General features: G+C 68.9%; 55 protein-coding genes (1 of these 55 only partly in view). 15 read left to right on the top strand and 40 right to left on the bottom strand.

Going from position 1 to position 56355, the window contains the following annotated elements; translation table 11 throughout:
- Nucleotides 1-188, top strand: the final stretch of a protein-coding gene (locus tag E3O32_RS16560) for a DHA2 family efflux MFS transporter permease subunit (protein WP_134510940.1). It extends 1282 nt beyond the left edge of the window; only the last 188 of its 1470 coding nucleotides appear in the window; its start codon lies off the left edge, out of view; it ends in the stop codon at nt 186-188.
- Nucleotides 189-231: 43 nt separating this feature from the next.
- On the opposite strand, the gene E3O32_RS16555 is transcribed toward E3O32_RS16560, so the two are convergent.
- Entirely contained in the window at nt 232-1266 is a 1035-nt protein-coding gene (locus E3O32_RS16555; RefSeq protein ID WP_134510939.1) for an LLM class flavin-dependent oxidoreductase, read from the bottom strand.
- A gap of 221 nt (nt 1267-1487) precedes the next feature.
- On the opposite strand from E3O32_RS16555, the gene E3O32_RS16550 reads away from it, so the two are divergent.
- Nucleotides 1488-2117: a VanZ family protein gene (locus tag E3O32_RS16550; protein WP_134510938.1), complete on the top strand. Its 630-nt coding sequence runs from the start codon at nt 1488-1490 to the stop codon at nt 2115-2117.
- A 31-nt stretch (nt 2118-2148) separates the two neighbouring features.
- Here E3O32_RS16550 and E3O32_RS16545 read toward each other — a convergent pair whose 3' ends face one another.
- From E3O32_RS16545 to E3O32_RS16525, 4 genes are all read right to left on the bottom strand, one after another.
- A complete protein-coding gene (locus E3O32_RS16545; protein WP_134510937.1) occupies nt 2149-3234 on the bottom strand; it encodes an LCP family protein in 1086 nt (361 codons plus the stop codon).
- Between the two features lie 287 nt (nt 3235-3521).
- Nucleotides 3522-4295 (bottom strand): HAD-IIB family hydrolase, encoded by a 774-nt coding sequence (locus tag E3O32_RS16540; RefSeq protein WP_134510936.1) that lies wholly within the window; start codon nt 4293-4295, stop codon nt 3522-3524.
- A gap of 379 nt (nt 4296-4674) precedes the next feature.
- A complete protein-coding gene (locus E3O32_RS16535; RefSeq protein WP_134510935.1) occupies nt 4675-6918 on the bottom strand; it encodes a HelD family protein in 2244 nt (747 codons plus the stop codon).
- Between the two features lie 219 nt (nt 6919-7137).
- Nucleotides 7138-8442 (bottom strand): HNH endonuclease signature motif containing protein, encoded by a 1305-nt coding sequence (locus E3O32_RS16525; RefSeq protein ID WP_166790889.1) that lies wholly within the window; start codon nt 8440-8442, stop codon nt 7138-7140.
- 205 nt (nt 8443-8647) lie between these two features.
- Here E3O32_RS16525 and E3O32_RS16520 point away from each other — a divergent pair, with 205 nt between their 5' ends.
- Together E3O32_RS16520 and E3O32_RS16515 are read left to right on the top strand one after the other, a co-directional pair.
- A complete protein-coding gene (locus E3O32_RS16520) occupies nt 8648-9298 on the top strand; it encodes an RNA polymerase sigma factor (RefSeq protein WP_166790888.1) in 651 nt (216 codons plus the stop codon).
- Nucleotides 9299-9305: 7 nt separating this feature from the next.
- Complete coding sequence (locus E3O32_RS16515; RefSeq protein WP_134510931.1) at nt 9306-10925, top strand: hypothetical protein; 1620 nt, start codon at nt 9306-9308, stop codon at nt 10923-10925.
- Between the two features lie 194 nt (nt 10926-11119).
- On the opposite strand, the gene E3O32_RS16510 is transcribed toward E3O32_RS16515, so the two are convergent.
- The 4 genes from E3O32_RS16510 to E3O32_RS16505 all read right to left on the bottom strand — a co-directional run bounded on the left by E3O32_RS16510 (nt 11120) and on the right by E3O32_RS16505 (nt 12999).
- Nucleotides 11120-11671 carry a hypothetical protein gene (locus E3O32_RS16510; protein WP_134510930.1) on the bottom strand — a complete coding sequence of 184 codons (552 nt, stop codon included), beginning with the start codon at nt 11669-11671 and terminating at the stop codon, nt 11120-11122.
- A gap of 241 nt (nt 11672-11912) precedes the next feature.
- Nucleotides 11913-12059, bottom strand: a complete 147-nt coding sequence (locus E3O32_RS17365; RefSeq protein ID WP_166788628.1) for a hypothetical protein — start codon at nt 12057-12059, stop codon at nt 11913-11915.
- Between the two features lie 109 nt (nt 12060-12168).
- Nucleotides 12169-12318 carry a hypothetical protein gene (locus E3O32_RS17360; protein ID WP_166790887.1) on the bottom strand — a complete coding sequence of 50 codons (150 nt, stop codon included), beginning with the start codon at nt 12316-12318 and terminating at the stop codon, nt 12169-12171.
- 60 nt (nt 12319-12378) lie between these two features.
- Nucleotides 12379-12999 (bottom strand): hypothetical protein, encoded by a 621-nt coding sequence (locus E3O32_RS16505; RefSeq protein ID WP_241975068.1) that lies wholly within the window; start codon nt 12997-12999, stop codon nt 12379-12381.
- Between E3O32_RS16505 and E3O32_RS16500 the strand changes: the two genes are divergently transcribed.
- Complete coding sequence (locus tag E3O32_RS16500; protein WP_166790884.1) at nt 12992-13615, top strand: hypothetical protein; 624 nt, start codon at nt 12992-12994, stop codon at nt 13613-13615. The two genes, E3O32_RS16505 and E3O32_RS16500, sit on opposite strands and share 8 nt — an antisense overlap.
- On the opposite strand, the gene ppk2 is transcribed toward E3O32_RS16500, so the two are convergent.
- The 12 genes from ppk2 to E3O32_RS16440 all read right to left on the bottom strand — a co-directional run bounded on the left by ppk2 (nt 13612) and on the right by E3O32_RS16440 (nt 28243).
- Nucleotides 13612-14436 (bottom strand): polyphosphate kinase 2, encoded by an 825-nt coding sequence (gene ppk2 / locus E3O32_RS16495; RefSeq protein ID WP_134510928.1) that lies wholly within the window; start codon nt 14434-14436, stop codon nt 13612-13614. The genes E3O32_RS16500 and ppk2 overlap by 4 nt on opposite strands.
- 85 nt (nt 14437-14521) lie before the next feature.
- On the bottom strand, nt 14522-14974 hold the full coding sequence (locus tag E3O32_RS16490) for a hypothetical protein (protein ID WP_134510927.1): 453 nt from the start codon (nt 14972-14974) through the stop codon (nt 14522-14524).
- A 134-nt stretch (nt 14975-15108) separates the two neighbouring features.
- Nucleotides 15109-15435 (bottom strand): biopolymer transporter Tol, encoded by a 327-nt coding sequence (locus E3O32_RS16485; RefSeq protein WP_134510926.1) that lies wholly within the window; start codon nt 15433-15435, stop codon nt 15109-15111.
- A 298-nt stretch (nt 15436-15733) separates the two neighbouring features.
- The gene (locus E3O32_RS16480) at nt 15734-15985 is read right to left on the bottom strand and encodes a type II toxin-antitoxin system RelE family toxin (RefSeq protein ID WP_338145207.1); all 252 of its coding nucleotides are present in this window, start codon (nt 15983-15985) and stop codon (nt 15734-15736) included.
- A gap of 8 nt (nt 15986-15993) precedes the next feature.
- A complete protein-coding gene (locus tag E3O32_RS16475; protein WP_134510924.1) occupies nt 15994-16269 on the bottom strand; it encodes a type II toxin-antitoxin system Phd/YefM family antitoxin in 276 nt (91 codons plus the stop codon).
- A gap of 148 nt (nt 16270-16417) precedes the next feature.
- Entirely contained in the window at nt 16418-16810 is a 393-nt protein-coding gene (locus tag E3O32_RS16470) for a DUF4143 domain-containing protein (RefSeq protein ID WP_255455531.1), read from the bottom strand.
- A gap of 170 nt (nt 16811-16980) precedes the next feature.
- Entirely contained in the window at nt 16981-18294 is a 1314-nt protein-coding gene (locus tag E3O32_RS16465) for a UDP-glucose dehydrogenase family protein (protein ID WP_134510922.1), read from the bottom strand.
- A 149-nt stretch (nt 18295-18443) separates the two neighbouring features.
- Nucleotides 18444-19076: a hypothetical protein gene (locus tag E3O32_RS16460; RefSeq protein WP_134510921.1), complete on the bottom strand. Its 633-nt coding sequence runs from the start codon at nt 19074-19076 to the stop codon at nt 18444-18446.
- A 133-nt stretch (nt 19077-19209) separates the two neighbouring features.
- Nucleotides 19210-24000: an ExeM/NucH family extracellular endonuclease gene (locus E3O32_RS16455; protein ID WP_134510920.1), complete on the bottom strand. Its 4791-nt coding sequence runs from the start codon at nt 23998-24000 to the stop codon at nt 19210-19212.
- Nucleotides 24001-24185: 185 nt separating this feature from the next.
- Complete coding sequence (locus tag E3O32_RS16450) at nt 24186-24692, bottom strand: amino-acid N-acetyltransferase (protein WP_134510919.1); 507 nt, start codon at nt 24690-24692, stop codon at nt 24186-24188.
- 233 nt (nt 24693-24925) lie between these two features.
- Nucleotides 24926-27451, bottom strand: a complete 2526-nt coding sequence (locus tag E3O32_RS16445; protein WP_134510918.1) for an ATP-dependent Clp protease ATP-binding subunit — start codon at nt 27449-27451, stop codon at nt 24926-24928.
- Nucleotides 27452-27616: 165 nt separating this feature from the next.
- Nucleotides 27617-28243: a TetR/AcrR family transcriptional regulator gene (locus E3O32_RS16440; protein WP_134510984.1), complete on the bottom strand. Its 627-nt coding sequence runs from the start codon at nt 28241-28243 to the stop codon at nt 27617-27619.
- A gap of 172 nt (nt 28244-28415) precedes the next feature.
- On the opposite strand from E3O32_RS16440, the gene E3O32_RS16435 reads away from it, so the two are divergent.
- From E3O32_RS16435 to E3O32_RS16400, 8 genes are all read left to right on the top strand, one after another.
- Nucleotides 28416-30071, top strand: coding sequence for an ABC transporter substrate-binding protein (locus E3O32_RS16435; protein WP_134510917.1), 1656 nt, complete (start codon nt 28416-28418; stop codon nt 30069-30071).
- Nucleotides 30072-30142: 71 nt separating this feature from the next.
- A complete protein-coding gene (locus tag E3O32_RS16430; protein ID WP_134510916.1) occupies nt 30143-30967 on the top strand; it encodes an ABC transporter ATP-binding protein in 825 nt (274 codons plus the stop codon).
- Entirely contained in the window at nt 30964-31776 is an 813-nt protein-coding gene (locus E3O32_RS16425; protein ID WP_134510915.1) for an ABC transporter ATP-binding protein, read from the top strand. The genes E3O32_RS16430 and E3O32_RS16425 overlap by 4 nt, the downstream gene beginning before the upstream one ends.
- Entirely contained in the window at nt 31773-32768 is a 996-nt protein-coding gene (locus E3O32_RS16420; protein ID WP_134510914.1) for an ABC transporter permease, read from the top strand. Before E3O32_RS16425 ends, E3O32_RS16420 begins: the two co-directional genes overlap by 4 nt.
- 1 nt (nt 32769) lies before the next feature.
- Nucleotides 32770-33828 (top strand): ABC transporter permease, encoded by a 1059-nt coding sequence (locus tag E3O32_RS16415; protein ID WP_134510913.1) that lies wholly within the window; start codon nt 32770-32772, stop codon nt 33826-33828.
- The gene (locus E3O32_RS16410; RefSeq protein WP_134510912.1) at nt 33825-36086 is read left to right on the top strand and encodes an exo-beta-d-1,3/1,6-glucosidase; all 2262 of its coding nucleotides are present in this window, start codon (nt 33825-33827) and stop codon (nt 36084-36086) included. The genes E3O32_RS16415 and E3O32_RS16410 overlap by 4 nt, the downstream gene beginning before the upstream one ends.
- A gap of 91 nt (nt 36087-36177) precedes the next feature.
- Complete coding sequence (locus E3O32_RS16405; RefSeq protein ID WP_134510911.1) at nt 36178-37005, top strand: sugar phosphate isomerase/epimerase family protein; 828 nt, start codon at nt 36178-36180, stop codon at nt 37003-37005.
- Nucleotides 37002-38108 carry a Gfo/Idh/MocA family protein gene (locus tag E3O32_RS16400; protein WP_134510910.1) on the top strand — a complete coding sequence of 369 codons (1107 nt, stop codon included), beginning with the start codon at nt 37002-37004 and terminating at the stop codon, nt 38106-38108. The genes E3O32_RS16405 and E3O32_RS16400 overlap by 4 nt, the downstream gene beginning before the upstream one ends.
- A 60-nt stretch (nt 38109-38168) precedes the next feature.
- Here the strand turns inward: E3O32_RS16400 and cls are convergent, their stop codons facing one another.
- The 3 genes from cls to E3O32_RS16390 form a co-directional block, all read right to left on the bottom strand.
- Nucleotides 38169-39632: a cardiolipin synthase gene (gene cls, locus E3O32_RS16395; RefSeq protein ID WP_134510909.1), complete on the bottom strand. Its 1464-nt coding sequence runs from the start codon at nt 39630-39632 to the stop codon at nt 38169-38171.
- Between the two features lie 6 nt (nt 39633-39638).
- Complete coding sequence (locus tag E3O32_RS17355) at nt 39639-39815, bottom strand: hypothetical protein (protein WP_166790886.1); 177 nt, start codon at nt 39813-39815, stop codon at nt 39639-39641.
- A gap of 103 nt (nt 39816-39918) precedes the next feature.
- Nucleotides 39919-40830, bottom strand: a complete 912-nt coding sequence (locus tag E3O32_RS16390; RefSeq protein ID WP_241975066.1) for a LacI family DNA-binding transcriptional regulator — start codon at nt 40828-40830, stop codon at nt 39919-39921.
- Between the two features lie 54 nt (nt 40831-40884).
- Here E3O32_RS16390 and E3O32_RS16385 point away from each other — a divergent pair, with 54 nt between their 5' ends.
- The gene (locus E3O32_RS16385; RefSeq protein WP_134510907.1) at nt 40885-42120 is read left to right on the top strand and encodes an ROK family transcriptional regulator; all 1236 of its coding nucleotides are present in this window, start codon (nt 40885-40887) and stop codon (nt 42118-42120) included.
- 149 nt (nt 42121-42269) lie between these two features.
- Here E3O32_RS16385 and E3O32_RS16380 read toward each other — a convergent pair whose 3' ends face one another.
- From E3O32_RS16380 to tilS, 15 genes are all read right to left on the bottom strand, one after another.
- Nucleotides 42270-42875, bottom strand: coding sequence for an SGNH/GDSL hydrolase family protein (locus E3O32_RS16380; RefSeq protein ID WP_134510906.1), 606 nt, complete (start codon nt 42873-42875; stop codon nt 42270-42272).
- A complete protein-coding gene (locus tag E3O32_RS16375; RefSeq protein WP_134510905.1) occupies nt 42872-43090 on the bottom strand; it encodes a hypothetical protein in 219 nt (72 codons plus the stop codon). The genes E3O32_RS16380 and E3O32_RS16375 overlap by 4 nt, the downstream gene beginning before the upstream one ends.
- Before the next feature lie 4 nt (nt 43091-43094).
- The gene (gene lysS, locus E3O32_RS16370) at nt 43095-44663 is read right to left on the bottom strand and encodes a lysine--tRNA ligase (RefSeq protein WP_134510904.1); all 1569 of its coding nucleotides are present in this window, start codon (nt 44661-44663) and stop codon (nt 43095-43097) included.
- Nucleotides 44664-44739: 76 nt separating this feature from the next.
- Nucleotides 44740-45606 carry a pantoate--beta-alanine ligase gene (gene panC, locus E3O32_RS16365; protein ID WP_241975065.1) on the bottom strand — a complete coding sequence of 289 codons (867 nt, stop codon included), beginning with the start codon at nt 45604-45606 and terminating at the stop codon, nt 44740-44742.
- 31 nt (nt 45607-45637) lie between these two features.
- Nucleotides 45638-46444 carry a Rossmann-like and DUF2520 domain-containing protein gene (locus E3O32_RS16360; protein ID WP_134510902.1) on the bottom strand — a complete coding sequence of 269 codons (807 nt, stop codon included), beginning with the start codon at nt 46442-46444 and terminating at the stop codon, nt 45638-45640.
- Nucleotides 46441-48168 carry a PH domain-containing protein gene (locus E3O32_RS16355; protein ID WP_134510901.1) on the bottom strand — a complete coding sequence of 576 codons (1728 nt, stop codon included), beginning with the start codon at nt 48166-48168 and terminating at the stop codon, nt 46441-46443. Before E3O32_RS16355 ends, E3O32_RS16360 begins: the two co-directional genes overlap by 4 nt.
- Nucleotides 48165-48668, bottom strand: a complete 504-nt coding sequence (locus E3O32_RS16350) for a PH domain-containing protein (RefSeq protein ID WP_241975064.1) — start codon at nt 48666-48668, stop codon at nt 48165-48167. Before E3O32_RS16350 ends, E3O32_RS16355 begins: the two co-directional genes overlap by 4 nt.
- Nucleotides 48661-49134 (bottom strand): DUF3180 domain-containing protein, encoded by a 474-nt coding sequence (locus E3O32_RS16345; protein WP_134510900.1) that lies wholly within the window; start codon nt 49132-49134, stop codon nt 48661-48663. Before E3O32_RS16345 ends, E3O32_RS16350 begins: the two co-directional genes overlap by 8 nt.
- The gene (folK, locus tag E3O32_RS16340) at nt 49131-49712 is read right to left on the bottom strand and encodes a 2-amino-4-hydroxy-6-hydroxymethyldihydropteridine diphosphokinase (RefSeq protein ID WP_134510899.1); all 582 of its coding nucleotides are present in this window, start codon (nt 49710-49712) and stop codon (nt 49131-49133) included. Before folK ends, E3O32_RS16345 begins: the two co-directional genes overlap by 4 nt.
- Entirely contained in the window at nt 49709-50074 is a 366-nt protein-coding gene (gene folB, locus E3O32_RS16335) for a dihydroneopterin aldolase (protein WP_134510898.1), read from the bottom strand. Before folB ends, folK begins: the two co-directional genes overlap by 4 nt.
- Nucleotides 50071-50865, bottom strand: coding sequence for a dihydropteroate synthase (gene folP / locus E3O32_RS16330; RefSeq protein WP_134510982.1), 795 nt, complete (start codon nt 50863-50865; stop codon nt 50071-50073). Before folP ends, folB begins: the two co-directional genes overlap by 4 nt.
- Nucleotides 50866-50882: 17 nt before the next feature.
- Nucleotides 50883-51482, bottom strand: coding sequence for a GTP cyclohydrolase I (gene folE, locus E3O32_RS16325; protein ID WP_134510897.1), 600 nt, complete (start codon nt 51480-51482; stop codon nt 50883-50885).
- A gap of 7 nt (nt 51483-51489) precedes the next feature.
- The gene (gene ftsH / locus E3O32_RS16320; protein WP_134510896.1) at nt 51490-53502 is read right to left on the bottom strand and encodes an ATP-dependent zinc metalloprotease FtsH; all 2013 of its coding nucleotides are present in this window, start codon (nt 53500-53502) and stop codon (nt 51490-51492) included.
- Nucleotides 53503-53565: 63 nt separating this feature from the next.
- On the bottom strand, nt 53566-54117 hold the full coding sequence (hpt, locus tag E3O32_RS16315) for a hypoxanthine phosphoribosyltransferase (RefSeq protein ID WP_134510895.1): 552 nt from the start codon (nt 54115-54117) through the stop codon (nt 53566-53568).
- Nucleotides 54098-55141: a tRNA lysidine(34) synthetase TilS gene (gene tilS / locus E3O32_RS16310; RefSeq protein ID WP_134510894.1), complete on the bottom strand. Its 1044-nt coding sequence runs from the start codon at nt 55139-55141 to the stop codon at nt 54098-54100. Before tilS ends, hpt begins: the two co-directional genes overlap by 20 nt.
- Before the next feature lie 45 nt (nt 55142-55186).
- Here tilS and ppa point away from each other — a divergent pair, with 45 nt between their 5' ends.
- On the top strand, nt 55187-55678 hold the full coding sequence (gene ppa, locus E3O32_RS16305; RefSeq protein ID WP_134510893.1) for an inorganic diphosphatase: 492 nt from the start codon (nt 55187-55189) through the stop codon (nt 55676-55678).
- A gap of 117 nt (nt 55679-55795) precedes the next feature.
- Here the strand turns inward: ppa and E3O32_RS16300 are convergent.
- The coding region (locus E3O32_RS16300) for a C40 family peptidase (protein WP_134510892.1) at nt 55796-56355 on the bottom strand (560 nt) is incomplete at its 5' end.

The raw sequence follows: 56355 nt of genomic DNA, 5'->3' as shown, positions 1-56355 counted from the left end.
CAATCGGCATCGCCGTGATCGGCAGCGTGTTCTTCGGCACCCTCGTCGTCGCCGGCCCAGGACCGGCGGCCCTCGCCGCGGGCTTCACCACCAGCGCGACGGCCGCGATGGGCGTCAGCGCCGCGTTCAGCGTGCTCGCGCTCCTGCTCGTCTTCGTGCTGCCCAAGCGGGTCGACGCCCGCTTCTGACGCGGCTGAGTTTCGGACAAAGCACCTTCGACGGCGGGCTCGGTCAGGCGGTGGGGACGGCCGCGGCCGGGCTCGACGCACGCAGGCCGGCCACGATCTCCAGCGAGCGGATGCGGCCGGCCAGGCTGGACGACTGCGCGCTCACCATCAGCTCGTCCGCACCGGTCGACCCCAACAGGCGGGTCAGCGCGGCATCGACCTGATCGGGGGTGCCGACCGCCTGGCGCCGGTTGCGGGCCGCCGCGAGGTCCTGCTCGTAGGGCGAGAACCGGTAGGCGAGCGCCTCCTCCATCGAGACGGGCGCGGGCTTCTTGCCCTGGCGCATCCGGATGAAGGTGATCAGGCCCGGCAGCGATTCGCGGCGCACGACCTCGGCGTCGTCGTCGCTGATCACCCCGACCGCGATCATGGCGTGCGGCTCGGCGAGAAAACTGCTCGGCTCGAACCGGTCACGGTAGAGCGCGAGCGCAGCCTCGGTGCCGTCGCCGACGAAGTGGTGAGCGAAGGTGAACGGCAGGCCGAGCACGCCGGCGAGCTGGGCGCTGAAGCCGCTCGAGCCGAGCAGCCACAGCTCGGGGGCGTCGCCGAGGCCGGGGTAGGCGGTGATCCCGCGAAGCGGGTTGTCCTCGGCCAGCCCGCCGTGGAAGAAACCGATCAGGTCCACGAGCTGCTGCGGGAAGTCGTCGACGCCGAGGCCCTCGACGCTGCGGCGCAGGGCCAGGGCGGTGGCGCCATCCGTTCCCGGCGCGCTCCCGACGCCGAGGTCGATCCGGTCGCCGTAGAGGGCACGCAGGGTGCCGAACTGCTCGGCCACGACGAGCGGGGCGTGGTTGGGCAGCATGACCCCGCCCGATCCCACCCGGATGCGCTCGGTGCGGGCCGCGATTCCCGCGATCAGCACGGGCGGAGCGCTCGAGGCGATCGCCGGCATGTTGTGGTGCTCGGCCACCCAGAAGCGGTCGTAGCCGAGGTTCTCGGCGACCTGCGCCAGACGGATGCTGCCGGCCACCGCATCCGCGTTGGTGCCGCCCGCGGGGCGGCTGGCCAGGTCGAGCACGTTGATCGGTAGCGTTTGCATCTCCCGATTCAACCGCAGACCGGGCCGTTGGATTCCCCGGGGAGGGAATCGGGCGCTTCGCGCCCGACCCGCCTAAGCTGTCAAGACCTACGGTGTCCCGATCTGCTTTCCGGCAGCACCTCTTTCCGGCAACACTGCTTTCCGGCAGCACCGCTTGCCGGCTGCACCGCTTGCCGGCAGCACCGGACTGATCCGGCCGCCCGAACGAGGAGGACTGCGCGATCGGAACACGACACTCCCCCGCCAACGGCTCGCTGGCCACCGCAGCACGGAGGCACGGAACGCTGCACCGGTGGACGTTCTGGCTCACCGCCGCGTATCTCGTCGCTCTCATCCTGATCGCGTTCTGGCCGACGCCCGTCGACCGGAGCGCACACCACGACATCCTCGGCGTTCTCCGCTGGCTGCAACTGCACGGGGCCCCGCCCTGGCTGCGCTACGACGTCGTCGAGTTCTCCGCCAATATCGCCTTGTTCGCCCCCGTCGGCGTCTTCGTGGTGATCCTGGCCGGCGCCCGGCGCTGGTGGCTGGCCCTCCTGACCGGCTTGGCCGCGAGCTGCGCCATCGAACTCGGCCAGCTCCTGTTCCTGCCCGACCGTTTCGCGACCGTGGCGGATGTCGTTGCGAACACCGCGGGCGCGGCGGTGGGAACGTCTCTCGGGCCGCTGCTGCTTGCGCTGGCGCCGTCGCTGTCCGGTCGCACCGGCCGGACTCCGTCGCCCCGCCCCGCCACTGTGCAGCAGGGACCGAGCACCCCTCCGTATCCCGAGGAGGATTTTGACCGGGAGGCACCCAACCCGATGAGCGCCTCCCGGCTGTCCCGCAGGCGCCAGGCGCCCCGGGAACACTAGGGCGCAGCGGCCCGTTGGTCGCCGCGCACGGTCAACCCATCGTCTGCACCTCCGGCTGGTAGGCGCCCAGGGTGTCGGTCTTGAACCCGTTCTGCACGGCCGCGAGTGCCGACCAGTCGATGTTCACGATCGACTGCCCGTCGCTCGAGGTGCCGGTTCCGTTGGTCGGCATGGTGAAGAACTCGACCTCCGGCTCGCGTACCGCGCGCAACTCCCACGCCAGCCCGGTCAGATAGGCGGAGGTGAGGCCTTCGTCCACCGCGAGGTAGGGCGTCACGGAGCTGACCAGGCTGGTCGTCTTCCCGACGTCGGCCAGCACCGACTTGTGCATGATCGCCACCAGCACCGCCTGGATGATGAGCTGCTGGTTGCGCACCCGCTGGAAGTCGCCGTCGGCGAAGGCGTACCGCTCCCGGGCGAACGCCATGGCTTCCGTGCCGTTCAGGTGCAGCGCGCCCTCCTGGAAGTAGTGCCCCTTCAGGTGGTAGGACTCGAATCCAATCGGGTTGCTGATGTCGACGCCGCCGAGCAGGTCGGTCACTCCCTTGAAACCGGCGAAGTCGACCACCGCGACATGGTCGATGCGCACGCCGAGCAGCGTCTCAACCGTCTGCACGGCCAGGGGCACTCCGCCCCAGGACAGCGCGGCGTTGATCTTCGCCGTGCCGTGCCCGGGAATCTCCAACCAGCTGTCCCGCAGGATCGACATGACGTACAGGTTCTTTCGGTCGGCCGGAACGTGCACGACCATGATGGTGTCGGAGCGTTCGCCACGGATGCCCGCCAGGTCGCGATCGGTGGCGCCACGGGTGTCCGAGCCGAGCAACAGGATGTTCTGGGCCGGTGTCGTCGGCGCGGCGACCGGCGCCGGGGTCGCCGCACCGGGTTCAGGGGTCGGTTGCACGGCCGTGGAGCCGGCGGCGGGCGCCGCCGGTGGGCGCACGGAATCCGCCGGGAAGGCGTTCGAGATCTTCTCGGTCTGGGTGTCGAAGGTGCGAATCAACGTGAACGCGTAGACGCCGCCGATCGACACGAGCAGCAGCACGACCGCCCCGAAGACACCCCAGGCGATTCGCCAGGGATGGCGTTTGCGGGCAACCGCGGCGGTCTCAGTCATGAGCCACCTCGGTGCGCCGGGCAGCGCAGTGGGCAGCAGGCCAGGAGCCGGCCGGCGGAGCGCAGGCGCGCCGGTCGGCTGGTGAGGATGGTTCGTCGCCCCACAAAATGGGTGTTTTCCGGCGCGACAATATGCAGGGCACGTTCGGCATTCGGGTTGCCTCCAGCTACCGCTCGGGTAAACGGTTAAGCGATCGTAGCGCCGTACCCCCTGAATGGGAATGGGCTATCGGACCGCAGGCACCGTTATCGGGCGAACAGGATCTCGCGCAAGCCCTACGGCGCGGATCAGACCGCGCCGGCCTCGAGCCTCGGGATCAGGGTCTCCAGGAACGCTGCGGTGTCTTCCCAACCGCCCACGGCGACGCATTCAACCCCGAGCACCTTCACCGGGTAGTCGTTGCCGTTCTCGTCGAGGCGGTCGCCGACGAAGAGCATCTCGTCGAGGGAGACTCCGGTGAGCGCGGCGAGCTTGTTCATGCCGTAGGCCTTGTCGATGCCGCGCCGGGTGATGTCCACCGAGGTGGAGCCGCCGGAGCGCACCTCGAGGTCGGGCAGCAGCGCCTGCACCGCTTCGCGAAGGGTGTTCTTCTTCTCCCCGCTCGGGTCCCAGGCGGTCTTCGCGGCGACCGGGGCAGCCTGGCCGAGCGCGGAGAAGGTGATCTGCGAGCCGCGGTCCTCGAGGATCGGGCCCCAGGTGTCGCTCTCCCAGTAGCCGAGCTCGCGGGCGGTGGCTTCGACCGCGATCAGCGCGCTGGCCTTCTCCGGGTCGGTGAGGAGCTCGGCGTAGATCTGGGTCCATGAACCCTCGATGTGGCGGTAGTACTGGGTGCCGCAGGTGGGCATCAGATGCAGCCCGGCGAGGGCCTCGTCGCTGACGTTGTCGAGGTTGTCGATCAGCTGCATGTGGAACTGGGCGATCTGGCCGCCGGAGATCACGCACACTTCGACTGCGCCGAGCAGGCGCACCATCAACGCCGCCATCCGGGGGTCGAGCGGAGACTTGGAGGCGGCGAGGGTGTCGTCGAGGTCGAAGGCCACGAGCCGGGGAAGGGAAGTCATGTCTGGTGGTTCCTTTATCAGGATCAGTGCGCCGGGAATCAGGCCGGCGCGGAGCGTCACCCATTCGCAACGTCACAAAAAACTCTACAGGCGACCGCTGGAAGCTTTCTCATCGAGACCGGGAGCACGCATCCGTCGGCCACTCGCGGCGGTTGAGCCGCTGACGCCGCACGCCGCACGCCGCACGCCGCACGCCGGGATGGAGTTTTTCGGGACACACCGTGTTCCCCGGCACGAGAAGCGGCGTGTCGCGAGTTCCTCCATCCTGACGCGCGAGCGAACGCGCGCGAGGCGAGTCTGGCGCGCAGGCGAACACGCGCGAGCGAAGCGAGCTACGCGCGAGCGAAGCGAGCCAGGCGCGCGAGACGAGCTACGCCGGCTACGCGAGTCCCGCCGGCAGAGGGCCGTCGGTCACGAGGTAGAGGCGCTGGGTGGCGCGGGTGAGCGCCACGTAGAGGGCGCCTACACCGCGAGAAGAGGATGCCACGATCGCGTTCGGATCGACCACGACCACCGCATCGAACTCGAGCCCCTTCGCGTCCTGCGGTGTGAGCAGCGCGACCTGCCGGGTGAGGCCGAGCGCGCCGAGGCCGACGGCGTCGCCGAACTCCGCGGTGAGGGCCGCGTTGACGGCGGCGAGGGATGCCTCGACCACGATCACCGCGAGGGTGCCGCCGGCATCCAGGGCGAGGTCGCGGCGCACGGCGGTGGCCGCATCCGTCACCGTTTCGATCGGCCAGTCGCTGGCCCGCACCGACCGGGCCGGGGTGATCGGCAGGTTGTACGCCAGCGCCATCGCCTCGGCCGCCTCCGCGATCTGGCTGGGCGTGCGGTAGTTCACGGTGAGCTCTTCGAGCCGCCAGCGGTCGGCCTCGAGGGAGGAGCCGAGCACGGGCCGGAGTGCGTCCTTCCAGCTCGTGGCCGCCGCCGCCGACGCCGCCTGGGCGATGTCGCCCACGATGGTGAACGAGCGCTGCGGGCCGCGGCGCAGCAGCAGGCGCCACTGCATCGGCGAGAGTTCCTGCGCTTCGTCGACGACGACGTGCCCGTAGGTCCAGGTGCGGTCGACGGCCGCGCGCTCGGCGGTGGTGGCGCGGTCGCCCAGCTCGGCGAAGTTGTCGGCGAGCGATTTGGCGTTCACGAGGCCTTTGACGGCCATGTTGGCGATGGCGGCCTCGGCGTTCTCGATGTCGCGCTTGCGCTGCTCCTTCTGCTCGCGCTTCTGCGCCGCGTCGACCACGTTGTACTCGCCGAGGTGCATGGCCGCCTCGTCGAGCAGCGGCACGTCGGCGATGGTGAACGGGGCGTTCCGCGGGCGGTGCAGCAGGGCGCGCTGCTCGGGCGAAAACCTGGGGGTGAGGGATGCCAACCACTCCGGGCGCGCGTAGAGGTCCTGCAGCAGCTTCTGGGGCGTGAGCGGCAGCCAGGCCGTGTTCAGGGCGACCCGCACGGCCTCCGCCGAGCGCAGGTCTTCCCGCAGCATGGGCAGGTCGCTCTCGTCCATCGAGGCGCCGCCGGCCTTGAGCGTGGCCAGCCACTCCCGCGACAGCGCGTTGAGCGCGTTCTTCACGAAGGTGGCCCTGGCCTCGTTGTGCGGCTTGCCGCTGGTCTGGGCGCGGTGAATGGCCTTCGCCATCAGCTCGGAGGTGAGGGTGACCCGGTCACCGTTCACCTCGAGCAACTGGTCCCGCTCGGGGATGCGCTGCCGGGAGCGCACGGCGCGCTCGATCACGCCGGCCATCGCGGTCTGGCCCTTGAGCGCGGCGACGGCCGGGGCACCCTCGTGGGTCGCGTCGACGCCCGGGAACAGCTGGCCGACGCTGGCGAGCACCACCCCGGTCTCGCCGAGCGAGGGCAGCACGGCCTCGATGTACTGCAGGAACGACGGCGACGGGCCCACGATGAGCACGCCGGAGTGCTTGAGCCGGTCGCGGTGCGTGTAGAGCAGGTAGGCGGCGCGGTGCAGCGCCACGGCGGTCTTGCCGGTGCCGGGGCCGCCCTGCACCACGAGCACCCCCTTGAGGTCGGAGCGGATGATGCGGTCCTGCTCGGCCTGGATGGTCGCCACGATGTCGGACATGTGCCCGGTGCGCTGCGCGGTGAGCGCGGCGAGCAGGGCGCCCTCGCCCTGGTGGTGGGTGGCCGCCTCCCCCTCGAGCAGCTCGGCGTCGAGGATCTCGTCCTCGATCCGGATGATGCTGCGCCCCTTGGAGAGCAGGTGGCGGCGGGCGCGGGCGCCGAGCGGTGTCGCGGCCGTGGCCTGGTAGAAGGCGCTGGCCTGCGGCACGCGCCAGTCGAGCAGGATCGGCTGCAGGTCTTCGTCGCGCAGCCCGACCCGGCCGATGTAACGGTAGATCGAGCTGTCGTCGTCATCGTCGTCTGTGCTCGGGGCCGTCTCCAGCCGGCCGAACGCCAGCCGGTCGTCGACCTCCCGAAGCTGCACGATGCGGTCCTCGTAGAGGCGCGCGAAGGTGTCGCGCTCGGAGCGCGCCTGGTGGTTGCCGCCCACGTTCAGCCGCCGCACCGCGGTCAGCTGCTGCTCGGCCTCACGCTGCAGCGCGTCCAGCCGCGCGTACAGCGTGGCCACATAGTTCTGTTCCCGCTGAAGCTCCAGGTCGACCACTCACACACCCCTTGAAATCCGACCTTTGAGTTTAGTCGATGCAGATGTACGCTCCCTCCGCGCCAACCGGTGGTTGAGCCTGTCGAAAGCACGGCGCGGGGGGAGGTGGGGGGGGTCTCGACAAGCTCGACCACCGGTGGAGCTCGACCGGCGGGGGTTGAGCTTGTCGAAACCACGGCGCGGGGGGTCTCGACAGGCTCGACCACCGGTGGCCTCGGGTCAGAACGGCGGCGGTTCGGCGGGCTCCGCCGGATCGACCGGCGGGGGCGGCGCTGGCACCCGGCGCGGCGGCGAGGGGCGGATGTCGACGGCCGGCTCGGTGCGGAAGTGCCGGCCGGTCGGCGACGTCCACTCGATGATGCCGCCCGGGAGCTGTTTCGCTGTCCACCCCGTCTCGCTTTTCAACCCATGATCGCCCGCACACACGGAAGCCAGATTCTCGTGCTCGGTGCAACCCTGAAACTGCCAGTCGAGGGTGTGATCGAGGTCGCACTCGTGCGCCGGACGATTACACCCCGGAAACCGACACGTTTCGTCACGAAGCTGCACATAACGCTTCAGATCCTTCGGGACCTTGTAACGGTCGCGGCCGACCGAGAGCACGACCCCGGTCTCGGGATGCGTCAGCAACCTGGTGAAGCTCGGCGCCCCCGCCGCAAGCCGCCTTGCCGTCTCCGGGTCGATCGGGCCGTACCCCGCGAGGTGGGCCGGCTCGTCGGAGAGGCCCATCAAGGTCAACACCGGCACCGTCACGTTCACCGTGGCCCGGATGCCTTTCGCGAGCCCGGCGGGGGTTACACCGTCGATCAGCAGGTCCTTGAGAACGTCCGCGCGCAATTGGGTGAGAGTGCGAGGCTCCTCGGGGCCCTGCAGGCTCAGCGCAGTCGTGGTGATCCGCCGATAGGCGGCATCGACCTGCTCCGCGGTGTCGTACCAGTAAAGCGACGCCATCCCGTCGGCCTCAGGCTCGACAGACACCTTCCGATCGGTGATCGACGTGTCGTGCCGGGCGGCGATCGTCTCGGGGTGCAGCCGCTCCCGCAGCATCCGCGCCTTCGTCTTCAGCTTCGACGCCGTCAGGTTCGCCGCCGACGGCAGCAAAGCCGCTTCGAACGCCGCCTTCGCATCGGCCGGCACAGACCACGCCTGGCCCATCAGGGTCTGCGCGTTCCGGTAGGAGATCTCCCCGCGGTGCAGAGCGGCCCGGGTGCCGGGAAGGTCGTCGGCGAGGGCCCGGCTCTCGGCGATCACGGTTTCGGCGGTGCGTTGCGGCACCAGGAGGGTGCAGGCCAACTCGCTGACGAATTCCCGCTCGGCGATCATCGATTCGTTCCAGCGCGACAGCGACGACGCACACGCGGCGGATGCGACAGTCATCGCCGCCGTCTCCTCACGAAAACGGCGGGCCTCGTCGATGAGCTCCGCACGCCGGGCGAAGGCCCGGGCGATGTCACGCTCGGCCTCCTTGATCGCGTCGAAACGCTCACCAAGGGCCTCCTGCCGGGCGTTCACGAGGATCGTCATACCGGTCACTTTACGACGACCCACCGACATCCGGCCGGCACCCAGGATATCGGTGGATAAGCTGATCAAATCGCATATGTGGAGGAAAACTACACCCCTCAATCCCGACCCGGACAGCCCCGAAACAGTGGATCGTTCACGCGGTCACAGACCCCAGAGAGAGCGTTCGGTTGTCCCGCGCGCGCCGCTCGGCCAGACTGACGGTATGCCCCCTGTTGACGACGCGTTCGCCGCCGTCTATTCGAAGTACCTGCCGGCGATCGGCGGTTTCCTTGCGCGCCGGGTCGAGCACCGCTTCGTGGAGGATCTCGCCGCAGACGTCTTCGCGATCGCTTGGCGCCGGCGCGCCACCGTGACCGCGGGCGAGGAGTTGCCGTGGCTCTACCGCATCGCGGCCAACCTCGTCGCGAATCACCGGCGCCAGCAGGCCACCGCGGCCTCGCTGCTGTTCGCGCTCCGGGCGACCGACACCGCGCCCTCCGCCGAGGACATCGCGATCACCGACCTCGCCCTGGCCGACGCATGGCGCCGGCTGCGCCCGCGCGACCGTGAGGTTCTCGCTCTGGCGGTGCTCGAGGACCTGCCCATCCCCGCCATCTCGACGTCGCTGGGTGTCAGCGCGAATGCGGTGAGCATCCGTTTGCACCGGGCGAAGAAGACGCTCGCGCGGCTGATGGACGGGCCAGACGACACCGCCCCGAAAGCCGGCCCAGCTTCGAAGGCTGACGCGGGTCCGAAAGCCGGCCCAGCCTCGAAGGCTGACCCGACCCCGAAAGTCGACACCGCCCCGGATGCCGACCCGACCGACAAAGACGAATCGGTCCCTTCTGAAAGATCGACCCCTCAGCCGACATAACCATTGCATGAGCACACATTCTGACGACCGCGACCCCGACGGTGTCACCGACGACAACGCAGACAGCAACGTCGACGCGCGACTGCGGCGAAGCCTCGGCGCCCAGGGCGCGGCCCCCGACCTGTCATCGGACCTCATCGCGAACGCCGCGACCCGGGAGGCACCCCGCCTCGTCAACCGCCAACGCCGCATCCAGGCCGCCGGCGGCATGACCCTCGCCGTGGCCGCGGTCACCGTGGGAGCGCTCGTGGTCTCGCTGCCGACCCAGCGCGCGCCACTCTTCCTCGCCGCGAGCAGCAGCAGCAACACCAGCGCACAGGGCGGCGGCGCAGCGAGCTCCAGCCTCAAAATGGGCGCGGATGCCGCCCCCAGCGACATGCGCATCGCCCAGTGGATCGACTACCGCTACGAAGCGGGCGCCGACCTCGGCACCGAAGCCAGCACCGGCTCGGTCTACCAACTGAAGCGCACGGGCACGGCGGAGTCGCGGCTCCGCGACGTCGCCGGGGCGCTCGGCGTCTCCGGCGAGGCGAAGAAGACCACCTACTCCGACCCGGCCTACCCCACCTGGATGGTCGGCCCGGAGGACGGCTCCGCGGCATCCGTCACCATCACCTGGGCGGGCACCGGCGACTGGTGGTACAACGACCCGACGGCCATGCCGCAGGTGGTCTGCGCCGCGGTGCCGCCTGCGGATGCCGCCGGTGGCCCTGCAATCGACGTGCTGCCCGTCTGCGAGGTGCCACCGGCCCCCGCCGGCGCAAGCAAGGCCCCAAGCGAGTCCGACGCACGAGCAGCGGCCCGCACCCTGTTCGGCAAGACCGGTCTCGACGTGGCGGCCGACCGCATCCGGGTGACGGCTGACCCCGGCCAGACGACGGCGACCACCAACCTCACGGTGGACGGCACCCAGACCGCCCTCGAATGGACCGTGGCGTGGGCGCCCTCCGGCAAGATCGCCTGGGCCTCCGGCCACTCCATCGACGTCGTCGACCGGGGCAGCTTCGGCACCATCTCGGCGACCGACGCGGTCAAGCGGCTCAGCGACTACCGCTGGTTCGGGGCCGCCGGCCCGGAGTTTCAGGGCGGAGTGCGACTGCTCGCCGCCGACATGCTCCGCTCAGCGGATGCGACGGGCTCGCCGGTCAGCCCCGACGCCCTCGTCGGCCCGGACACCCCCGTCACCACAGATGCGAACGGCGGCACCGCGACCGACCCGCAGGCTGGAGGGACGAAGCCCACGCCTCAGGGCGTCGACCCGCGGGACAACCCCATCATCGAGCCGGGCCCAGGCAAGACCGAGGAGCCGGTCGCCACACCGACCGCGGAGCCGGTGCCCGCACCGGCCCCGTCGGTGCCGCCGACGGCCGAACCTCTGCCCGAACCGACGGCCGAGCCCCAGCCGCTGCCCGAGAAGCCGAAGGTCGTCGTGGTGACGGTCGACGAGGCCACATCGACCCTGCTGATGATGTGGGACGCGGACGGCAACGCCTGGCTCGTTCCGGGCTTCGCGATGAAGCATCCCGACGGTTGGTGGAACACGATCGTCTCCCTCGAGGACGGTGTGATCCAGCTGCCGAAGCCGATCGAGATCGCCCCGCTCGACGGGACCGTCATCCGCAAGTAGGGCTGACGCGCCGGGTCGACGGGCTCGGCCACCGGGTCGAGCTCGACCACCGGCGGCAATGGGGAGGATGCCGTCCCACACCGACGCGTTCACAGTGGCGGCTTCGCGTCCCATGAACCCGATCAGTGTACTTGCCTTCGATCGCCACACCAGGCTCAATCATCGCTCCGGTGGTCGAGCCCGGCGAGACCCGGTCAGCGGGAGTGTGATGCGAAGCGCGCGAGCAACCCGACGACCGGGCGCTGCTGCTCGCCCTGCTGGGCGGCCAGAACGATCAAGACGGCCGTCACGGCGGGAGTAACCCACTGCATCACGCGCTGCCGGCGCTGAAGCGCGTCAAGCTCCGCCGACGTGCCTGCCGCGGCCTCGGTGGTTCCGTCGGTGGGCTCTCCGGCGTGCTCGGCCATCTTCTTGCCGAGGATGCCGGAGTACAGGGTTGTGCCTGCTGCCACGCCGGTGAGGGCAAGCTTCACAATCGTGTTCGCACGCCCTTCGGGTTGACCTGCCAGACGTGCCTTGTTGCCAAGGATCAGACCCGCACCACCCACGCCGTGGGCGACGAGCGCGGCCACCTGCACCGGCGCCCACCTCTTCCATCCTTCACTGGCCAGGGCCACCCGCTCCCGCGGGTTCTTCGCCGTCGCTGCGCTCCCGTTGAGGCCGACGGCCCCCATCAACGCGCCGCCGGACCACACGGCCAATCCCAGGTCGTGCAGGCTTCGAACAAAAGTATTGCGTCCAGTCATAGTGAACTCCTCATCGTTGCGATATCGTCCCGCACGGGAATGCGCGGCAGATACTCCTTATGACGGGGGCCGACGCCGATTTCTCATGCCCGGCATAGGTTGCACGGTGCCGTCACAGGACCTTCTCAGGGAGCCCCTCGCGAAATCCACTCGCCGCCGCGTGTCGCGACAGGTCGACCTGTTCCTGCTCGCCGGGCGGAATCGGCTCACGAACCGGGCGCGCCGGCAGCCATCACCGGGCTCAGTACCCGCGACGGGCCGTGCGGGCGTTCTTCGGCTGCCGACGCGCAGACCGCAGCTTCTGGAGCGCGGCCTTTCCCTGCGGACTGCGCAGGTACTTGGTGACCAGAGTCACGACGACAGGAAGGAATTTGAGCAAGCGGGCCATGGTGATCTCTTTTCGACTGCAATCAAGGGGTGCTGGGCACAGAAGGTGGCTGGGCCGGTTACCCTGCCCAGCCACGTTCTGTGTTGGTGATTCGTGCTGGTGTCCGGTGTTACTCCGCTGCCCGCGATTCGCGGAGCGTGCGGCCATCCGTGTCAGCGCCGGGGTCGACGAAGAGCTGGCCGACGGTGCCGATCTTGTCGCCATCGGCATCCGTGACCGTTGCGCCGAAGAGAGAGCCGAGGTTGCTCTTGTCAATCATGCGAGTTTCCTTTTCCCTTACCAGGCGTCCGAACGCGGGTGGGGTTGGTGAGCCGGCAGGCTAGCGCCCGAGCCCTTCACGGTCGACGCGACGGTGAAAGCGCATTCCCGCGAGGCCGCCGAGGATCGCGCCGGCGAGGCTGACTACCACGACGACGAGCGCCGTGATGATGCTGCCTGCGGTCAGGTTTCCCCCATTGAGCGGGATGCTGGGCAGGCTGTTCATGTTCTCCAGCACGTTGAGCTGGCTGCCGGCGATGGCGCCGATGATCGCGGTGACGAACGCGATGATGATGGCCCAGACCCAGACCGCGACGCCCTGCTTGGCACCGTCGAAGCGCGCCATCCGCCCGGCGACGTAGCCGCCGCAGAGGTAGGAAAGGAACACCACGACCGCGAGCGCGATCGCGCCGATCAGCGCAAGGGTGTCTGCGTTGTCGGCGGCGGCTCCGGCAGCTTGATCGGCCGAATCCGTTGAATTGAAACCGACGACCGTGCCGATGCCGGCGAACAGGGCGGTGAGGATGACGGCGGTGCCCGTGGCGGTGAGCCAGCCGAAGAATGCGGCTCCCCACTTGATCCCGCCGAAGCGGGCCTTCTCGCGGTTGACGACATCGTCGCGAACCGCGCGCCCGTTTTCAGTGCTCCCGGTTTCGGTGGGTACGGCGTTGCTGGTGGGCACGGCGGTGTTTACCGGCGCTGCGGTACTGGTGGGCGCTGCGGTACTGGTGGGCGCTGCGGTGTTCACCGGCGGGACGGTGTTCACCGGCACCGCGGTGTTCACCGGCACTGCGGCGATGGTTTCATCGCGATCGCGAGTATCGCGACTGCGATCGGAACGGGGTGAGTCGGATGTGACCATGGCAAGATCTCCTCAAATTGTGCAGGGTGTGGCGGTGGACAGCAAAGCGGTGGACAGCGAATCGTCGGCGACAGTGCCCGACAACTCGTCGAAAAAAGGCACGCCGGAAGCGAAGCTCACGGGGTCGGTTTCCGCAGAGATTCTCTTATGGTGTAGTCGTATCTCGGGGCGAGTCCGTCACACATCGGGGGCAATCAATCTCGCGGGCTGGACTTGCCGATGGACACCGACGTGGCCCCGCTCGAGCCGACTGTCACCGTGGTTGAAGCCCTGGCCAGCGGCACGGCCGTCGCTGCGCTTCTCTTTCGAGGCGATGATCGACCGCTACGAGGAGATTCTCGCCCACGTCGCGGTCACCCCGGCGGATCACGCTCACGATGATGTGCCCCGCTTGAAAGACCAGGATTGCGACGTTCGCGAGCGGCAGCAGATCTAGTTCTTCTTCAGCGTCCTGGCATGGTCGGCGACGAACTTCGTCTGTTCACGCGGCGGCCGGTCGGAATCGTTCGCGTCGGGACGCTCAGGGATACTCACCTTGTCCGGCAGCCGGTGCTCATAGGGAATCTGCGTGAGCAGGTGCTTGATTGCATTGATTCGGGATGCTCTCTTGTCGTCACTTTCGATCGACCACCATGGGGCGAAATCGAGGTCTGTGGCGTCGAACATGTCGTCTTTGGCTCGGGAGTAGTCCTCCCAGCGGGTGATCGAGAAGAGGTCAGTTTCGGAGAGCTTCCACCGACGCATCGGATCTTCCAGGCGAGAGCGAAACCTCTCCTCCTGCACAGTGTCTGAAACGGAGAACCAGAACTTGATCAGGATGATTCCCTCGTCGACCAGCATGCGCTCGACGAGGGGAACCTGCTCAAGGAACCTGTGGTACTGCTCGTCGGTGCAATATCCCATGACCCGCTCGACTCCGCCCCGGTTGTACCAGGAGCGGTCCATCAGAACGATTTCTCCGGCGGTGGGCAGCCGCTCGATGTAGCGCTGGAAGTACCACTGCCCCTTCTCCCGCTCGCTCGGCGTGGGGAGTGCGACCACTCGGGCGGCGCGCGGGTTCAGGTACTGCACGATTCGCTTGATGGCGCCGCCCTTCCCCGCCGCATCCCGACCCTCGAAAATGACAAGAACTCGCGCCCCGGTTTCGATGACCCACTGTTGCATTCCCACCAGCTCTGCCTGCAGCCGCTCCAGTTCCTTCTCGTACAGGGGCTTGGGAACGCGTTTCACGCTGCCCGACTTCTTCGATTTCGACACGAGAACCTTTCAGGGATCTATGGCGTTACCCGACACCCGGCGCGAACAGCTTCAGAGTGCAGGTGGGAGCCGTTTTGGTGCCGGCTCAGGTGTCCCGCGGGTGCGGGGGCCGTGCTTCGTGGTGCGGCAGTCCGTGACTGCGTCGATCTTCTTTCATTTCTGCTTCGTAAAGGTGCTTCTTGCCCTCGACCAGGGTCTGCCGCGCCTCTCGTTCCGCGTCGACGAATACGGCGTAGTAGTTGGTGTCGTAGTCCTCCACGATTTGGAAGGTCCAGCGGCCGTCGATCACATTTCTGCCGATCAGCGTCTGTTCCAGGCCGTCGGCAATGGCACCGTGGCCCGCGGCTCGCATCAGCTCCGCAGCCTCCCCAAGAGCGAGATCTGCCTTCCCGGTGAGGCGGTGAAACCCATAGAGAAGCCCGCGGGCGTGCTCGACGACTTCCAACGCTTCAGAAAGTCTGCCGAGCGCCTCGACCGTCTCATCGGAGACGTTCGCCGGCCTGCGGTGTGCCTGGTCGGGCGCATCCGGTGTGGTTATGTGCGTTCCTCCGTGGGTGTGCGGACCGGCCAGATCGGATTAGTGTAAACCTTCCTGTCGGAGATCCACCGCATCACCTACTGGTTGACGTCGACTGAACCCAGGGACGCCGCTCCTCCCGCATAGGCACGAGATCAACTGTCGAGGGCGGCTAGCTCCTCGAGCACCTGGCGTGCCCGCATCACCCGCGCCGTTTCGGGTTCCTCCCACCAATACGGGCCGCGCTCCCCCAGACCGTGTTTGGCCATTCCCACGCGTCGGCGCGCCAGCGCCACGGCTTGGTCATCTCCAGCCGCCTTGGCCGCGCGAACGCCCGATCTTCCCCGACCCAGCTGCGATTTCAGCTCGGTGACGACATCCTCGGGCAGGCACGGATCGGTGCGGCGCCACCGGCGACCGTTGATGACGAGCCACCGCTCCTCCTCCGAGCTTGCCGGCTTGTCGTGGGGCGCAGGTGTCATGACACCCTGGTCTAGCCGTAATTCCCGACAAAAGCCTGACTTTGGGCGACGTTGATGGGAACCGTTCAGGTCGGGCCTGCGTCACGCTACATTTTCTTCGAGATCGCCGACAGCATCCGACGGGTTCTGGGCATCTGAGGGCCGAGGCCGCCCCAACGTCATCGAGGACTGGGATCGTGTATTTGCCTTGCCGAGCTCGAGCATTTGGCGCTCGTTTGCGGAGAAAGCACCTTCGCCAGCGGCAGCCAAGGTGTTTTGTCCGCGTCTCAACCGCAGGTCCGCGTGTCGCCAGGACTTGCTACCGGGATTGGTTGATCTCACGACGATGGCCGACCTGGAGGACGAGCACGATCAGTTGCTCGTCGCGAATCTCGTAGACGATGCGATAGTCCCCAGTTCGAACTCGCCACTCTCCGGAGCCGCCGACGAGTTGAATCGCTCTGGGAGGTCGCGGCTCGCCCGCCAGTAGATCAATCGCGGCTTGCACGCGACGCCGCACCTGAGGGTCGAACTTGCGCAGTTGCCTTTCAGCGGCTGGCGCGATGCTCACCGTGCAGGTCATACGAGGCCGAGGTCTGCCTTCACTTCGTTCCACGGCGTCGGTTCGATCCTTGTGCGGCGCATCTCCTCGCGCGATTCCTCGGCACCACGGATGTCCGCCATGTCTTCCGCCAACTCGATCAGACGCTCCAAGTCGTCAGAGTCGATCACGGCCGCGACTCGTCGTCCCCGCCGCGACAGGAAGACCGGCTCGTGCTCGGTGCGGGCGCGGTCGATGATCGATGCAAGCTGGTCACGCGCATCCGAGACAGCGACAGATTTTGTGGACGACATGTACTAACTGTACGTATAGAGCACTCGATGTACAAGACGGACGACGAAGGAGGGAACCGATCCTTGGCGGCTCAGCGACTGCCGCTGGTTCGGGGTCGCCGGTTTGCTCGGAGGCCAGCACATCGACGCGATTGCCTCGTGCCCTCGTTCACGGACCAAGCAAGGCAAACGTGACCACCGCGACTCCGTCGCTTCGGCGATAGGCCGTGGTCCCGGTATCTACGACCACCATGTCGACCAGATCATCGCCCAAGTGCCTCCTGAGCCGCAGCAAGTGACGCACGTCATGGTCGTCGACTTGTCGAGCCAGTTTCACCCCAAACGCAACATTGGTGCGATCCCCACGATGAACGATGAAGTCCACCTCGCGGTCCACGTTGCCCGATCGGAACTGACTGACGCGCGACTCGTTGGCTTGCGCGTAGGTCTGAAGGCTGAGCGCGACCAGCGATTCAAAAAGCCGCCCGAGGACCGTGCCGTCTTGTGGGTCCAGCACCTCCATGGGCGCGGCGGACAGGAGCTTCTGTTCATCCACGCCCAAGAGCCGGGCCAAGACCGGATCGGCTCTACTTCACCGTTAGCCGAGTTTTCACTGCGCCTTTAGCCGCATTACTGCTGTATCTCTAGCCAGTCCGCCGGGTCTCGTCAGGCTCGACCCCCGGTGATTGAGCCTGCCGAAATCACGGGTCTGGACAAGCTCGACCACCGGGGCTACGGGCGGCCGAGGCCCTGGTAGGTCCAGCCGGCTGCTCGCCAGGCGGCGGCGTCGAGGGTGTTGCGGCCGTCGATGATGATGGGAACTCGCACCAGGCCGGCGGCCCAGACCGGGTCGATCTGCTTGAACTCGGCCCACTCGGTGACGAGCACCACCGCGTCGGCGCCGCGCAGGGTCTCCTCGACCGAGGTCGAGTAGGTGAGCTGCGGGTGCCGCAGCCGCGAGTTCTCGATGCCCTGCGGGTCGGTCGCCACGACATCGGCGCCCAGGCCGCGCAGCTGCACGGCCACGTCGAGCGCCGGCGAGTCGCGCACGTCGTCGGAGTGCGGCTTGAAACTGAGCCCGAGCACCGCGACCTTCGCGGTGTAGACCGGCTTGTCGAGCGCCTGCAGGGTCATCGCGACGACGCGCTGGCGCTGGCGCATGTTGATCGTGTCGACCTCTTTGAGGAAGGCGACCGAATCGCCCCGGCCGAGCTCCTCCGCGCGGGCGGTGAAGGCGCGGATGTCCTTGGGCAGGCAACCGCCGCCGAAACCCACTCCGGCGTTGAGGAACCGGCGGCCGATGCGGTTGTCGAAGCCGATCGCATCCGCCAACTCGGTGATGTTGGCGCCGGAGACATCGGCGATCTCGCTCATGGCGTTGATGAAGCTGATCTTGGTGGCCAGGAACGCGTTGGCGGCGACCTTGACGAGCTCTGCCGTGGCGTAGTCGGTGACGATCAGCGGCGTGTTCGCGGCCATGGCCGAGGCGTAGACCTCGTTGAGCAGAGCCGTGGCCTGCTCCCCCGCGTGACCGGACGGCACTCCGTAGACCAGTCGGTCGGGGCTGATCGTGTCTTTCACGGCGAAGCCCTCGCGGAGGAACTCGGGGTTCCAGGCCAGGGTCGCGCCCGTTCCGGAGCGCTCGATGACCTCGGCGAGGCGGGCGGCTGTTCCGACGGGAACCGTGCTCTTGCCCACGACCAGGTCGCCGACGGCGAGATGCGGCAACAGGGACTGCACGGCGGCGTCCACGTAGCTGAGGTCGGCGGCGTGGCTGCCGGCCTTCTGCGGGGTGCCGACGCCGATGAAGTGCACCTGGGCGCCCGCGGCATCCGCAATGTCGGTGCTGAACCGGAGCCGGCCGGAGGCGATGGCCGAGGTGAGGATCTCGGGCAGCCCCGGCTCGTAGAACGGCGGTTTGCCCGCGGCGAGCTGCTCGATCTTGCGAATGTCGATGTCGATGCCGATGACGTCGTGGCCGAGTTCGGCCATCGCCGACGCGTGCACGGCACCCAGGTAGCCGCAGCCGATCACGGAAATTCTCATGCGATGTTCTCCATCCATTCAGCCTACGGGCAGTCCGTGAACGGGACCTGTCCGCAGGCGGAAGGCCCCGAACGTGAGTTCAGGGCCTTCGATGGGGTGACGATTTGCTGCAGTCCGGCCGGTGTCGGGCAGCCTGGGCGACGGGCCGGTCAGTCGAGGATGAACTGCTTCGGGGTCGTCGCCTCGATGCCGTCCACGGTCACGGCCAGGTGGTACGAGGCGCCGCCGGCCGGGGCTGCCGGCCGGGAGTCGGAGTCGCAGGTGTCGGGGCTGGAGCGGATCCGGTCCCAAGTGACGGGGGTGGTCGAGCTCACCGGAACAGTGGGTTCCAGGGTGACGTCGGCGTCGCTGGGGTCGGTCTGGCAGTCCGTGGACTTCCAGTAGACATCCTTGCCACTGGAGATCGTGAACACCTGCTTCGCGGTGCCCGCGTTGATGACGCAGGGCGCCGAGCCGGTGTTGGTGATGCTGAGCGAGAGTTGCGGCATCGTGCCGGGCTCATAGGTGTCGGCGTCGGTGGTGGCCTCCACCTGCACCTGCGCCGGGTCGCACTTCGTCGGAGTCGCTGCCGGATCGGTGGCCGCGGCGGCGGGGGCATCCGTCGACGCGGTGGATGCCGGCGCCTTCGGCGTGCCGTCGGGCTGGCCGTTGCTGGAGCCGGGGCGCACGATGATGAGGATGATGATGACAAGCACGAAGAGCAGGCCGAGGCCTACTACGAGACGACGGCGCCAGTACACCTTGCTGGACTGGGGGCCGACCGGATGTTTGATCGTCGACATGGATCAAGGCTAACGACGTTCCCGCCCGCGGCCGGGAATGCCGAGCGTGTCGGTCGTCTTTGCCGGGTTCCCATCACGCAAAGGTCGGAACCGGGCCTGGATGGCACCGGTTCCGACCTCTGCACGGTTGGGCCTACTGGTCGTGACCGTCGTCGTCGTGGCCGTGCGGCGGCTTCGGGGTCTTCACCTTGTCAACCTTGATCTCGGACCAGCCGATCACGGCACCCGACGCATCCTGCACGACGATGTCGTGGTTGCCAGGACGGAGGTCGGCCGGGAGGGTCACCGTGACCGTGCCCTGCGCGTCCACGGTGAGCCAGCCGCCGAGGTTGACCGGCGTGGACCGCACCCAGGCCGAGACGAACTCGGCCGCGTGGGAGGCTCCGACCGAGATGGTCACGGTGTCCCCGGCGTGGTAGACCCGCTGGTCGGTGGCGATCGTGTTCTTCAGGGCCTTGGTCAGGGCGCGGGACGACGCCGGGGTCGGCGCGGCGGCGGGCGGCACCGGCACGTTGACCGTGACCGGGACTCGCACGATCGTGCCGGACTCCTTCGCCGTCAGCTCGAGCACGCCGGCTGCCGGGGCGTCGGCGGGCACGGTCACCGTGACCGCCGCGGTGCCTGCGGCATCCACCGCGACCGTGCCGAGGGTGGCGTTGCTGCCCGGCCAGAGCAGGGTCAGCTCGGTGTTCTTCGGCGCGCCGAGCGAGGTCAGGTTGAGGTCGCCGACCCTGAAGGTGACGGAGTCGCCGCGGCTGACCGGTGCGGTCGGCGCACCCGTGACACTCGCCTGGCGGGCGGCGAACGACGGGGTGACCGGGCTGCGGGCGGTGAGGTAACTGATCCACGCGTCCCGGTCGACGAGACCGGAGTCGCGCGTTCCCGTGCCGGCGAGGAAACCGCGGAAGTTGTCCCCGCCGGTGAGCAGGAAGTTGAACGACCCGACCCGGTAGGACTTCGCGGGGTCAATGGCGGCGCCGTTGATCCAGATGCCGGTGATCCGGTCGCCCTCGGCGCGGGTGGCGTCGAAGGTGTAGTTCACGTTGTCGGACAACCCGAGCTGCAGGTAGGGCCGGCTCGGCACGTTGCCGGCCGCGTCGCGCTGCCACTGCTGCTCGAGCACCGTCTTGAACTGGGCCCCGGTGAGGCTGGTCGTCCACAGGTTGTTCAGGAACGGCAGCACCGCGTTGGCCTCGGCGTAGGTGACGACGCCGTCCGGCGCCTGGCTGAGGTCGGCGCGCATGCCGCCGGGGTTGACGACGCCGATCTCGGCGCCGCCCTTGAGCGGGTCGGCGAGCGACTCGCGCAGCGAGTTGGCGACGAGGGTTCCCATCGCCGACGGGGCCGCACGGTTCTCGGCGCAGGGCGCGGTGCCGCCGGTGCAGGCGCGGGTCACGTCGGCGGTCACCGAGCCGATCGGCTGGTTGCCGATGACGGCGGCCTGGGCGAGCGCGGCATCCGTGATCGTCTTCACGGTGGCGACCCGCGGGTAGGCGGCGACCAGGGTGGCGTCGGCGGTCGTCGACCGCTTCACGTCCTGGTTCTTGACGGTGGTGGTGACGCCGGATGCCTTGTTGAAGTTGAGCACGACCTGGCCGATGTTCTCGCCGTAGCTGCCGGTCTGCAGCACCGGGCGGGTGACGCCCGCCGCGGCTCCGGGTACCTGGGCGTTCCACGCGTACTGCTTGTGGGTGTGGCCCGTGAAGATCGCGTCGACGTCGGCGGCGGTCTGGGTGACGATCTTCGCGAACGCGCTGTCGGTGACGGCGAGCTCCCGTTCGAGCGTGGCACCCTCGGGTGCGCCGGCCCCGGCACCCTCGTGGTATTCGGCGACGAGCACGTCGGCCTCACCGTTGGCCGGGTTGCCGTCGCTCAACTGCGCCGCGACCCGGTTCACCGCGGCGACCGGGTCGCCGAAGCTGAGGGTGGAGATGCCGTTGGGCGAGACGAGCGAGGGGGTCTCCTCGGTGACGGCGCCGATCACGCCCACCGTGACGCCGGAGACGTCGACGATCGTGTACTCCGGCAGGGCCGGGGTCTGGGTGCCCGCGAGGTAGACGTTGGCGCCGAGGTAGTCGAAGTCGGCGGCGTCGGTGACCCGGCCGGTGAGGTCGGCGAAGCCCTGGTCGAACTCGTGGTTGCCGACCGCGGAGGCCTTCAGCCCGAGGGCGTTCAGCACGTCGATGGTGGGCTTGTCCTTCTGCGACGCAGACGCGAAGAGCGAGGCGCCGATGTTGTCGCCGCTGGAGAGGAACAGGGTGGCCGCGTCACCGTACTCGGCGCGGAGCTGCTCGACGGTTCCGGCGAACTTGACCGTGTTCGCGTCGATCCGGCCGTGGAAGTCGTTGATGTTCAGCAGGTTGATGTTCACATCGGTGGGGCTGGCCAGCTTCACGCCGACGACCGCGGGGTCGTGATCGGAGGAACGGTACGGGTCGGCGCGGTAGAAGTCGGTGACGTTGTTGTTGTATCGGCTGTACTCGAGCGCGACGGACTCGACCGAGTTGATGTTCCAGACGTCCACGTCGGTGACGGCGGCATCCGCTTCGGCCGAGGCGAACACGTGGTCGAGGGAGCCGACGGCCCCACCGAACGCGTAGGTATACTCGCCGCTCTTGGCCTCCTGGCTGAGGTAGCCGGCGTCGGTGATGACCTTGATCGGGTCTTCCTTGTCGTAGGCGTTGAAGTCTCCGGTGAGGAAGACCCGCGTGATGCCGGCGTCGGTCTTGAGCTTGTCGGCGAAGCCGACGAGGGCGGTCGCCTGGTTGACCCGGGAGGCGTTCGAGGCACCCTGGCCGTCGCCGGTGTCGGCGTCGACGCCGGTGCCGGACCCCTTCGACTTGAAGTGGTTGACGATGGCGAGGAACGAGCTGCCGGTGTCGCCGACCAGCTGGAACGCCTGGGCGAGCGGCTGGCGGGCGTTGACGAAGGCCGGCGCGTCGAGGATGCTGGAGGCCCCGACGGTCTCGACGGCGTGCTTCTTGTAGATGAACGCGGTGCGGATCACGTCTTCGGAGGCGGGGAGCACGGCCGGTGAGGGCACGAACGCCCAGACCGGGCTGCCGGCGGCGGCGTTGAGCGCGTCGACCAGGGTGGACAGGGCGGCGTCGCGGTTCTGGCCGAACCGGGCCGAGTTCTCGATCTCCTCGAGCGAGACGACCTGGGCGCCGAGCGCGTTGATCGCCGAGACGATCTTGGCCTGCTGCCGTTCGAAGCTGACCTGGGTGGCCGCGCCGCGGGCGTCGCATCCGCTGTTCACGGTGATCGGCGTGCCGGCCCGGTCGGTGTAGTAGGTGCAGCCGGTGAGCGAGTCTCCGGTGGTCGGGAAGTAGTTGAGCACGTTGAAGGTGGCCAGGCGGATGTCGCCGCCCACCTCGCGCGGCGCGGCCGTGCGGGTGTCGGCGAAGGTGGCCGGCTGCACGGTGGCGGCCGTGGCCGGCACGAGCTCGGCGGTCGGCTGGAACTTCCAGGCGCTGTTGCGGAAGTCGAGGATGACCGGCCGGGTGAAGGTGACGGCCGCGCCGACGCGCACCGGGGCATCCGTCGACAGGTACGGGACAGGCTTGGCCTTGTTCGCGGCGGCCAGGTAGTTGGTGGTGGCACCGTCGTCGAGGGTCACCGCCCTGGCCTTGTTGTCGGCGACGGCGGCGGTGTACTCGGCCGTGCCGGGGCGGGCCACGGCGGTCGGCGTGACGAGCGCGGTGGTGCCGGCGGCGAGGCCGATCTCGCCGTACTGGTTGGTCGAGTAGTTGTTGGTGACGGTGAAGTCGCCGGCCGGGGCAAGGAGCATGCCCTCGAGGGCTTCGCGGGCGGCGGCCTCACGCTGCAGGGCGACGGTGGCCGGCTGCGGCGGCACGATGCCGGCCGGATCGAGCGGGGCGAGGTCGGTGAGGGCTGGGACGCTCAGCTGGGTCAGGCCGAAGTACTCGCTGACGGCGCCGGTGACGGAGAGGAAGTCGCCGACGGCCACCGTGGTGGCCAGGGTGCCGGTGTAGACGAAGATGCCGTCGGAGGCCGGGTGGGAGGCCGGGTCGAGGGCGCCGCCGGTGCCGGGCGTCTGCAGGTAGAAGCCCTTGAAGCCGCCGGCCGGGTAGGCGGCGGTGACGACCCCGGAGGTGGTCACGGTGCTGCCGGCCCTGGGGCTCACGTCGGTCGTGCCCTGGATCTCGCTGATCGGCAGGGCGTCGGCCGGGGTGGGCGTGGGGGTCGGCGTCGGGGTGGGGGTCGGCGTCGGCGTCGGGGTCGGCGTCGGGGTCGGCGTCGGGGTGGGCGTCGGGGTCGGGGTGGACGCCGCGTTCATCGGGGTCGGCGCGGCGGCGGTGAAGTCGGCCGCGTTGGCGTCGGTGTCGACCTGGCCGGTGCGGGCGAGCGAGGTGGTGACGGATGCGGCGGGGGCGGCCGCGGTCTCGAAGGTGTTGGAGCTGCCGTAGCCGAGCAGGTCGATGATCCCCGGCGTGCCGACGAGCGAGCCGGTGGCCGGCATGGTCAGCGCGGTGGCCTGGCCGGCGAGGAAGAGCGTTCCGCCGCCGGCGGCGAAGGAGAAGGCGAGGGAGGCGTCGGGGGCCGGCAGCGCGGCGCCGTTGGCGGCGTTCGAGTTGCCCTGCACGAGGAAGTAGCCCCTGGCCGGGATCTGGCCGGTCAGCGCGAGCACGCCGGTCGGGTTCGCGGCCCCGGTGGCGGAGCGGTACTGGAGCGAGGTTCCGTCGAGGGTGACCGGGGCATCCGTGGGGTTGTAGAGCTCGACGAACTTGTTCAGGTAGCTCGCCCCCGCGCTGCCACCGTTGAGGTACGCCTCGTTGATGATGACGCCGGTGCCGGCCGTGCTCGCCTGCGCCGGGAGGGCGAAGAGCGGAGCGGCGACGAGGCTCACTCCCAGCAGTGCGGCGCCGGCCAGGCGCAACCGGCTTCGAGGTGCAGATGACATTGTTCTCCCCATTCATCGACCGGAAGCGGTCAAGGCCAAGATAGGGAAGCCCGGCGACAAATGGCAGACCAAACGGTGAACGGTTCGTGCGGCACCGGCGTGTCGCTCGGATGAGCAGGATCGGCCGGAATTACCCCCACATGAGCGGCACCCGAACGGGTAACCTGTGCGCCGACCGTGCCGGATCAGACCAGCCGCTTGACCATCCGGGTGTTTCCGAGGGTGTTCGGCTTCACCCGGGCGAGGTCGAGGAACTCGGCGACCCCCTCGTCGTGGGAGCGCACCAACTCGGCGTAGACGAGCGGGTCGACCGTCTCCGAGCCCATGTCGGTGAAGCCGTGCCGGCTGAAGAACGGCACCTCGAACGTGAGGCAGAAGAGGCGGGTCAGGCCGAGCTCGCGGGCATCCGCTTCGAGCCGGTCGATCAGGGCGTGGCCGACGCCGCGGCCGAGCCGGTCGGCGGTGACGGCCAGGGTGCGCACCTCGCCGAGGTCCTCCCACATCACGTGCAGGGCGCCGCAGCCGATCAGGTTGCCGTCGGCGTCTTCGACCACCCTGAACTCCTGCACGGCCTCGTAGAAGACCACGCTCTCCTTGCCGAGCAGGATGCGCTCCTGCACGAGCGGCGCGACCAGCGCCTGGATGCGCGGCACGTCGCTTGTGCGCGCCCGGCGCACCGAATACTCCTGCATGTGGCGCTTACCGGCCCTTCCTCGCGTGGCTAATTCAGGAAAACCGTTCCAGTCTACGGAAGTCGCCCCCGGTTTTCCGGGGGTGCGGCGGCGGGCCCGGCCGGATCTCCTGAGTTAGCCACCCTCCCACCTCGCCCTCCCCGACCGGGGAACGACGGCAGGGAACGAGGAAGGGCCCGGCGGATGGCCGGGCCCTTCGAGGCGTTGCCGCCTGGTTCGCTGCTGCTGTGCTGTTATTCGCTGGTCACGGCGAGGTCGGGCGTGCCCGGCCCGGTGCCGAGGGCTGCGGTCGTGTTGACGCCGACCGACACCGCGGACTTGCGCGCCGTGGTGGTGAAGACGTACTCGCCGGCCACGAAGTCGACGTGCACGTGGTCGCCCGCGTTCAGCTCGCCCTGCAGGATCTTCTCCGACAGGCGGTCCTCCACCTCGCGCTGGATCGCGCGGCGCAGCGGCCGGGCGCCGAGCGTGGGGTCGAAGCCGACCTCGATCAGGTGCTCCTTGGCCGGGAGGGTCAGCTCGACGGTCATGTCGCGGTCGAGCAGGCGGTCGCTCAAACGCTTGATGAACAGGTCCACGATCTGCAGCAGCTCGGGCTTGGTCAGCTGCGGGAAGACGATGACCTCGTCGACGCGGTTGAGGAACTCGGGCTTGAAGTTCTTCTTGAGTTCTTCCTTGACCTTGCCGGCCATCCGGTCGTAGCTGGTGGTCGTGTCGCCCTCGAGCTGGAACCCGACGGGCGCGCCGCTGATGTCCTTGGTGCCGAGGTTGGTGGTCATGATGATCACGGTGTTCTTGAAGTCGATCACGCGACCCTGGCCATCGGTCAACCGGCCCTCCTCCAGGATCTGGAGGAGCGAGTTGAAGATGTCGGGGTGGGCCTTCTCGATCTCGTCGAACAGCACCACGGAGAACGGCTTGCGGCGCACCTTCTCGGTGAGCTGGCCGCCCTCTTCGAAGCCGACGAAGCCGGGAGGTGCACCGAAGAGCCGGGAGACGGTGTGCTTCTCGCCGTACTCGCTCATGTCGAGGGAGATCATGGCGGCCTCGTCGTCGAAGAGGAACTCGGCGAGCGCCTTGGCCAGCTCGGTCTTGCCGACGCCGGTGGGGCCGGCGAAGATGAACGAACCGGAGGGACGCTTGGGGTCCTTCAGGCCGGCGCGGGTGCGGCGGATGGTCTTGGCGAGGGCCGCGATGGCCTGCTCCTGGCCGATGACGCGCTGGTGCAGGGCCTTCTCCATGAAGACGAGCCGCGAGGACTCCTCCTCGGTGAGCTTGAACACGGGGATGCCGGTCGCCTGGGCGAGCACCTCGGCGATCAGGCCCTCGTCGACGACGGCGGTGGTCTTGACGTCGCCGGACTTCCACTTCTTCTCCAGGCGCAGACGCTCGCCGAGGAGGTTCTTCTCCTCGTCGCGCAGGCCGGCGGCCTTCTCGAAGTCCTGCTCCTCGATCGCGGTCTCCTTGGCGGCGCGCACCACGGCGATCTTCTCGTCGAATTCGCGCAGCTCGGGCGGGCTGGAGAGGATCGACAGGCGCAGGCGCGCGCCGGCCTCGTCGATCAGGTCGATGGCCTTGTCGGGGAGGAACCGGTCGGAGACGTAGCGGTCGGCGAGGTTCGCCGCGGCCACGAGGGCCCCGTCGGTGATCGAGACCTTGTGGTGCGCCTCGTAGCGGTCGCGCAGCCCCTTGAGGATGTTGATGGTGTGGGGCAGCGACGGCTCGGCCACCTGGATCGGCTGGAACCGGCGCTCGAGCGCGGCATCCTTCTCGAAGTGCTTGCGGTACTCGTCGATCGTGGTCGCACCGATGGTCTGCAGCTCACCGCGGGCGAGCAGCGGCTTGAGGATCGAGGCCGCGTCGATGGCGCCCTCGGCGGCACCGGCACCGACGAGGGTGTGAATCTCGTCGATGAAGATGATGATGTCGCCGCGGGTGCGGATCTCCTTGGTGACCTTCTTCAGTCGTTCCTCGAAGTCACCGCGGTAGCGGCTGCCGGCGATGAGGGAGCCGAGGTCGAGCGAGTAAAGCTGCTTGTCTTTCAGGGTCTCGGGCACGTCGCCCTTGACGATGGCCTGGGCGAGCCCCTCGACGACGGCGGTCTTGCCGACGCCGGGCTCGCCGATCAGGACAGGGTTGTTCTTCGATCGCCGGGACAGGATCTGCATGACCCGTTCGATCTCCTTCTCGCGCCCGATCACCGGGTCGAGCTTGTTCTCGCGCGCGGCCTGGGTGAGGTTGCGGCCGAACTGGTCGAGAATCTGGCTGCCCGCCGGACCGCTCGCCGTCTCGTTGGCCCCAACCTGGACCTGCTCCTTGCCCTGGTAGCCGGAGAGGAGCTGGATGACCTGCTGGCGCACCCGGTTGAGGTCGGCGCCGAGCTTGACGAGCACCTGGGCGGCAACGCCCTCACCCTCGCGGATGAGGCCGAGCAGGATGTGCTCGGTGCCGATGTAGTTGTGGCCGAGCTGCAGGGCTTCGCGCAGGCTCAGTTCGAGCACCTTCTTGGCGCGCGGCGTGAACGGGATGTGCCCGGTCGGCTGCTGCTGGCCCTGGCCGATGATGTCCTGCACCTGCTCGCGCACGGCGTCGAGGGAAATGCCCAGGCTCTCGAGGGCCTTGGCGGCCACACCCTCGCCTTCGTGGATCAGCCCGAGCAGGATGTGCTCGGTGCCGATGTAATTGTGGTTGAGCATCTTGGCCTCTTCTTGGGCCAGGACGACGACGCGACGAGCTCGGTCGGTAAATCTCTCAAACATGTGATCGCTCCCTTGGCACCAGGGCAGTTGTGGCGCCGATACATCGAGAGTAACGAGGGAACCTCCCAAACCGCGCCTCTGTTCGCCGCAGGCGTGACGGATGACGCTCCGCGGCTGATCCGCGACTGACCCGCGGCGACACGATGCGCACCCCGAGTTCTCGCGTCACCCTCGAATATATTGGGACAGCTCCGGTCCCGGATGAAGCACCCCGTTGACGATCGCTCGGATGGCGAACTCACTGGTCTCCGGGAGCTCGATGTCTTGCGGGTGCAGGAGCCATTGCAGCTGCAACCCGTCCATCACGGCGAGGATGCTGGCGGACGCGGCGCCGATCGTCGCAGGCTCGGCGATTCCCTCTTGCTCGCACAGTACGCGGAATGCAGCCGCGACCAGGCCTCGCAGTGTCGAGTACCGATCCTCGAAGAACGGGCGTGCCGGGTGATCGTCCGTGACGGACTCGGCCGAGAGAACGGTGTAGACCTGCACGACGCCGGCGCGCCGCGAGTTCACGAGGGCGGTTCGCACCAGGTGCAGGAACAGCTCCGGCCCGTTCGGGATGTGGTGCTCGTCGAGATCCGCGACGTCCGTCTCATCGCGGTAGGTGAGCATCTCGAGCAGCAGGTTCTGCTTCGACCCGAAGTGATGGAGCACTCCGGCGTGGGTGATGTCGACCTGTTCGGCGATCTCGGCAAGGGTTCCGTTCGCGTAGCCCTTGTTCCCGAAGATGTCGATGGCCGCATCGAGGATCTCCCTGCGCTTGCGCTGTGTCGCCGGCCTGGTGCGGGGCATGTTGCTCTTGGCTTCGTGCGGCACGGTGCTCCCTTCGGCGACGACGATCAGGTCCAACATCCAACGCTTGCCATATTAGTGACTTGTTGGTAGCGTCGGCCTCAACTTACTTACCAGTAAGTAAGTTGAGGAAAGGGCACCACGATGGTGCTGCATCACAGAGGGAGTAGCAATGAGGCTCAGATCAACCTTCATCGGCGTCGGACTGGTGGCGGCACTCGCCCTCACAGGCTGCGCCGGGGGCGCCGCACCCGGCTCGCAGCCAGAGGCCGGAGCCGCACTCACCATCGCGAAGCCCGACGGCGTGATTGCCACGGAGTCGAACAACCCCTGGGTCGGCGATTCGTCCGCGAACAAGTTCGGCTACAAGAACGTCATCTTCGAACCCCTCGCGATGGTGAACGCGGTCGGCAAGAACGAGACCACCCCCTGGTTGGCCGAGAAGGTCGACTGGAATGCCGACTACACCCAGCTCACCGTCACCCCACGCTCCGGCGTGACCTGGAACGACGGTGAGAAATTCACCGCCGACGACGTCGTCTTCTCCTTCGACATCATCCGCAATACTCCCGCGTTCGACACGGGCAACCTGCAACTGACCGACATCGTGAAGGACGGCGAGACCGTTGTCCTCACCTTCGCCGAGTCGAAGTTCGTCAAGCAGGCGCAGGTTCTGCACATCCCGATGGTTCCGAAGCACATCTGGGCCGATGTGGCTGACCCGACCACGGACACCAACCCCAAGCCCGTCGGCACCGGCCCGTACACGCTGGACAGCTTCAGCAGCCAGTCGGTCACGATGCGGGCCCGCGACGATTACTGGGGCGGCGACCTCGCCGTGCCGACCCTGTACTACGTCTCGTACAACGACAACACCGCGCTGACCACGGCCCTTGCCAGCGGCGATGCCGACTGGGCGCAGGCGTTCATCCCCAATGTGAAGAGCGCATTCGTCGACAAGGACCCCGACCACAACGTCTTCTGGGCGGCGAACGTGATGGCGCCCGACGTATTGTTCCTCAACCACCAGAAGAAGCCCTTCAACAACCTGGCGTTCCGTCAGGCGGTCAACATGGTCATCGACCGCGCGGCGCACACCGAGATCGCCCGCGAGAAGGCCGGCCCCCAACTGAAGTCGGTGACCGGTCTGCCGACCCCCGTCGGCGAGCAGTACATCGCGACCCAGTACCAGGGCAAGGAACTCTCGATGGACGTCAAGGGTGCTCGGGCGCTCCTCACCGACGCCGGATACACCTGGGCCAAGAAGGCCCTGATCGACCCCGACGGCGAGCCTGTTTCGTTCACCGTCGAGGTTCCGCAGGGCTGGAACGACTACGTCACCGGCATCAGCCTCATCGCCGACCAGGTCACGAAGACCCTCGGCGCCGACGCGAAGGTGAACACGCCTGACGCCGACACCTGGTGGGCCAACAAGCGCTCCGGCAACTTCGACGCCATCATGCACTGGACCGACAGCGGCACCACGCCGTACGACCTCTACTCCGACACGATGGACGGACGCTGGCTCCTGACGGGCGACGAGGTGGACTACAACTTCGGTCGCTACGACAACCCGCGTGCCACCGAACTGCTGGACACGTACGCGACCTCGGCGACCGATGAGGAGCGCACGGCAGCGCTGGGAGAGATCCAGAGCGTCTTCGTCGATGACGTGCCGGTAATCCCGGTCGGCACCCACCCGGTGCTGGGCGAGTACAACACCCGCAACTACGTGGGCTGGCCGAACGAGAAGGACCAGTACGCGACGGCCGACCCCCTGCAGGTCACCGTCCCGCTGATCCTCACGAAACTCAAGCCGGTCGAGTAACTCGAATCAGGGAGGGGCGGATGCCGCAGCATCCGCCCCTCCATCGCCGACCTTCACGAAAGCGACGAACCATGCCTGATCCTCTCCTCACCGTGCACGACTTCTCGGTCGTGTATGACGTCGATCCGCCCGTCGAAGCGGTGAAGCATGTGACCCTCGAACTGCAGCGTGGCGAGATCCTCGGGCTCGCCGGCGAAAGCGGGTGCGGCAAGACCACGCTCGCCTATGGCCTGCAGCGCCTGCTGCGTGCACCCGCGGTGATCGAAAGCGGGAGCGTGACCTTCCACGACGCATCCGGTGTCGACATCGACGTCAACGCGCTCGACGTCGAAGAGATGCGACGCTTCCGGTGGGACAAGATCTCGATGGTGTTCCAGGGGGCGATGAACGCGCTCAATCCCGTCACCACGATCGGCGCACAACTGGGCGACGTGTTCCGCGTGCACCGTCCCGACCTGAACAGGCGCGAGCGCCGCGCCGCGTGCGAGGAGTTGTTGGAGCTCGTCGCCGTCGGACGCGAGCGCATCCGCTCCTTTCCGCACGAGCTCTCCGGTGGCATGCGCCAGCGCGTGATGATCGCCATGGCGCTCGCTCTGCGCCCTCAGCTGATGGTGATGGACGAGCCGACCACGGCACTGGATGTGCTCGTGCAGCGCGAGATCCTGAGTCAGATCTCGATGCTGCGCCACGAATTCGGCTTCTCAGTGATCTTCATCACCCATGACCTCCCCCTGCTGCTGGAGATCAGCGACCGGATCGCCGTGATGCGGGGCGGCGAAATCATCGAACTCGCACCCGCGCGCGAGCTCTGGGAGCACCCGCAGCACGAATACACCAAGACGCTGCTGGCGTCCTTTCCCCGCCTGACCGGCGAGAGGGGAGTGCTGGTCCGATGACCACGCTCGAATTTGTGAACGTCTCCAAACGCTACCGGGTGCGCGGGGCATCGACGATGCTCGCCCTCGACGACGTCAGCTTCACCCTGCACGACCGAGAGACCATCGCCCTGGTCGGCCAGTCCGGCAGCGGCAAGTCGACCATCGCGAAAATCCTCACCCAGCTGGAGACCCCCACCAGTGGCGAGGTGCTGCTGGACGGCAAGCCGATCCCCCGCCACGGCCGAGGCCTTCGCAGCTACCGCCAGACGTTGCGGATGATCTTTCAGGATCCGTTCGCCTCGCTCAACCCTTACCACTCGATCCGATACCACATCGAGCGTCCGCTGCGGCTGGACAACGTCGTCCCCAAGGCTGAGACCGAGACAGAGGTCAGGCGCCTCCTGGAACGGGTGCGCCTGGACGCGGATGCGGTCATCGACCGCCGCCCGCACGAACTCTCGGGCGGACAGCGCCAACGCGTCGCGATCGCCCGGGCGCTCGCGTCGCGACCCTCGCTGCTCGTCGCCGATGAGCCGGTGTCGATGCTGGACGTGTCGATCCGCCTCGGTGTGCTGAACCTGCTCGCCGATCTGCAGAGGGAGGAGGGGCTGGGTGTGCTCTACATCACCCACGACCTCGCCACAGCGCGTCACTTCAGCGACCAGATCATGGTGCTGCACCAGGGCCGCGTGGTCGAACACGGACCCGCCGACGACGTCATCCTGAACCCTCAGCACGAGTACACCCGGGAGCTCCGGTCGGCTTCGCCCGACCCGGAGAAGCACTTCGCCACGGCATCGACTCGCCCCCGGGGCGGTGTCGCATGAAGATCCCGGTCCGCTTCATCGCCAGCCGTTCCGCGTTCTACCTGTTCACGGCGTGGGCGGCGATCACCATCAACTTCTTCCTGCCGCGCATGATGGCGGGCGACCCCGTCACCGCCTACATGCAGCGCAATGCCGGGCAGATCAGCCCGGAGGCCGAGCGGTCCCTGCGCATCCTCTTCGGCCTCGACCAGAACAGCTCCGTCTGGGAGCAGTACACGGGCTACTGGCAGCTCCTGTTCAGCGGCGACCTCGGACGCTCCTTCTCCAACGGCCTCGCGCCCGTCGGTGACATCATCTCCTCGGCTCTGCCGTGGACGCTCGGCCTCGTCGGGATCGCCACGATCGTGTCGTTCGTTCTCGGCACCGCAACCGGCGCCCTCATCGGCTGGCGGCGCGGCAGCAGAGCGGATGTGATCGTCCCGATCTCGACCTTCTTCAGCACGGTGCCGTACTTCTGGCTCGGACTGATCGCGATCGCGGTCTTCTCTTCGACCCTGGGCTGGTTCCCCGCCTCGCACGCCTACGACAAGGGGTCGTCGCCGGTTTTCACGGCCGACTTCATCGGGCAGGTGATCGCTCACGGCGCACTGCCGGCGATCACGATCGTCATCGCGTCGCTGGGCGGATGGATCCTCGGCATGCGCAACATGATGCTCACTGTGCTCGACGAGGACTACATCACTGTGGCGCAGGCCAAGGGCCTGCCGAACCGTCGCGTGCTCTGGCACTATGCCGCCCGCAACGCGATGCTGCCGCAGCTGTCCAGTTTCGCGCTGTCCATCGGATTCATCGTCGGCGGCACGATCGTGATGGAGATGGTGTTCTCCTATCCCGGCATCGGCAAGCTGTTGCTGGACGCGACCAATGCGAAGGACTACCCGCTCATGCAGGGCGTGTTCCTCATCATCACGATGGCGGTGCTGTGCGCGAACGTCCTCGCGGACGTCGCCTATGCGATCCTCGATCCCCGCACACGTCAGACAGAGGCCTGAGATGACAACCGCAGAAAACCTGACCGGACCGGCAACCGTCGGCAGCCCGGAACCGGAGACAGTGCGTTCACCGGCAGCGACCACTCCGCCCAAGGAGAAGACGTTCTGGTCGCAGCTGGCGTCGGCGTTCGCGATGTTCCGCAACCCGAAGTCACTGACCGGACTCGTCATCCTGTGCGTCTTCGTCGCGGTCGCTCTCCTCGGCGATTTCCTCGCCCCGTATGGCGCGCTCGAGAAGGACTTCACGGCTCTCCGTCAGGCGCCGTCCTGGACCCACCTGCTCGGCACGACGCACATGGGGGAAGACATCCTCAGCCAGATCATCTACGGCACCCGCGGTGTGCTCATCGTCGGATTCCTGGCCGGGATCATCGGCACCGCGATCGCCGTGGTCATGGGTGTCGTCGCGGGGTACACCCGAGGCTGGCGGAGCGAGTCGCTTTCCGCGGTGACGAATGTGTTCCTCGTCATCCCCGGGCTGCCGCTGATCATCATCGTCGCGTCCCAGTTCGAGAACCCGCCGCTCATCCTCATCGCCGCCGTGCTCGCCGCAACCGGCTGGGCATGGGGCGCACGCGTGCTCCGTGCGCAGACGATGTCGCTGCGCAACCGCGATTTCATTCAGGCCGCCCGCGCGAACGGCGAGCCGCTGCACCGCATCATCCTTGTGGAGATGCTGCCGAACCTGATGGCGATCATCGCCTCCAGCTTCGTCGGCACCGTCACCGCAGCGGTGCTGGGCCTCACCACCCTCGCTTTCATCGGCGTGATCCCCATCACCAACCTGAACTGGGGCACGATCCTGTTCTGGGCCCAGCAGAACGGCGCCTTCCCGGACTTCTGGTGGTGGTACGTCCCGGCAGGACTCTGCATCGCCATCCTCGGCGTCGCGCTGTCGCTGATCAACTTCGGCATCGACGAGTACGTCAACCCGCGCCTGCGTTCGGCCGGGGAGCGAGCCAGGGCGATGAAGAAGAAGGGCCTCGACGTCAACGCCACGATGACCGTCGTCCGCACCGTCGAGACCCCGGCGCGGCGTCAGGCAGGGAACACGAAATGACGATCTCCAGGTCTTCCACCGACTCCCTCCCGTACCAGGACCCCGCGCTCCCGATCCCCGAACGCGTCGCCGACCTCCTCGCACGGATGTCGGTGGAGGAGAAGGTCGGGCAGATGCTCCAACTCGATGCGCAGGAGGACCTCGACGACCACGTGCTGCGGAAGCATGCCGGATCGATCCTGCACACCTCACCGGAGTCGATCCTGCGTGCCAATGAACTCTCCGCCCACACGCGGCTGCGCATTCCGCTGATTGTCGCTGAGGATTGCATCCACGGCCACTCGTTCTGGGAGGGTGCGACGATCTACCCGACGCAGCTGGCGATGGCGGCATCCTGGGACGCAGACCTGCTCGAGCGGGTCGCCCGGGCGACGGCGGTCGAGGTGGCGGCCACGGGTGTGCACTGGACCTTCTCCCCCGTGCTGTGCATCGCTCGCGACCTGCGCTGGGGGCGGGTGGGCGAAACGTTCGGCGAGGATCCCTTCCTCATCGGCGAGCTCGCGGCGGCGATGGTGCGGGGCTATCAGGGAAACGGCCTGGCCGATCCGACGGCGATCCTCGCGACCGCCAAGCACTTCGCCGGCTACTCGGAGACGCAGGGCGGGCGTGACTCGAGCGAGTCGGACCTCTCCCGTCGCAAGCTCCGCTCCTGGTTCCTGCCGCCGTTCGAGCGGGTGGCCCGCGCGGGCTGCCGTTCCTTCATGCTCGGCTACCAGAGCATGGACGGCGTGCCGATCACGATCAATGAGTGGCTTCTCAGCGACGTCTTGCGTGGCGAGTGGGGGTACACCGGCACCCTGGTCACCGACTGGGACAACGTCGGCCGGATGGTCTGGGAGCAGAAGGTGCAACCCGACTATGCGCACGCGGCCGCCGCCGCCGTGCAGGCCGGCAACGACATGATCATGACGACCCCGGAGTTCTTCGAGGGTGCGCTGGCCGCCGTCGACCAGGGTCTTCTCGACGCGAGCGCGTTCGACCCGGCTGTGGCCCGCATCCTCACGCTGAAGTTCGAGCTCGGGCTCTTCGAGAACCCGCGGCTTCCCCGTGCGGACCTGGCCGGAATCGTGGGCAATGCTGCGCACGCGGAGCTGAACCTGGAGGTGGCCCGCCGATCGATCGTGCTGCTCGAGAACGACGGAGTGTTGCCGCTGTCCGCTGCGCGCTCGACGCGGGTCGCCGTGGTGGGACCACTGGCTGACGACGCTCAGACGCAACTGGGCGACTGGGCCGGTGGATCGGGCCAGGTCGGCTGGCTCGACGGGCAGCCGCGGGAGATGATCACGACCGTGCTCGACGGCATCCGGCGGATCGCGCCGGCTGACTGGGTCGTGACCCATGCGCGGGGCGCCGACATCCTCACCCTGGAGCCGGATCCCGCCGGCCCGACCTTCCCGGATGGTCAGCCCCGCCCGTCGCACGTCGTGCCGTGCGAGCCCGATCAGACGCTCATCATCGAGGCCGTCGCCGCGGCGGACCAGGCGGATGTCGTGATCGCCGTCGTCGGCGACAGGATCGAACTCGTCGGCGAGGGTCGGTCCACGGCGACGCTCGAGCTCATCGGCGGGCAGAACGCCCTTCTGGACGCGCTGATCGCGACCGGGAAGCCGGTGGTCGTCGTGCTGCTCGCATCAAAACCGCTCGTGCTGCCGGCATCCGTCCAGCGAGCCGCAGCCGTAGTCTGGACGGCGAATCCGGGAATGCAGGGTGGGCGTGCTCTCGCCGAGATCCTCGTCGGCGAGGTGGAGCCGTCCGGGCGCCTGCCGATCTCGTTCGCGCGGCACGCCGGGCAGCAGCCGACGTACTACAACCAGATCCGCGGCCAGCACGGCGACCGCTACGCGGACCTCACCCAGTCGCCTGCCTGGGCCTTCGGTGAGGGGCGCAGTTACACCACCGTCCAGTACGAGGATCTCGTGCTGGAGGAGACGGCGCTCACGGCATCGGACACGATCGTCGCGCAGATAACGGTGCGAAACACCGGTGCGCGGCCGGCGCTGGAAACGGTGCAGGCATACGTGCGGGATGCGGTCACCTCGGTGAGCTGGACCGACAAGGAGCTCAAGACCTACCGTCAGGTCGGGCTGGCACCCGGTGAGTCCGCGCGCGTGCGGCTGGAACTTCCCGTCGCCGAGTGCAGCATCGTGGATGCCGCAGGACGACGAGTCGTGGAACCGGGGCAGTTCGAGCTCCTGGTCGGTCCGTCGTCACGGGATTCCACGCTGCTCGGGGCGGCGTTCACCGTAACGACCCCGTGACAGTAGGGCGTGAGACCCGGTCAACGGATGTGCGAATCCGCCGCATCACCATCACCATCCCCATCCCCATCCCCATCACCAGGAGTAGCAAATGACGACGTCACCCTCCATCCAGCTCTACACGGTGCGGGATGCGATTTCCGCCGATCTCGACGGCGCCGTCGCGCGACTCGCCGAGATCGGCTTCACGAAGGTCGAACCGTACGCTTTCGTTGAGCGAGCGGACGAGTACGAGCGGGCCTTCGCGGCTGCGGGCGTCTCCGCTCCGTCCGGTCACGCCTCCGTCATCGACTCGGACGACCCGGCACGCACCTTCGACGCGGCGGCCCAGCTCGGCATCGGCACCGTGATCGACCCGTTCATTCCGAGCGCCCGCTGGCAGACGGCCGACGACGCCTCCCGCCTTGCCGGCCGGGTGAACGAACTGCAGGTCCAGGCGGCTGCTGCCGGCCTGCGGTTCGGCTACCACAACCACAACTGGGAGTTCTCGAACCGGGTCACTGGCCGGTCGATCTTCGAGTTGTTCCTCGAGCGCCTCGCCCCCGACGTCACCCTGGAGATCGACACATTCTGGTCGACGGTCGGCGGCGCGGACACCCCAGCGCTGCTTCGATCGCTCGGTGAGCGCGTGCAGTTCCTGCACATCAAGGACGGCCGCGTCGCCGGAGACATCGCCACCTCGTTGCCCAGCAGCGAAAGCGCCCTGGAGGTGCCCGACGCCCTCGCGAAGGCCTTCAGGGACCAGGTTCCCGCGGGCAGCGGGGACGTCGACATCCCCGCTATCCTCGCCGCAGCGCCGCACGCGCTACGGGTGGTGGAGTTCGATGGATACAGCGGTGACATCTTCGAGGGCGTCGCGGCGTCCTTCGCCTGGCTCGCCCGGAACGACACCGCCGGCGACACGGCGGTTGCCCAGTGAGCGGCACCGGTCCGGTCGGCGTCGGCGTCATCGGCGCCGGGGTGATCAGTGGTACCTACCTGGAGAACATGACGGCGTTCCCGGACCTGTCGGTCCTGTTCGTCGCCGACATCGACGCGAGCCGTGCTCGTGCGCAGGCCGAGGCCTTCGGGATACCCGGGCACGGCTCCGTCGACGAGCTCCTTGCCATCGACGAGATCGAGATCGTCGTGAACCTCACCATCCCGGCCGTCCACACGGAGGTCGGCGAGCTCATCATCGCGGCCGGCAAGCACGTCTGGAGTGAGAAGCCGCTCGCCCTCGACCAGCAGGCGGGGGCGGCCCTGCTCGCCGCAGCCGACGCGGCGGGCCTGCGAGTCGCCTGCGCACCGGACACTGTGCTCGGGGCGGGCATCCAGACCGCCATGCGGGCAATCGCTCGCGGTGACATCGGCGAGCCGCTGACGGCGACGACGATGTTCCATGTCCCCGGCCCGGAGGCCTGGCACCCGAATCCGGAGTTTCTCTTCGCCCACGGCGCCGGCCCGCTGTTCGACATGGGTCCGTACTACGTCGCGACGCTGATACACGCATTCGGTGCCGCCAGCCGGGTGAGCGCCGTCTCCTCGAAGTCGTTCCCCGTGCGCACCATCGGCAGCGGCCCGCGTGCCGGTCTCGAGTTCCCCGTCGAGGTGCCCACGCACTACGCCGCTCTCGTCGAGTTCGCCGGCGGGCAGTCGGCACAGTCGACGTTCAGCTTTCAGAACGCCCTGCCGCGGATGGGTTTCCTGGAGATCAGCGGCACGGCCGGCACGATCGTCCTGCCTGATCCGAACACGTTCGAGGGCGACTCCACACTGTGGCGTTTCGGCCACACGGAGCCGATGACCCTCACCGCGACAGGTTCCACCTACGGACGCGGTTCGGGCGTGCTCGACCTCGCCCGAGCGATTCGCGGCGGTGAGCGCGAGCGCGCGAGCGGGGCCGTCGCGGCCCATGTGCTCGACGTGTTGCTCGCAATCTCGGTCGCGGCGGAGTCCGGCCTGCCGGTCGACGTGACGTCGCGCGTCACCCAGCCCACACCGCTGGATGCCACCTGGAATCCCGCCTCCCGGACCTGCTGACAAGGTCGGCGGCACCCCCGGTGCAGGGCGACGATCGTGCGGACTCGGCGCTCCTCGCCGCTACTGCACGGCGCTGGTGAGCCGGGCGAGGTTGTCGAGCACGGTGGAGCGCAGCGGCTGCTGCATCCACTCGTCGAGCGTGAGCCGGCGGCTGTCGGCCCGGTAGCCGTCCTCGACCGCCCGGAGCTCGCGCACGAAGGAGCGGCCGCGCACCATCAGCGACACCTCGAAGTTGAGGCTGAACGAGCGCATGTCCATGTTGCTCGACCCGATCACGGCGACCTCGTCGTCGATGGTGAAGTGCTTGGCGTGCAGCACGTACGGCGCCTTGTACAGGTAGATGATCACGCCCGCCCGCAACAACTCCTCGTAGTAGGAGCGCTGCGCGTGGTAGACCAGCGCCTGGTCGCCGACCTCGGAGACGAACAGTTCCACGTGCAGCCCGCGCTGGGTGGCCGTGGTGATCGCGTACATGATCGACTCGTCCGGCACGAAGTACGGGCTGGTGATGATGATGCGTTCCTGGGCGTAATAGAGCAGCGCGAGGAACAGGCGCAGGTTGTTCTCGCCTTCGAACCCGGGACCGCTGGGCACGACCTGGCAGTCCAGCGAGTGCGGCACGACCTCGGCATCCGCCGGTTCGATGTCACGGGTGAGCAGGTCGTCGGTCTCGCCGTACCAGTCGGTGATGAAGATCGCGTTGAGCCCGGACACGATCGGCCCCTCGAGCCGGGTCATCAGGTCTTTCCACTTGAGACCGCGACGGATGTTGCCGGGCATGTTGTAGCTGCGGTCGATGATGTTCTGCGAGCCCATGTAGCCGACCTTGCCGTCGACGATGACGAGCTTGCGGTGGTTGCGCAGGTCGGGGCGCTGCCACTTGCCTTTGAGCGGCTGGAGCGGCAGCAGCAGCTCCCACTTCACTCCGGACGCCGTGAGCCGGCGCAGGGTCTTGCGGTAGCCGGGCTTGCGCATCGACTGGATGTGGTCCATCAGCACCCGCACGGTCACTCCGCGTTTGACGGCGTTCTCCAGGGCGTCGAAGAACGAGGCCGTGGTCTTGTCGAGGGAGAGGATGTAGAACTCGACGTGCACATACTTGCGGGCCGTGTCGATGTCGGCGACCATCTCGGCGAGGGTGCCCTCGTAGTCGCCGAGCAGCCGGGCCTGGTTGCCGCCGACCAGCGGCATCGACCCGAGGTTGCGGTTGAGTTCGACGACGGAATCCAACCACGGCGGCCAGACGTGGTCCCGGCGCACCTGTTCCATCCCCTCGGTGCTATCGAGGATGAACTGGTTGATCTCCTCCTGCTTCTCCAGCCGTTTCTTGGGCAGGGTGCGGTAGCCGATCATCAGGAAGAGCAGGGCGCCGAGGTAGGGGATGAAGAAGATGGTCAGCAGCCAGGCCATGCCGGAGGTGGGCCGGCGGTTGCGCGGCACGACGATCACGGCGACCACGCGGATGGTGAAGTCAACGGCGAGGGCGACCACCAGGATGAAGGTCGAGATGTCGATGCCGAACATGCCGGGTCAGGCGACCGGCTTGTCGAGCCCGAGTTTGGCGCGTTCTTCCGCCTCGATCCGGGCGTAGACCTTCCGCTCGGTGCGGTCGGCCCGGAGGATGGACCGCATCACCAGCCAGAAGATCAGCCCGACCAGCACGGTGGGCACGAGCGACCAGAATGCGCTAACCCAGAAGTTGTCCATATCCCTCTCTACGATACGGGATAACCGGCGCCGGGAACGGACCGGTTCCCGGATGCTTGCCCCGGCACGGGCGACCGGCCCGCCCGGCCCACCGCCGAATCCGCTAGCGGGGATCCGGCGGAGCGGTTGCCGTCGACCCGCGGGTGATGAAGCGCGGCGAGGGTGCCGGCAGGATCACCGGCACCTCGTCCCTGATCAGCCCGAGCAGCGCCCCGGCCGCCATCTCGCCGAGGGCGCGCACGTCGCGGCTCATCACCGACAACGGCGGGGTGGCCAGCTGGCACAGGGCCGAGTCGTCCCAGGCGAGCAGGGACAGCGAGCCCGGCACGTCGATGCCGAGTTCGGCGGCGACGCCGAGGCCGGCGACCGCCATCAGGTCGTTGTCGTAGATGATTGCCGTCGGCGGGTCGGCCAGGCCGAGCAGGCTCCGGGTGGCTCGCCCGCCGCTCTCCTCGGTGTAGTCGCCCTCCACGACGACCCCGTGCGCGCCGAGGGCGGCGGTGGCGTCTTCGAACGCCTCGGTGCGCGCCCGGGTGTGCAACAGGGGTCGCGGGCCGGAGACCCGGCCGATCCGCCGGTGACCGAGGTCGGCGAGCCGGGTGACGGCATCCGTCATCGCCGCGTAGTTGTCGACCTGCACCGCGGCGACACCCGCCGGCGGCGCCTTCTCGCCGAGCACGAGGGCGGGGATGCCGAGGGTGCGGAGGAAGTCCGCCCGGCCGTCGTCGTCGACCAGGTCGGCGAGCACGACCCCTGCCACCTGACCGGACGCCGCCCAGCGCCGGTAGGTCTCGGTCTCCTTCGTAAGGCTGGGCACCACCTGCAGCAGCACCGAGCCGTCGCGCACGGCGAGCACGCGTTCCATCCCCGCGATGAACTCGGCGTAGAACGGGTCGATCCCCAGCAGGCGCGGCGGGCGGCGGAGCACCAGCCCGATCTCGAGGCCGATCGCCAATGACGGCGACTGCGGGAGCGGCGGATGCCGCCGCGCGGTCGGCTCGGGTTCGGGGATCACAGTTGGATTATCCACCATCGCGGCCCGGGCCTTATCCTGTGCGTTGGAGGCAGAATGACGAACCCGCGCGCTCCGCTCGCGACCACGACGAGCCGGGGCATCGTGCTCGACCTCATCCGCTCCGAGGGCCCGGTCAGCCGGGTCGAGCTCGCCGAGCACACCGGGCTGACCCAGGCGACCATGTCGACCGTGGTCCGCCAGCTCATCCTCGACGGCCTTGTGCTGGAGACCGGGCGCAGCGAGTCGACCGGCGGCAAGCCCCGGGTGCTGCTGAACATCAACCCCGATGCCCGGTTCGCGGTGGGGGTGCAGCTCGGCGCCGACTTCATCACCTTCGTGGTCACGAACCTCTCCGGCGCGGTCGTCGGCCGCACCCGCACGAGGGGCGTCGGCGACGAAAGCCCCGACCGGGTGATCGAGCGGATCGCAGATCGGATCGGGCGCCTGCTGGCGAGCCTGGACATCGCCACCCCGCTGGTGGCCGGCATCGGCATCGTCGCGCCCGGCCCGCTCGATCTGGAGGCAGGCCGCATCCTGGCCCCGCCGACCCTGACCACCTGGGGCGATTTCCCGGTGCGCGCCGCCCTGCAGCGCGCGACGGGACTGCCGGTGACACTCGACAACGACGCGACGGCCGCCGCCATCGGCGAGTTCTGGGGCGGCACGGTCGCGAACGCGGCCGCCCACTGCACGGTCTACATGGCCGCCGGGATCGGCGCGGGAATCGTGCTCGGCGGCACCGTCTACCGCGGTGCCAGTTCGAACGCCGGCGAACTCGGCCAGCTCTGGGTCGACGACCCGACCGGGAAGACACCGGGCGGCACCGTCGAAGACCTCGCCGGTCCCCGCGCCGTGGCGGGCAGGGCGCGCGCCCTGATCGGGGCCGGCCACGCGGCGGGCTTCGAACTCTCCCCCGACGGCGATCCGTTCCGGGACTTCGACCTGATCGCCACGGCCGCCGTGCACGGCAACCCGTTCGCCCGCGAGCTGATCGAGCGCTCCGCCGAGCAGCTGGCCACGGCCATAGTGAACCTGGCCAACATCCTCGATCTCGACTCGGTCGTGCTCGCCGGCCCGTCCTTCGCCACGGCCGGGTCGCTCTATCTGACCGCCGCGGTCACCCGGCTCCAGCAGCGCTTCTTCGCCCGGGCCCGGCATCCGGTCGACGTGCGGCTCTCCGCCCATGTCGCCGACGCGGCCGCGGTCGGCGGTGCGGCGCTCATTCTGCAGCAGGAGCTGTCGCCGCGGGCCACCGAACTCGCCGGGCGCGCGCGGCGCCGGCCGGGCTGAGCCGCTGCACGGCATCCGCGTGTCGCCCCCGTCAAATTCGACGGACTTTTCTCGCTCCAGGCCCGAAAATCACCAAATAGTGCCGGATTTCGGGAAAATCTCCGTCGAATTCGACAGGGCACGGGCGGGGCCGGCGGGCAGGCCGGCGGTCAGAGGCCGGCGGCGGTGACCGCTTCCAGCCACAGGCTGGCGAGCAGTTCGTGGCCGACGCTCGTCGGGTGCACCCCGTCGTGGGCGACCGTTTCGGCGCCGACGGCGGCGGCGCTGCGGGTGAGCCCGGCGTCGGCGGCGACGAGCACCGCGTCGTAGTCGACCGCCAGCCGGTGCACCACGTCGATCTTCGGGTCGAGGTCCTCGCGCCAGGCGCGCTGCGCCTCGGTGACCGGCAGCAGGAACGGCTCCACCAGCACGAGCCGGCTGCCGGAGCGCGCGATCGGATCGAGCAGCCGGCGGTAGTCGTTCTCGAAGCTCTCCGCGGTGGTGGTCTCGTTGTCGTCGTAGCGCCGCCAGGTGTCGTTAACGCCGATCAGCACCGACACGATGTCGGCGGCGTGGGCGAGCACGTCCCGCTGCCGGCGGGCGGCAAGGTCGACCATGCGGTTGCCGCTGATGCCGGTGTTCACGACCCGGCGGCCGGCCGCCCAGCCGGAGCCGGCGATGTTCCGCGCGTAACCGGACCCGAGGTGGCCGTCGTGGTCCTCCCGCCGGCCGCAGTCGGTGACGCTGTCCCCGGTGAACAGCACGACGGGCGTCATTTGACGAGGATGCCGTAGACCCCGGAGCCGATCAGGTAGAGCGCGATGCCGCCGACGATGACCCAGAGGATGATCCGGTTCGTCGACGGTCCCTCTTTCCCGGCCGGATCGGATTCGTCGCCGCGCTTCGGATCCTCAGCCGATCGTTCGTCACGGGCGAGTTCATCACGGGCGGCGTCGTCGCGGGCGGGTTCCTCCGGGGGTTGCTGGCTCATGGGCTTACTTTACCAACGGGAAGAGAATGGTCTCGCGGATGCCGAGGCCGGACAGCGCCATCAGCAACCGGTCGATGCCCATGCCCATCCCGCCGGTCGGCGGCATGCCGTATTCGAGGGCGCGGAGGAACTCCTCGTCCAGGCGCATCGCCTCGGGGTCTCCCCCGGCGGCGAGCCTGGCCTGCTCGACGAAGCGTTCACGCTGGATCACCGGGTCGACGAGCTCGGAGTAGCCCGTGGCCAGTTCGAAGCCGCGCACGTAGAGGTCCCACTTCTCGACCACGCCGGCGATCTGTCGGTGGCCGCGCACGAGGGGGCTGGTGTCGACGGGGAAGTCCATCACGAAGGTGGGCCGGGTCAGGCCGCCCTTGACGAAGTGCTCCCACAGCTCCTCCACGTACTTCCCGTGGATGGGGTGGTCGATCTCGAGGCCCTCGGCGTCGGCGAGCACCCGCAGCTCGGCCAGCGGGGTCTCCGGGGAGATCGGGTAGCCGACCGCGGCGGACAGGCTGTCGTACATGCCGATCCGGTCCCAGTCGCCGCCGAGGTCGAACTTCGTGCCGTCGGCCCAGGTCACGACGTGCGAGCCGGAGACCGCGAGCGCGGCATCCTGGATCAGCGTCTGGGTCAGGTCGGCGATCGAGTTGTAGTCGCCGTACGCCTCATAGGCCTCGAGCATGGCGAACTCGGGCGAGTGGGTGGAGTCGGCACCCTCGTTGCGGAAGTTGCGGTTGATCTCGTAGACCCGGTCGATGCCGCCGACGACGGCGCGCTTGAGGAACAGCTCGGGGGCGATCCGCAGGTAGAGGTCGGTGTCGAAGGCGTTGCTGTGGGTCGTGAACGGGCGGGCGGATGCCCCGCCGTGCATGACCTGCAGCATCGGCGTCTCGATCTCGAGGAAGTTGCGGTCGGTGAACGTCCGGCGCAGGCTGGCGACGGTCCGGGAGCGTGCGACGACGCTGGCCCGGGCCTGCTCGCGGGCGATCAGGTCGAGGTAGCGGCTGCGCACCCGCGTCTCCTCGCTGAGCTCGGTGTGCAGGTTCGGCAGCGGCAGCAGGGCCTTGGCGGCGATCTGCCAGTCGGTGACCATGATCGACAGCTCGCCGCGACGGGAGGAGATGACCTCGCCGGAGACGAAGAGGTGGTCGCCGAGGTCGACCAGGTCCTTCCACTCGGCCAGGGACTCCGCGCCCACCTCGCCGAGGGAGACCATGGCCTGGATGCGACTGCCGTCGCCGGCCTGCAGGCTGGCGAAGCAGAGCTTGCCGGTGTTGCGCAGGTGCACGACCCGGCCGGCGAGGCCCGCGGTGACACCCGTGACGGCGTCGGGCTCGAGGGCGCCGAACCGGGCCCGCACGGCGGGAATGGTGTCGGTGACCGGAACGGAGACCGGGTAGGCGCCGCCGGCGGGGGTCGTCGCCGCCCCGATCAGGCGGTCGCGCTTGGCCAGCCGCACGGCCTTCTGTTCGGTGATCTCCGCCAGCGCGGCCTCGGCCTCGGCGAGTTCGGCCGTGCTCCGGGCGTCGGTCGCCGCCGCGGTCGTGGCGGGCTGGGGGGTGTTGTTCGGGCTCATGCGGTTCTCCGTCGGCGGCTGGCAGGCGGGCGGTGCCCTGGCTGTTCCGCGGGTTGATCTGGTGGGAAGAAGATGGTCAGTTCAGGTCGAGGGCTGCGTTGTCGATCAGGCGGGTGCTGCCCACCAGCGCGGCGACCAGCATCCGGGCGGGCCCGTGATGGTCGGCTGCGACCGGAAGGAAGGTCTGCGGGTCCACGACGACGAGATAGTCCAGTTTAACCAGTGGCTGGGCGTCGATGAGCGCATGGGCCGCCTGCAGGGCTGCGGCTGTGCCCCGGCCGGCGACGGATGCGGCGGCCGCCAGCCCCGCCGACAGCGCCCTGGCCGCGGCGCGCTGCTCCTCGGCGAGGTTGCGGTTGCGGCTGGAGAGCGCGAGCCCGCCCTGTTCCCGCACGATCGGGACGACCTCGATCACGGGCCGGAAGTCGAGGTCCTCGAGCATCGCTTCGACCAGGAACACCTGCTGGGCGTCCTTCTCGCCGAAGACGACCACGTCGGGGCCGACGATGTTCATCAGCTTGCAGACGACGGTGAGCATGCCGTCGAAATGCCCGGGCCGCGCCGCACCCTCGTAGAGCGTGCCGACGGGACCGGCGGTGACCCGGGTGGAGCTGGGGCCGTGCGGGTACATGACCTGGCCGGTGGGGGCGAAGACGAGGTCCACGCCGACCGCGCCGAGGGCGGCGACGTCCGCGCCCAGGGTGCGCGGGTAGCTGGCGAGGTCCTCGCCGGCGCCGAACTGAAGCGGGTTGACGAAGATCGACACCACCACGATGTCGCCGAGTTCCCGGGCCCGGCGCACCAGGGCCAGGTGGCCCGCGTGCAGGGCGCCCATGGTCGGAACGAGCACGACGCGGGGCCTTTCGCCGGCTCGCTCCCCGGTTTCGGCCAGCCGGGCGCGCAGCCCGGCGATGGTGTCGATGACCTCTGGTGTGGTGAGCACGTTCACTCGTCCTCCGTGTGTTGCGGTTGGTTCATTCATCGAAGTCGTCAGCGTCTTCGTGTGCAGGGTCTTCGCGGGCACGGTTTTCGCCGGCCGGGTCGTCGCGGGTGCCCGGCCCAGGCAGGTCCGCGAGCAGGGACAGGTCGAGCCGGTCGGGGCTGGTGCGGGCCAGGGCGTTCTCCATGGCCGAGCGCACCAGCGGCGCGATCACGGCGCCGGGCCGGTCGATCCCGATCCCGGCGAGCAGGCCGGTCGCCTGTTCGACGATCGAGGTCGCGAACGCGGTGGCCGTGTCCACGGCCTCGGCGTAACGGGGGCGATCGGCCTCCGCGACGATCACCGGTTCGCCGCCCATCTCCACGACGAGCGCCTGCGCGATCGGCAGAACCGGGGTGGGAGCGGTTACCGCGAACCAGCTATCGGCCAGCCGGGCGATGTCGATGCTCGTGCCGGTGAAGCTCATCGCCGGGTGGATCGCCAGCGGGATCGCCCCGCCGGCCTGGGCCGGGGCGAGCACGGTCGTGCCGAACCGGGCGGAGGTGTGCAGCACGAGCTGGCCGGCCTGCCAGGTGCCGGTGGCGGCGAGCCCGGCGATGAGGCTTTCCAGCTGGGTGTCCGGCACGGCGATGATCACCAGTTCGCTGCGCTCGACGATCTCGGGCACGGTCAGGATGGGCACGAACGGCAGGATGGCTTCGGCCCGGTCGCGGCTGGTCTGGGAGATCGCGGAGATTCCGACGATCGCGTGGCCGGCGCCGGCCAGGGCAGCGCCGAGGATGGGGCCGACATGGCCGGCGCCGATGATGCCGATCCCGAGTCGGCCGGGTCGCTGCGTCATCGGGGGGCTCCGTTCGGGAGGTTCCAGTGGTGGCTGGTGTCCAGGTGGGCGGACTCGATCGCGCCGGCGGAGACGCGCTCGAACAGGGTCACGGCCTCTCCGGCGTCGAGCACGCTGAGCGTGGCGGCGACCGGGCCGGCGACGGTGTGCAGTGAGGCCGAGGCGAGGCGGAGCATCCGCAGCACCGGGCCCTGGCTGACGCCGACGCTCTGCAGCCGGGCCAGCGGCACGAGGATCAGTTCCCGGCTGACGGTGCCGCGGCGCAGCAGCGCGATCCCGTCTGAGATTGCGTAGCCGGTGCGGCGCCAGGAGAACGGGCGGAGCCAGGCGGCACGCCCGGGCGCATTGGTGAAACCGTCGTCTCCGCCCGTGGAGCGGAGGCCGCGGCCGATCAGCGCGAGGTGTTCGGCGGAGTTGAACCCGGGCAGGATCAGTTCGAGCACCCGGGCGACGTCGTCCTCCGTTCCGACCGGGAGGGTCGTGGTGTTGGCCTCGCCGGCCGCGCCCTTATTGGTGGAGTGCCCGGCCGTGTTGATCCGCACCTGCCACCAGCCGAACGGGCGCCAGAGCACGGGCTGCGACACCCGGATGGCGTGGATGCGGCCGGGCGGGAGCGTCTCGTTGCTCGTCGACAGCAGGCCGAAGCCCACCCGCACGCCGTCGGGGGTGCCGGCGATGCTGTAGCGCAGGGACTTGGTGAACCGGGAGAAGTAGTAGCTGACGCTGCCGATCATGCCGGGGAGGATGGCCACGAGCAGCCAGCCGCTGCCGCCGAACGCGATGGAGACGACGAGGGCGATCCCGGCCAGCACGAGGAACACGGTGAAGCCGCTGAAGAAGACCGAGCCGATCAGCCGGCCGGGCGGGATCCGCACGACCGACTCGGGTGGGGCCGCGTCCGGATCCAGTTCCGGGGCGAAGAACTCGTTCGCCCGGTCGACGGCGAATCCGCCGATCCCGCCGGCGATGCCTGCCGCCGCCGCGCCGATCCCCGCGGGAGCGCCGCTCCCCCCGGGAACCCGGCCCTCCGCTGTCCCGAATTCAGGTGCGGAAGCCCGCTGACTGCGGAGGCCGCCGGTTTCCGCCCCGTTTTCGGCCTCGGTTCCTGAATTCGGAACAGCCGTGGTGGAGGTAGCCGCGGCAGAGGCGGCAGAGGCGGCGGCAGCAGCAGCAGCAGCGGCAGAGGCAGAGGCAGAGGCGGCGGGCTGGCGGAGCCCGGAGGCGAGGTGCAGGATGTCCCGGCGCAGCGCATCCGCCAGGGCCGAGCCCAGGTAGGCCAACTGCACGTTCGCGTCCTGCCCGGCCACGCTGACCTCGAGTTTCGCGGCCCCGAACAGCCGCGGCACGAACGGCCGCACGATGTTGACGCCCTGGATCCGATCGAGCCTGGCCCGCCGGTTGCTGCGGAAGACAAGTCCGCTGCGCACCTCGACGACCTCGTCGCTGACCCGGAAGGTGTGCATGCGCCAGGAGAGGTAGAAGCCGAGCAGGATCAACACGAGCACGACGGCGACGATGAGCAGCGCCCAGCCGACCGCGCCGCGCCGCATGATCTCGTCGATCGGGTCACTGCCGTAGACGGGCACGCCGAAGAAGAAGTCGATCAGCCGTTCGCGGAGGTTCGCGACGATGAAGCCGAGCACCGCGACGATGAAGATCCCGCCGCGCAGCAGCGGGCTGGCCGGATGCAGCCGGTGCCATTCACCGTCGGCGAGGCTGGTCACAGCCCGGCCCGGCGGCTCTCGGCCAGTTCGACCAGCCGGTCGCGCAGGCTCTCCGCGTCGGCCTCGGCCAGGCCGGGGATGAGCACGCCGGAGGAGGCGGCCGCGGTGACGAATTTCAGGTCGGCCAGGCCGAGCCAGCGGGCGATCGGGCCGCGGGTGATGTCGACCAGCTGCATCCGACCGTAGGGAACCGACACGAAGCGCGTGAACATGATGCCCCGCCGGAACAGCAGGTCGTCCTGCCGCAGCTGGTAGCCGATGGCGCGCACCCGGCGCGGCTCGAAGAGCACGGTGAGCAGGGTGACGAGCACGATCGCCCCGATCAGGTACGGTGCCCACTCCAGGCCGACGACGAGCCAGAGCACGACCGCGCCGCCGCAGAGGGCGAGGCCGAAGAGCACGGTGCCGACGATCTCCACCAGGACATAACGCGGGGAGACCCGCTTCCAGTCGGGGACGTCCGGCAGGTCCAGCCGGCGTGGCGTTTCGGGTTCAGGCACGCGCTTCTCCCCGCTCCTTCTCATCGTCGTCATCGGGCGGCAGGGTGCAGAAGTGTTCGGCGACCAGACCGCCCGTGAGGAGGAGTGCGGCGCCGACCGCCATGCCGATGGCGAGCCATACCGATGTTACCGTCGGCACGACCGAGCGGGTGAGGACGTAGAGCACGATGCCGAGGCCCGCGCCGAGGAACAGCGCCCCGCTGAACGCGGACGCCTTCGCCAGCACAGCCACCCGCATGGCCATGAACGGGTCGACGCGGCGGCCGGGTTTGCCACGGGTGGCCTGGCGGATCGGCCAGGCCAGCAGGGCGACGGCCACGCCGATGACGACCAGCGCGATCGGCAGGGTGATCGGGAGGATCAGGATGGGCGACCCGGTCGCGGCGGCGGTCACCTCGAGCAGGAACCCGAACACGAGTCCGACCAGGACCAGCAGGATGACCGTGCCCGGCTGGGTGCGCTTCATCGGTCGCCGCCGATCTCCCGGTAGGGCGCCACCGTGGGATGGAGGCCGGCGAGCAGGGCGCGCACCGGGCCGCGCCCGGGGATGGCCGCCTCCGGGTCGAGCTCCAGCCAGGGGGCGAGCACGAAGTCGCGTTCGTGGGCCAGCGGATGCGGGATCGTCAGCCGGTCGTCGGAGAACTCCAGGGCGCCGAAGACGATGATGTCGATGTCCAGCGTGCGGTCGCCCCAGCGTTCGGCGCGCACCCGGCCGAGGTCGGCTTCGATGCCGTTGACCGCGTCGAGCAGGGCGTGCGGGGTGCCGGTGTACTCCCCGGCGACCACCGAGTTGAGGTAGCGGGGGGCGGTCTCATCGACCCCGGACGGTTTGACGGCGGCGGATTCGAATGCCGGCGACACTCCGGTCAGGTCGAAGCCGGGCAGGTCCGCGAGGGCCCGCACGGCGGCGGCCAGGGTCCGGGTGCGGTCGCCGAGGTTGCTGCCGAGGGCGAGCACGACCGGCTCGGCGTGCGGTGGATCGGCGTGCGGTGGATCGGCGTGCGGCGAATCGGCGGGGCCGGTGCCTGCGGATGCCGGGCTCATGCCCGGGTCCGGGTGATCTGCACGGCGACGTCGGCGAACGGCACCGAGATGGGGGCATTCGGTTTGTGCACGGTGACCTGCACCCGTTCCGCCTGCTCGTGGGCGAGAACCACGGCTGCGATGCGTTCGGCGACGGTCTCGATCAGGTCCACCGGGTTGCCCCTCGCGGCATCCGTCACCTCGACCGCGAGTTCGCCGTAGTGGATGGTGCCGGCCAGGTCGTCGGAGTGTGCCGCGGCCCGGAGGTCGAGCCACACCGTGACGTCGATGACGAAGTCCTGCCCGTTCTCACGCTCGAAGTCGTAGACGCCGTGGTGCGCGGTGACCCGCAGCCCGGTGAGGGTGATGGAGTCGCTTGTCATGGTTCCATTCTGGCGGAGTCCACCAGTGCGAGCACGTTCAGGGCCGTGCGGGTCGCCGGGACGTCGTGCACGCGCACCGCCCACGCCCCGGCCTGGGCGGCGAGCACGCTGAGCACCGCGGTCGGCAGGTCGCGCGCCTCGATGCCGGCGTCTTCCGGAAGCACCCCGGCCAGGAAACGCTTGCGGGACGCGCCGACCATGACCGGCAGCCCGAGGGTGCCGAACGCGTCCAGGTTCGCGAGCAGCCGCCAGTTGTGCGCCGGGAGCTTCGCGAAGCCGAGGCCCGGGTCGAGCACGATCTTGTCGCGCCGGACGCCCGCGTTGGTGAGGGCGTCGACCCGCCAGGACAGTTCGGCGAGCACCTCGGCGACGACGTCGCCGTAGACCGCCAGCGAATCCATCTTCTGCGCGTGCCCGCGCCAGTGCATGGCGACATAGGTGAGCCCGGTGTCGGCGGCGACGGCGGCCATCCGCGGGTCGGCGAGACCGCCGGAGACGTCGTTGATGATGGCGGCGCCGGCCGCGGCGGCTGCCGCGGCGGTGCCCGAGTTGAGGGTGTCCACGCTGACCACCACGCCCTGCCGGGCCAGTTCGGTGATCACCGGGATGATCCGGGACTGCTCGTCGGCGGGCGAGACCCTGACCGCGCCCGGGCGGGTGGACTCACCGCCCACGTCGATCAGGTCGGCTCCCTCGGCGCGGAGGGCGAGGCCGTGGCTGATCGCGGCATCCGTCGTGGCCCATTTGCCGCCGTCGCTGAACGAGTCGGGCGTGACGTTGAGCACCCCCATCACCTGGGTCGACACGGTCACCGTGCAGCACCGATCGGGCCGGCACTTATCGGGCCGGCACCGATCAGGGCCATGATCTCCGCGCGGTGCGCCGGGTCGGACAGTTCGCCGCGGCTGGCCATGGTCACGGTCGAGCTGGCCGTCTGGCGGGGACCGCGGGTGGTCACGCAGCCGTGCACGGCGTCGAGCACCACGAGGATGCCGCGGGGAGCCAGGCCGGTCTGCAGCGCCTCGGCGATCTCCTCGGTCAGGCGCTCCTGCACCTGAGGGCGCGCGGCGAGGGTGTCGACCACGGCGGGCAGACGGCCGAGGCCGACCACCCGGTCGCCCGGCAGGTAGGCCAGGTGGGCGCGGCCGATGAACGGCAGCAGGTGGTGCTCGCAGACGGAGCGGAAGGCGAGGTCGCGCACGAGCACGAGCTCCCCCGTGGCCGGGCCGACCGGGATCGTGTCCCGCAGGTGGTCGAGCGGGTCGACGCCGAGCCCGGCGAAGTACTCGCTGTAGGACTCGGCGACGCGTCGCGGGGTCGCCTCCAGGCCGGGCCGGGAGACATCCTCGCCGATCGCGGCAAGGAGCTCAACGACCGCGGCCTCGATCCGCGTCCTGTCGACTGCCACCCGGCGCCTACGCGGTGGCGGGACGCGGGGTGCGGGCGGGCGCGCGCTTCGGCTTGATCGGGGCGGTGTCGCCGCTGGAGACCCCGCCGTCGACGACGCCGTCGTCGATGGCGGCCTTGGGAAGCGGCATCTCGATCGGCGGCAGGTCGGAGACCGGACGGTTGGTACTGGAGAGCCACTGCGGCCGGGGCGGGAGCTTCTCGACGTCCGCGAAGATCGGCGCGAGCTCGGCCTGGCTGAGCGTCTCGTGTTCGAGCAGCGCGGCGGCCAGCCTGTCGAGGATCGCCCGGTTGCGTCCGAGCACCTCGTAGGCCTCGTCGTGCGCCGCCTCGAGAAGCTCGCGCACCTCCTTGTCGACGCTCTCGGCCATCCGCTCCGAGTAGTCGCGCTGGTGGCCCATGTCGCGGCCGAGGAAGACCTCGCCGGAGGACTGGCCGAGCTTGAGCGGGCCGACGGCCGCGCTCATACCGAACTCGGTGACCATCTTGCGGGCCGTGGCGGTGGCCTTCTCGATGTCGTTGGAGGCGCCGGTGGTCGGGTCGTGGAAGATCATCTCTTCGGCGACGCGGCCGCCCATCGCGTAGGCGAGCTGGTCGAGGAGCTCGTTGCGGGAGACCGAGTAGCGGTCTTCCATCGGCATGACCATGGTGTAACCGAGGGCTCGGCCGCGCGGGAGGATGGTGATCTTGGTCACCGGGTCGGTGTTGTTCATCGCGGTGGCGACGAGGGCGTGCCCGCCCTCGTGGTAGGCCGTGATCAGCTTCTCCTTGTCGCGCATGATGCGGGTGCGGCGCTGCGGGCCGGCCATCACCCGGTCCACGGCCTCGTCGAGGGCACGGTTGTCGATCAGCTGCGCGTTGGAGCGCGCGGTGAGCAGTGCGGCCTCGTTGAGCACGTTGGCCAGGTCGGCGCCGGTGAAGCCCGGGGTTTTGCGGGCGAGAACCTCGAGGTCGACGCCCTTCGCCATCGGCTTGCCCTTGGCGTGCACCTCGAGGATGCGCTTGCGGCCGAGCATGTCCGGAGCGTCGACGCCGATCTGGCGGTCGAAGCGGCCGGGGCGCAGCAGTGCGGGGTCGAGGATGTCCGGACGGTTCGTCGCGGCGATCAGGATGACGTTGGCCTTCACGTCGAAGCCGTCCATCTCGACCAGGAGCTGGTTGAGGGTCTGCTCGCGCTCGTCGTGCCCGCCGCCCATGCCGGCGCCGCGGTGACGGCCGACGGCGTCGATCTCGTCGATGAAGATGATGGCCGGGGCGTTCTCCTTCGCCTGCTGGAACAGGTCGCGCACGCGGCTGGCACCGACGCCGACGAACATCTCGACGAAGTCGGAGCCGGAGATGGAGTAGAACGGCACGCCGGCCTCGCCGGCGACGGCGCGGGCGAGCAGGGTCTTGCCGGTGCCGGGAGGGCCGTAGAGCAGCACACCCTTGGGGATGCGCGCGCCGACGGCCTGGAACTTCGCGGGCTCCTTGAGGAAGTCCTTGATCTCCTCGAGTTCCTCGATCGCCTCGTCGGCACCCGCGACATCCGCGAAGGTGACCTGGGGGCTCTCCTTGGAGACCAGTTTGGCCTTGGACTTGCCGAACTGCATGACCTTGTTGCCGCCGCCCTGCATGCCCGAGAGCATCAGCCAGAAGAAGACGCCGATCAGGAGCAGCGGGAGCAGGATGCTCAGCAGCGAGAGGAACCAGCTCGACTGCGGCACCTCGTCGGTGAAGCCGTCCTGCAGGTTCGCGCCGGTGACGGCGTCGACGACCTCCGCGCCGCGCGGGGCGACGTAGTAGAACTGCACCTGGTTGCCGAGTTCCTTGTCGGCCTTGGTGAGGGTCAGGTCGACCCGCTGGTCACCGTCGACGATCTTGGCCTGGGAGACCTTCCCGTCCTTCAGGAACTCGAGTCCCTGCTGGGTGGGGATCTCTTTGAACCCCGACATGGTGATGAGACTCGACCCTACCCACACGGCGACAATCGCCAGGATGATGTAGAGGAGTGGCCCGCGCAGTAGTTTCTTGACGTTCATGGTTGTCACAGGCTATCGTGCCGCCACTGGGTGGTCGCCGTGTGTTCGCCCTGAGCGCGATCGTTAGGCGTAGATGTGCGGCGCGAGCACGCCGACCGAACGCAGGTTGCGGTACTTCTCGTCGTAGTCGAGGCCGTAGCCCACGACGAACTGGTTCGGGATGTCGAAACCGAGGTACTTCACATCGATGTCGACCCTCGCGGCATCCGGCTTGCGGAGCAGCGCACAGATCTCCACGGACTCCGGTTCACGCGACTTGAGGTTGGCGAGGAGCCAGGACAGGGTCAGGCCCGAGTCGATGATGTCCTCGACGATGAGCACGTTGCGGCCGTGCAGGTCGGTGTCGAGGTCCTTGAGGATGCGCACGACGCCGCTGGACTGCGTTCCGGAGCCGTAGGAGCTCACGGCCATCCAGTCCATCGCGATGGGGTGCTTGAGTTCGCGGGCCAGGTCGGCCATCACCATCACGGCACCCTTGAGGACTCCGACGAGCAGCAGGTCCTTGCCGGCGTAGTCCGCCTCGATCCGGCGGCACAACTCGGCCAGCCTGTCGCGGATGGCCTCTTCCTCGATCAGAATCTCGGTCAGGTCGCCGTCAATGTCGCGTGGTTCCATGGGAGCGAGAGGGTCCTTTGCTCGGTTCGGGTCCAGGCCCGGAGAAAATCAACCATCCGTCCTGCCGTACAACTCTAATGCCTGGCAGGTCGAGCGCCTTCTGCCCGTGCCAGTCGGTGACCAGGCGGGCGACGGCCAGGGTGTGCACCCGGCCCAGGGAGACCCCGAACTCGCGTTCGGCGAAGAAACGGATGCTCCGCTGCCGAAGCGCGGGCGGGCTCGCCGCGAGCACCGCCACGCTGACCCTCAGCGCCCCGTCGTCCGCGGGCTCGCCGAGCTCGTCGCCGATCCCGCGGGCGAGGGCGTCGAGGGCCGCCGAGTCCTCCCGCAGCTGTTCGGCGGTGCGGGCGAGCGCCTCGGCGACACCCGGGCCGAGCTCCCGTTCGAGCAGCGGCAGCACTCTCTCCCGCACCCGCACCCGGGTGAAGCGCGGTTCGACGTTGTGCGGATCGTGCCAGGGCGCCAGGCCGGCGTCGACACAGAACTGTCGCGTGACGCTCCGGCGCAGGCCGAGCAGCGGGCGCAGGTAGGGTCCGCTGGCGGCGGCCATGCCCTGCAGGCTGGTCGGCCCCGATCCCCGGGCCAGGCCGAGCAGCACCGTCTCCGCCTGGTCGTCGAGAGTGTGGCCGAGGAGGATGTGGCTCGCGCCGGTCTCGGCCAGGGCCGTGTCGAAGGCGGCGTAGCGGGCCGTGCGGGCGGCCGCTTCCGGGCCGTCGCCGGCCGCGGCATGGTCGACGGTGACCCGGAGCACGAGCACCGGGGCGAGCCCGAGGGCGGTGGCCTGGCCTGCCGCCGTGGCCGCGACATCCGCCGACCCGGCCTGCAGCGCGTGGTCGACGATGACGGCCCCGGCCCGGATGCCGGCCCGGCCGGCCTCGAACGCGCAGGCGGCGGCGAGGGCGAGGGAGTCCGCTCCCCCGCTCAGGCCCACCAGCACGAGCCCGCGGGCCGGGAGGGCACCCCGCACCATCCGGCGCACATCGGCGATGGCCGGGGTTAGTCTCGGGCGGGGTGGTGACTGCATCCAGTAACGTTAGCCGCAGACTTTGATCAAGGGAGAAACCAGGCCATGGCCGAATACGACGCAGTGATTGAGATCCCTCGCGGGAGCCGCAACAAATACGAGGTCGACCACGAGACCGGGCGGGTGTACCTGGACCGGGTGCTCTACACGAGCTTCGTCTACCCGACCGACTACGGCTTCCTCGAGAACACGCTCGGCCTCGACGGCGACCCCGTCGACGTGCTCGTGCTCCTGGACTTCCCGCTCTTCCCCGGCGTCGGCGTGTCCGTGCGCCCCGTCGGCGTCTTCAACATGACCGACGACGGCGGCTCCGACGCGAAGGTCATCGCCGTTCCGGCCGGCGACCCGCGCTGGGACTACATCCAGGACGTCACCGACATCCCCGAGTACACCCGCAAGGAGATCGAGCACTTCTTCGAGCACTACAAGGACCTCGAACCGAACAAGTGGGTCAAGACCGAGGGTTGGGGCGACGCGGCCGAGGCCGACCAGATCGTGCGCGACGGCATCGAGAAGCTGGCCGCCGAGGGCCACTAGTCCTCGCCGAACTGTGAGAAAAGCCGCTTCCCGGACTGGCAAGCGGCTTTTCTCACATCTCGGCGAGGTGTGACGGCCCCGGTGGGGGTCCGCCGGCAGGGGTCAGCCGGGTGGGGGTCAGCCGGTGGGGCGGCCCACGTAGGGCGCGACGTCGCCCGGCGACCAGATGCTGTGGATGCGCACCGGCTTGCCGTAATCGGCCGCCTCGAGGACCTGACCGCCGCCCACGTAGATCGCCACGTGGTAGTAGTCCCCGCCGCCGCCCCAGAAGACGAGGTCGCCGCGCTGGACCTGGCTGAATGAGACCAGGCGTCCCTGGTTCGCCATGGTGCGGTACTGGTTCGTCGCCGAGTGGGATCCGATGTACACACCGGCGGCAGCGTAGGCCGCCTTGGTGAGACCGGAGCAGTCCCAGACGTCGGGGCCGGAGCCGCCGAGGCCGTAGCGGTCGCCGAGCTGGGCGCTGGCGAACGAGATCGCCACATCCACGGCGTTTGCGTTCGGCGCCGGGGCAGGACCCGGAGCAGGAGCGGGGGCCGGGGCTGGCGCCGAGCCGCCGCCGGATGCCGGGGCGCTGCCGCCGCCGGACGGTGCCGAAGGGGCCGACGGTGCCGCCGGGGCTGCCGGGGCTGCCGGGGCCGGCTTGTTGGCCGCCGCAGCCGCCTTCGCCGCTGCCT

The organism is Cryobacterium mannosilyticum (assembly GCF_004402705.1).
GTDB classification, from domain to species: domain Bacteria; phylum Actinomycetota; class Actinomycetes; order Actinomycetales; family Microbacteriaceae; genus Cryobacterium; species Cryobacterium mannosilyticum.
The sequence above is the reverse complement of the archived record's forward strand: the minus strand, read 5'-3'. Positions and strand labels throughout refer to the sequence as shown.

Bases quoted from the DNA above. Each gene is read 5' to 3' on its own strand.
- E3O32_RS16555 (WP_134510939.1), bottom strand. From the start codon at position 1,266: ATGCAAACGCTACCGATCAACGTGCTCGACCTGGCCAGCCGCCCCGCG.
- E3O32_RS16545 (WP_134510937.1), bottom strand. From the start codon at position 3,234: ATGACTGAGACCGCCGCGGTTGCCCGCAAACGCCATCCCTGGCGAATC.
- E3O32_RS16540 (WP_134510936.1), bottom strand. From the start codon at position 4,295: ATGACTTCCCTTCCCCGGCTCGTGGCCTTCGACCTCGACGACACCCTC.
- E3O32_RS16525 (WP_166790889.1), bottom strand. From the start codon at position 8,442: ATGACGATCCTCGTGAACGCCCGGCAGGAGGCCCTTGGTGAGCGTTTC.
- E3O32_RS16520 (WP_166790888.1), top strand. From the start codon at position 8,648: ATGCCCCCTGTTGACGACGCGTTCGCCGCCGTCTATTCGAAGTACCTG.
- E3O32_RS16515 (WP_134510931.1), top strand. From the start codon at position 9,306: ATGAGCACACATTCTGACGACCGCGACCCCGACGGTGTCACCGACGAC.
- E3O32_RS16510 (WP_134510930.1), bottom strand. From the start codon at position 11,671: ATGACTGGACGCAATACTTTTGTTCGAAGCCTGCACGACCTGGGATTG.
- E3O32_RS17365 (WP_166788628.1), bottom strand. From the start codon at position 12,059: ATGGCCCGCTTGCTCAAATTCCTTCCTGTCGTCGTGACTCTGGTCACC.
- E3O32_RS17360 (WP_166790887.1), bottom strand. From the start codon at position 12,318: ATGATTGACAAGAGCAACCTCGGCTCTCTCTTCGGCGCAACGGTCACG.
- E3O32_RS16485 (WP_134510926.1), bottom strand. From the start codon at position 15,435: ATGACACCTGCGCCCCACGACAAGCCGGCAAGCTCGGAGGAGGAGCGG.
- E3O32_RS16475 (WP_134510924.1), bottom strand. From the start codon at position 16,269: ATGTCGTCCACAAAATCTGTCGCTGTCTCGGATGCGCGTGACCAGCTT.
- E3O32_RS16465 (WP_134510922.1), bottom strand. From the start codon at position 18,294: ATGAGAATTTCCGTGATCGGCTGCGGCTACCTGGGTGCCGTGCACGCG.
- E3O32_RS16460 (WP_134510921.1), bottom strand. From the start codon at position 19,076: ATGTCGACGATCAAACATCCGGTCGGCCCCCAGTCCAGCAAGGTGTAC.
- E3O32_RS16455 (WP_134510920.1), bottom strand. From the start codon at position 24,000: ATGTCATCTGCACCTCGAAGCCGGTTGCGCCTGGCCGGCGCCGCACTG.
- E3O32_RS16450 (WP_134510919.1), bottom strand. From the start codon at position 24,692: ATGCAGGAGTATTCGGTGCGCCGGGCGCGCACAAGCGACGTGCCGCGC.
- E3O32_RS16445 (WP_134510918.1), bottom strand. From the start codon at position 27,451: ATGTTTGAGAGATTTACCGACCGAGCTCGTCGCGTCGTCGTCCTGGCC.
- E3O32_RS16440 (WP_134510984.1), bottom strand. From the start codon at position 28,243: ATGCCCCGCACCAGGCCGGCGACACAGCGCAAGCGCAGGGAGATCCTC.
- E3O32_RS16435 (WP_134510917.1), top strand. From the start codon at position 28,416: ATGAGGCTCAGATCAACCTTCATCGGCGTCGGACTGGTGGCGGCACTC.
- E3O32_RS16430 (WP_134510916.1), top strand. From the start codon at position 30,143: ATGCCTGATCCTCTCCTCACCGTGCACGACTTCTCGGTCGTGTATGAC.
- E3O32_RS16425 (WP_134510915.1), top strand. From the start codon at position 30,964: ATGACCACGCTCGAATTTGTGAACGTCTCCAAACGCTACCGGGTGCGC.
- E3O32_RS16420 (WP_134510914.1), top strand. From the start codon at position 31,773: ATGAAGATCCCGGTCCGCTTCATCGCCAGCCGTTCCGCGTTCTACCTG.
- E3O32_RS16415 (WP_134510913.1), top strand. From the start codon at position 32,770: ATGACAACCGCAGAAAACCTGACCGGACCGGCAACCGTCGGCAGCCCG.
- E3O32_RS16410 (WP_134510912.1), top strand. From the start codon at position 33,825: ATGACGATCTCCAGGTCTTCCACCGACTCCCTCCCGTACCAGGACCCC.
- E3O32_RS16405 (WP_134510911.1), top strand. From the start codon at position 36,178: ATGACGACGTCACCCTCCATCCAGCTCTACACGGTGCGGGATGCGATT.
- cls (WP_134510909.1), bottom strand. From the start codon at position 39,632: ATGTTCGGCATCGACATCTCGACCTTCATCCTGGTGGTCGCCCTCGCC.
- E3O32_RS17355 (WP_166790886.1), bottom strand. From the start codon at position 39,815: ATGGACAACTTCTGGGTTAGCGCATTCTGGTCGCTCGTGCCCACCGTG.
- E3O32_RS16385 (WP_134510907.1), top strand. From the start codon at position 40,885: ATGACGAACCCGCGCGCTCCGCTCGCGACCACGACGAGCCGGGGCATC.
- E3O32_RS16380 (WP_134510906.1), bottom strand. From the start codon at position 42,875: ATGACGCCCGTCGTGCTGTTCACCGGGGACAGCGTCACCGACTGCGGC.
- E3O32_RS16375 (WP_134510905.1), bottom strand. From the start codon at position 43,090: ATGAGCCAGCAACCCCCGGAGGAACCCGCCCGCGACGACGCCGCCCGT.
- lysS (WP_134510904.1), bottom strand. From the start codon at position 44,663: ATGAGCCCGAACAACACCCCCCAGCCCGCCACGACCGCGGCGGCGACC.
- E3O32_RS16360 (WP_134510902.1), bottom strand. From the start codon at position 46,444: ATGACGCAGCGACCCGGCCGACTCGGGATCGGCATCATCGGCGCCGGC.
- E3O32_RS16345 (WP_134510900.1), bottom strand. From the start codon at position 49,134: ATGAAGCGCACCCAGCCGGGCACGGTCATCCTGCTGGTCCTGGTCGGA.
- folK (WP_134510899.1), bottom strand. From the start codon at position 49,712: ATGAGCCCGGCATCCGCAGGCACCGGCCCCGCCGATTCGCCGCACGCC.
- folB (WP_134510898.1), bottom strand. From the start codon at position 50,074: ATGACAAGCGACTCCATCACCCTCACCGGGCTGCGGGTCACCGCGCAC.
- folP (WP_134510982.1), bottom strand. From the start codon at position 50,865: ATGGGGGTGCTCAACGTCACGCCCGACTCGTTCAGCGACGGCGGCAAA.
- ftsH (WP_134510896.1), bottom strand. From the start codon at position 53,502: ATGAACGTCAAGAAACTACTGCGCGGGCCACTCCTCTACATCATCCTG.
- hpt (WP_134510895.1), bottom strand. From the start codon at position 54,117: ATGGAACCACGCGACATTGACGGCGACCTGACCGAGATTCTGATCGAG.
- tilS (WP_134510894.1), bottom strand. From the start codon at position 55,141: ATGCAGTCACCACCCCGCCCGAGACTAACCCCGGCCATCGCCGATGTG.
- ppa (WP_134510893.1), top strand. From the start codon at position 55,187: ATGGCCGAATACGACGCAGTGATTGAGATCCCTCGCGGGAGCCGCAAC.